The sequence below is a fragment of the Agromyces sp. Marseille-P2726 genome (genome assembly GCF_902809835.1).
GTDB lineage: Bacteria > Actinomycetota > Actinomycetes > Actinomycetales > Microbacteriaceae > Agromyces.
Genome location: NZ_CADDWM010000009.1, coordinates 1 through 56037, shown reverse-complemented (window position 1 = coordinate 56037; position 56037 = coordinate 1). Strand labels below are relative to the sequence as shown.

54 protein-coding genes and 2 pseudogenes (1 of these 56 only partly in view) are annotated in these 56037 nt (G+C 69.1%); 25 read left to right on the top strand and 31 right to left on the bottom strand.

Features of this window, described 5'->3' with window-relative positions:
* Both HUS56_RS02770 and HUS56_RS02765 read left to right on the top strand, forming a co-directional pair.
* On the top strand, positions 1–238 hold the 3' portion of the coding sequence (locus HUS56_RS02770; protein ID WP_173921868.1) for an ABC transporter ATP-binding protein. 596 nt of this gene lie to the left of the window's left edge; 238 of the gene's 834 nt are visible here — the last part of the coding sequence; its start codon lies off the left edge, out of view; it ends in the stop codon at positions 236–238.
* The gene (locus HUS56_RS02765; RefSeq protein WP_173921869.1) at positions 235–999 is read left to right on the top strand and encodes an ABC transporter permease; all 765 of its coding nucleotides are present in this window, start codon (positions 235–237) and stop codon (positions 997–999) included. Before HUS56_RS02770 ends, HUS56_RS02765 begins: the two co-directional genes overlap by 4 nt.
* A 17-nt stretch (positions 1000–1016) precedes the next feature.
* Here the strand turns inward: HUS56_RS02765 and HUS56_RS02760 are convergent, their stop codons facing one another.
* Entirely contained in the window at positions 1017–1313 is a 297-nt protein-coding gene (locus HUS56_RS02760; RefSeq protein WP_173921870.1) for an antibiotic biosynthesis monooxygenase, read from the bottom strand.
* A 210-nt stretch (positions 1314–1523) separates the two neighbouring features.
* On the opposite strand from HUS56_RS02760, the gene HUS56_RS02755 reads away from it, so the two are divergent.
* The 7 genes from HUS56_RS02755 (at position 1524) to HUS56_RS02720 (ending at position 9214) form a co-directional block, all read left to right on the top strand.
* Positions 1524–2213, top strand: coding sequence for a class I SAM-dependent methyltransferase (locus HUS56_RS02755; protein ID WP_173921871.1), 690 nt, complete (start codon positions 1524–1526; stop codon positions 2211–2213).
* Positions 2214–2304: 91 nt separating this feature from the next.
* Positions 2305–3399 (top strand): HAD-IA family hydrolase, encoded by a 1095-nt coding sequence (locus tag HUS56_RS17110; protein ID WP_217423918.1) that lies wholly within the window; start codon positions 2305–2307, stop codon positions 3397–3399.
* A 223-nt stretch (positions 3400–3622) separates the two neighbouring features.
* A complete protein-coding gene (locus tag HUS56_RS02740) occupies positions 3623–5191 on the top strand; it encodes a Re/Si-specific NAD(P)(+) transhydrogenase subunit alpha (RefSeq protein ID WP_173921872.1) in 1569 nt (522 codons plus the stop codon).
* Between the two features lie 33 nt (positions 5192–5224).
* Entirely contained in the window at positions 5225–6640 is a 1416-nt protein-coding gene (pntB, locus tag HUS56_RS02735) for a Re/Si-specific NAD(P)(+) transhydrogenase subunit beta (protein ID WP_254431252.1), read from the top strand.
* A 99-nt stretch (positions 6641–6739) separates the two neighbouring features.
* Positions 6740–8266, top strand: a complete 1527-nt coding sequence (locus tag HUS56_RS02730; RefSeq protein ID WP_173921873.1) for a glycosyltransferase family 39 protein — start codon at positions 6740–6742, stop codon at positions 8264–8266.
* 127 nt (positions 8267–8393) lie between these two features.
* The gene (locus tag HUS56_RS02725) at positions 8394–8921 is read left to right on the top strand and encodes a hypothetical protein (protein WP_173921874.1); all 528 of its coding nucleotides are present in this window, start codon (positions 8394–8396) and stop codon (positions 8919–8921) included.
* Entirely contained in the window at positions 8918–9214 is a 297-nt protein-coding gene (locus HUS56_RS02720) for a hypothetical protein (RefSeq protein ID WP_173921875.1), read from the top strand. The genes HUS56_RS02725 and HUS56_RS02720 overlap by 4 nt, the downstream gene beginning before the upstream one ends.
* Positions 9215–9223: 9 nt before the next feature.
* On the opposite strand, the gene purB (HUS56_RS02715) is transcribed toward HUS56_RS02720, so the two are convergent.
* Complete coding sequence (gene purB / locus HUS56_RS02715) at positions 9224–10621, bottom strand: adenylosuccinate lyase (RefSeq protein WP_173921876.1); 1398 nt, start codon at positions 10619–10621, stop codon at positions 9224–9226.
* Positions 10618–11145, bottom strand: a complete 528-nt coding sequence (locus HUS56_RS02710) for a low molecular weight protein-tyrosine-phosphatase (RefSeq protein ID WP_173921877.1) — start codon at positions 11143–11145, stop codon at positions 10618–10620. Before HUS56_RS02710 ends, purB (HUS56_RS02715) begins: the two co-directional genes overlap by 4 nt.
* A gap of 125 nt (positions 11146–11270) precedes the next feature.
* On the opposite strand from HUS56_RS02710, the gene HUS56_RS02705 reads away from it, so the two are divergent.
* Together HUS56_RS02705 and HUS56_RS02700 are read left to right on the top strand one after the other, a co-directional pair.
* Complete coding sequence (locus HUS56_RS02705; protein WP_173921878.1) at positions 11271–11594, top strand: hypothetical protein; 324 nt, start codon at positions 11271–11273, stop codon at positions 11592–11594.
* The gene (locus HUS56_RS02700) at positions 11591–13090 is read left to right on the top strand and encodes a hypothetical protein (RefSeq protein WP_173921879.1); all 1500 of its coding nucleotides are present in this window, start codon (positions 11591–11593) and stop codon (positions 13088–13090) included. Before HUS56_RS02705 ends, HUS56_RS02700 begins: the two co-directional genes overlap by 4 nt.
* On the opposite strand, the gene HUS56_RS02695 is transcribed toward HUS56_RS02700, so the two are convergent.
* The gene (locus tag HUS56_RS02695; RefSeq protein ID WP_173921880.1) at positions 13056–13439 is read right to left on the bottom strand and encodes a phage holin family protein; all 384 of its coding nucleotides are present in this window, start codon (positions 13437–13439) and stop codon (positions 13056–13058) included. The two genes, HUS56_RS02700 and HUS56_RS02695, sit on opposite strands and share 35 nt — an antisense overlap.
* A gap of 52 nt (positions 13440–13491) precedes the next feature.
* On the opposite strand from HUS56_RS02695, the gene HUS56_RS02690 reads away from it, so the two are divergent.
* The 4 genes and pseudogenes from HUS56_RS02690 to HUS56_RS17215 all read left to right on the top strand — a co-directional run.
* Complete coding sequence (locus HUS56_RS02690; protein WP_254431253.1) at positions 13492–14601, top strand: histidinol-phosphate transaminase; 1110 nt, start codon at positions 13492–13494, stop codon at positions 14599–14601.
* A gap of 16 nt (positions 14602–14617) precedes the next feature.
* The gene (locus tag HUS56_RS02685) at positions 14618–15751 is read left to right on the top strand and encodes a thiamine pyrophosphate-dependent dehydrogenase E1 component subunit alpha (RefSeq protein ID WP_371808289.1); all 1134 of its coding nucleotides are present in this window, start codon (positions 14618–14620) and stop codon (positions 15749–15751) included.
* Positions 15752–15873: 122 nt separating this feature from the next.
* Complete coding sequence (locus HUS56_RS02680) at positions 15874–16833, top strand: alpha-ketoacid dehydrogenase subunit beta (RefSeq protein ID WP_217423922.1); 960 nt, start codon at positions 15874–15876, stop codon at positions 16831–16833.
* A 135-nt stretch (positions 16834–16968) separates the two neighbouring features.
* Positions 16969–17200 (top strand): annotated as a pseudogene (locus HUS56_RS17215) (biotin/lipoyl-containing protein); the annotation flags it as partial.
* Positions 17201–17268: 68 nt separating this feature from the next.
* On the opposite strand, the pseudogene HUS56_RS17210 reads toward HUS56_RS17215, so the two are convergent.
* From HUS56_RS17210 to HUS56_RS02660, 4 genes and pseudogenes are all read right to left on the bottom strand, one after another.
* Positions 17269–17500: pseudogene (locus HUS56_RS17210) on the bottom strand (biotin/lipoyl-containing protein); the annotation flags it as partial.
* Between the two features lie 135 nt (positions 17501–17635).
* The gene (locus tag HUS56_RS02670; protein WP_217423922.1) at positions 17636–18595 is read right to left on the bottom strand and encodes an alpha-ketoacid dehydrogenase subunit beta; all 960 of its coding nucleotides are present in this window, start codon (positions 18593–18595) and stop codon (positions 17636–17638) included.
* A gap of 122 nt (positions 18596–18717) precedes the next feature.
* Positions 18718–19851 (bottom strand): thiamine pyrophosphate-dependent dehydrogenase E1 component subunit alpha, encoded by a 1134-nt coding sequence (locus HUS56_RS02665; protein WP_371808289.1) that lies wholly within the window; start codon positions 19849–19851, stop codon positions 18718–18720.
* Positions 19852–19867: 16 nt separating this feature from the next.
* On the bottom strand, positions 19868–20977 hold the full coding sequence (locus tag HUS56_RS02660; RefSeq protein ID WP_254431253.1) for a histidinol-phosphate transaminase: 1110 nt from the start codon (positions 20975–20977) through the stop codon (positions 19868–19870).
* A gap of 52 nt (positions 20978–21029) precedes the next feature.
* Here HUS56_RS02660 and HUS56_RS02655 point away from each other — a divergent pair, with 52 nt between their 5' ends.
* Positions 21030–21413 carry a phage holin family protein gene (locus HUS56_RS02655; RefSeq protein WP_173921880.1) on the top strand — a complete coding sequence of 128 codons (384 nt, stop codon included), beginning with the start codon at positions 21030–21032 and terminating at the stop codon, positions 21411–21413.
* Here HUS56_RS02655 and HUS56_RS02650 read toward each other — a convergent pair.
* Positions 21379–22878, bottom strand: a complete 1500-nt coding sequence (locus tag HUS56_RS02650) for a hypothetical protein (protein WP_173921879.1) — start codon at positions 22876–22878, stop codon at positions 21379–21381. The genes HUS56_RS02655 and HUS56_RS02650 overlap by 35 nt on opposite strands.
* On the bottom strand, positions 22875–23198 hold the full coding sequence (locus HUS56_RS02645; RefSeq protein ID WP_173921878.1) for a hypothetical protein: 324 nt from the start codon (positions 23196–23198) through the stop codon (positions 22875–22877). Before HUS56_RS02645 ends, HUS56_RS02650 begins: the two co-directional genes overlap by 4 nt.
* A gap of 125 nt (positions 23199–23323) precedes the next feature.
* Here HUS56_RS02645 and HUS56_RS02640 point away from each other — a divergent pair, with 125 nt between their 5' ends.
* Positions 23324–23851 (top strand): low molecular weight protein-tyrosine-phosphatase, encoded by a 528-nt coding sequence (locus HUS56_RS02640; protein ID WP_173921877.1) that lies wholly within the window; start codon positions 23324–23326, stop codon positions 23849–23851.
* The gene (gene purB, locus HUS56_RS02635; protein WP_173921876.1) at positions 23848–25245 is read left to right on the top strand and encodes an adenylosuccinate lyase; all 1398 of its coding nucleotides are present in this window, start codon (positions 23848–23850) and stop codon (positions 25243–25245) included. The genes HUS56_RS02640 and purB (HUS56_RS02635) overlap by 4 nt, the downstream gene beginning before the upstream one ends.
* A gap of 9 nt (positions 25246–25254) precedes the next feature.
* Here the strand turns inward: purB (HUS56_RS02635) and HUS56_RS02630 are convergent, their stop codons facing one another.
* The 7 genes from HUS56_RS02630 to HUS56_RS02595 all read right to left on the bottom strand — a co-directional run bounded on the left by HUS56_RS02630 (position 25255) and on the right by HUS56_RS02595 (position 32945).
* Entirely contained in the window at positions 25255–25551 is a 297-nt protein-coding gene (locus HUS56_RS02630) for a hypothetical protein (RefSeq protein WP_173921875.1), read from the bottom strand.
* Positions 25548–26075 carry a hypothetical protein gene (locus HUS56_RS02625; protein WP_173921874.1) on the bottom strand — a complete coding sequence of 176 codons (528 nt, stop codon included), beginning with the start codon at positions 26073–26075 and terminating at the stop codon, positions 25548–25550. Before HUS56_RS02625 ends, HUS56_RS02630 begins: the two co-directional genes overlap by 4 nt.
* 127 nt (positions 26076–26202) lie before the next feature.
* The gene (locus HUS56_RS02620; RefSeq protein ID WP_173921873.1) at positions 26203–27729 is read right to left on the bottom strand and encodes a glycosyltransferase family 39 protein; all 1527 of its coding nucleotides are present in this window, start codon (positions 27727–27729) and stop codon (positions 26203–26205) included.
* A gap of 99 nt (positions 27730–27828) precedes the next feature.
* Entirely contained in the window at positions 27829–29244 is a 1416-nt protein-coding gene (gene pntB, locus HUS56_RS02615; RefSeq protein ID WP_254431252.1) for a Re/Si-specific NAD(P)(+) transhydrogenase subunit beta, read from the bottom strand.
* A gap of 33 nt (positions 29245–29277) precedes the next feature.
* Positions 29278–30846 carry a Re/Si-specific NAD(P)(+) transhydrogenase subunit alpha gene (locus tag HUS56_RS02610; protein WP_173921872.1) on the bottom strand — a complete coding sequence of 523 codons (1569 nt, stop codon included), beginning with the start codon at positions 30844–30846 and terminating at the stop codon, positions 29278–29280.
* 223 nt (positions 30847–31069) lie between these two features.
* Entirely contained in the window at positions 31070–32164 is a 1095-nt protein-coding gene (locus HUS56_RS17105; RefSeq protein ID WP_217423918.1) for an HAD-IA family hydrolase, read from the bottom strand.
* Positions 32165–32255: 91 nt separating this feature from the next.
* Complete coding sequence (locus HUS56_RS02595) at positions 32256–32945, bottom strand: class I SAM-dependent methyltransferase (protein ID WP_173921871.1); 690 nt, start codon at positions 32943–32945, stop codon at positions 32256–32258.
* 210 nt (positions 32946–33155) lie between these two features.
* Between HUS56_RS02595 and HUS56_RS02590 the strand changes: the two genes are divergently transcribed.
* The gene (locus HUS56_RS02590; RefSeq protein WP_173921870.1) at positions 33156–33452 is read left to right on the top strand and encodes an antibiotic biosynthesis monooxygenase; all 297 of its coding nucleotides are present in this window, start codon (positions 33156–33158) and stop codon (positions 33450–33452) included.
* A 17-nt stretch (positions 33453–33469) separates the two neighbouring features.
* Here HUS56_RS02590 and HUS56_RS02585 read toward each other — a convergent pair whose 3' ends face one another.
* From HUS56_RS02585 to HUS56_RS02530, 12 genes are all read right to left on the bottom strand, one after another.
* The gene (locus HUS56_RS02585; RefSeq protein WP_173921869.1) at positions 33470–34234 is read right to left on the bottom strand and encodes an ABC transporter permease; all 765 of its coding nucleotides are present in this window, start codon (positions 34232–34234) and stop codon (positions 33470–33472) included.
* Positions 34231–35064: an ABC transporter ATP-binding protein gene (locus HUS56_RS02580; protein ID WP_173921868.1), complete on the bottom strand. Its 834-nt coding sequence runs from the start codon at positions 35062–35064 to the stop codon at positions 34231–34233. Before HUS56_RS02580 ends, HUS56_RS02585 begins: the two co-directional genes overlap by 4 nt.
* Positions 35061–35435: a DUF1048 domain-containing protein gene (locus tag HUS56_RS02575; RefSeq protein WP_173921867.1), complete on the bottom strand. Its 375-nt coding sequence runs from the start codon at positions 35433–35435 to the stop codon at positions 35061–35063. The genes HUS56_RS02580 and HUS56_RS02575 overlap by 4 nt, the downstream gene beginning before the upstream one ends.
* Before the next feature lies 1 nt (position 35436).
* On the bottom strand, positions 35437–35778 hold the full coding sequence (locus HUS56_RS02570) for a PadR family transcriptional regulator (RefSeq protein WP_173921866.1): 342 nt from the start codon (positions 35776–35778) through the stop codon (positions 35437–35439).
* Positions 35779–36182: 404 nt separating this feature from the next.
* On the bottom strand, positions 36183–36554 hold the full coding sequence (locus HUS56_RS02565) for a hypothetical protein (protein WP_173921865.1): 372 nt from the start codon (positions 36552–36554) through the stop codon (positions 36183–36185).
* Positions 36555–36699: 145 nt separating this feature from the next.
* Complete coding sequence (dnaB, locus tag HUS56_RS02560; protein ID WP_173921864.1) at positions 36700–38070, bottom strand: replicative DNA helicase; 1371 nt, start codon at positions 38068–38070, stop codon at positions 36700–36702.
* Positions 38071–38643: 573 nt separating this feature from the next.
* The gene (rplI, locus tag HUS56_RS02555; protein ID WP_173921863.1) at positions 38644–39096 is read right to left on the bottom strand and encodes a 50S ribosomal protein L9; all 453 of its coding nucleotides are present in this window, start codon (positions 39094–39096) and stop codon (positions 38644–38646) included.
* An 11-nt stretch (positions 39097–39107) separates the two neighbouring features.
* A complete protein-coding gene (gene rpsR / locus HUS56_RS02550) occupies positions 39108–39368 on the bottom strand; it encodes a 30S ribosomal protein S18 (protein WP_056727560.1) in 261 nt (86 codons plus the stop codon).
* Positions 39369–39434: 66 nt separating this feature from the next.
* On the bottom strand, positions 39435–39944 hold the full coding sequence (locus HUS56_RS02545; protein WP_173921862.1) for a single-stranded DNA-binding protein: 510 nt from the start codon (positions 39942–39944) through the stop codon (positions 39435–39437).
* 5 nt (positions 39945–39949) lie between these two features.
* Complete coding sequence (gene rpsF, locus HUS56_RS02540) at positions 39950–40366, bottom strand: 30S ribosomal protein S6 (RefSeq protein WP_173921861.1); 417 nt, start codon at positions 40364–40366, stop codon at positions 39950–39952.
* A gap of 255 nt (positions 40367–40621) precedes the next feature.
* Complete coding sequence (locus HUS56_RS02535; RefSeq protein WP_173921860.1) at positions 40622–41533, bottom strand: hypothetical protein; 912 nt, start codon at positions 41531–41533, stop codon at positions 40622–40624.
* A gap of 257 nt (positions 41534–41790) precedes the next feature.
* A complete protein-coding gene (locus tag HUS56_RS02530; RefSeq protein ID WP_173921859.1) occupies positions 41791–43224 on the bottom strand; it encodes a CCA tRNA nucleotidyltransferase in 1434 nt (477 codons plus the stop codon).
* A 127-nt stretch (positions 43225–43351) separates the two neighbouring features.
* On the opposite strand from HUS56_RS02530, the gene HUS56_RS02525 reads away from it, so the two are divergent.
* From HUS56_RS02525 to HUS56_RS02500, 6 genes are all read left to right on the top strand, one after another.
* Complete coding sequence (locus HUS56_RS02525; protein WP_173921858.1) at positions 43352–45703, top strand: DUF6049 family protein; 2352 nt, start codon at positions 43352–43354, stop codon at positions 45701–45703.
* On the top strand, positions 45696–47315 hold the full coding sequence (murJ, locus tag HUS56_RS02520) for a murein biosynthesis integral membrane protein MurJ (protein WP_254431251.1): 1620 nt from the start codon (positions 45696–45698) through the stop codon (positions 47313–47315). The genes HUS56_RS02525 and murJ overlap by 8 nt, the downstream gene beginning before the upstream one ends.
* 106 nt (positions 47316–47421) lie before the next feature.
* A complete protein-coding gene (trxB, locus tag HUS56_RS02515; protein WP_173921856.1) occupies positions 47422–48429 on the top strand; it encodes a thioredoxin-disulfide reductase in 1008 nt (335 codons plus the stop codon).
* Positions 48430–48480: 51 nt separating this feature from the next.
* On the top strand, positions 48481–48804 hold the full coding sequence (trxA, locus tag HUS56_RS02510) for a thioredoxin (protein WP_173921855.1): 324 nt from the start codon (positions 48481–48483) through the stop codon (positions 48802–48804).
* A gap of 102 nt (positions 48805–48906) precedes the next feature.
* Positions 48907–50229, top strand: a complete 1323-nt coding sequence (locus HUS56_RS02505) for a PLP-dependent aminotransferase family protein (RefSeq protein ID WP_173921854.1) — start codon at positions 48907–48909, stop codon at positions 50227–50229.
* A gap of 16 nt (positions 50230–50245) precedes the next feature.
* The gene (locus HUS56_RS02500; RefSeq protein WP_173921853.1) at positions 50246–51205 is read left to right on the top strand and encodes an ATP-grasp domain-containing protein; all 960 of its coding nucleotides are present in this window, start codon (positions 50246–50248) and stop codon (positions 51203–51205) included.
* Between the two features lie 78 nt (positions 51206–51283).
* On the opposite strand, the gene HUS56_RS02495 is transcribed toward HUS56_RS02500, so the two are convergent.
* Positions 51284–52267 (bottom strand): ParB/RepB/Spo0J family partition protein, encoded by a 984-nt coding sequence (locus HUS56_RS02495; protein ID WP_173921852.1) that lies wholly within the window; start codon positions 52265–52267, stop codon positions 51284–51286.
* Positions 52268–52286: 19 nt separating this feature from the next.
* Positions 52287–53309, bottom strand: a complete 1023-nt coding sequence (locus HUS56_RS02490; protein WP_173921923.1) for a ParA family protein — start codon at positions 53307–53309, stop codon at positions 52287–52289.
* Positions 53310–56037 lie beyond the last annotated feature (2728 nt).

Below are 56037 nucleotides of genomic sequence, written 5' to 3'. Positions count from 1 at the left end.
CGACGAGGCCGAGCATCTGGCCGACCGGATCGCGATCCTGCACGAGGGCACGATCATCCAGAACGGCACGCTCGCCGAGCTCAAGCAACTCCTCCCGCCCGCCAAGGTCGAGTACGTCGAGAAGCAGCCCTCCCTCGAGGAGGTCTTCCTGGCCCTCGTCGGCGACGGCGGCGCGGGCAACATGGCCGAGACCGACCGCACCAGCGACACGGTCCAGGCAGAAGGGAATTCCCGATGACCACCCACGTCCTCGGCGACACCGGCGTTCTCACCGGCCGCTCGCTGCGCCACATCCTCCGAAGCCCCGACACGATCATCACGACCGCGGTCACGCCGATCGCGCTGATGCTGCTGTTCGTGTACGTGTTCGGCGGTGCGATCAACACCGGGTCCGGCGAGTCGTACGTCAACTACCTCCTGCCCGGCATCCTGCTCATCACGATCGCATCGGGAGTCGCGTACACCGCGTACCGGCTCTTCCTCGATCTGCAGGGCGGCATCTTCGAACGATTCCAGTCGATGCCGATCGCACGGTCGAGCGTGCTGTGGGCCCATGTGCTCACCTCGCTGGCCGCGAACGTGATCTCGGTCGCGATCGTCATCGGCGTCGCGCTGATCATGGGCTTCCGCACCGGGGCATCACCGGCGGCGTGGCTCGCGGTCGCCGGCATCCTGGTGCTGTTCACCCTCGCCCTCACCTGGATCGCGGTGGTCGCCGGGCTCTCGGCCAAGACGGTCGACGGTGCGAGCGCCTTCAGCTACCCGCTGATCTTCCTGCCGTTCATCAGCTCGGCCTTCGTGCCCACGGATTCGATGCCGGCGCCGGTCGCGTGGTTCGCCGAGAACCAACCGGTGACGTCGATCGTGAACACGATGCGGGCGCTGTTCGCCGGGCAGCCCGTCGGCAGTGACATCTGGATCGCCCTGGCCTGGCTCATCGGCATCCTCGTGGTCGCCTACGGCTTCGCCATCGCGATCTACCGGCGCAAGCTCGGCTAGACGACGTCGAGGCGGGTTCAGTCGAGTTCGACGACTTCGAACTCGAGCAGTTCGGCACCACTGGCCACGGGTGTGCGACTCTCTCGGGCGTGCGCCACTTCGGCGCGGCCGCCGCGCCATGCCTGGGAGTCCGCCTCGGTCGCCCACGTCGTCACGACGAAGTAGCGGTCGTCGCCGGCCACCGGGCGCAGGAGCTGGAACCCTTCGAAACCGGGTGCGGAGTCGACGGCGTGCTTGCGGGCAGCGAACCGAGCCTCCAACTCGGGGCCTGCCCCGGGTGGGACGGTGAGGGCGTTGATCTTCACGACGGACATTGCGGCTCCGTGATTGTGCGAATGGGATGCCGGAATTCAACGCGCCGTTCGTGGGCAGCGGCAGCACCAGCTCGGACTCGAAGTACTCATGGTAGCCCCCGCGGGTGTGCAATGGGTGCGGCGTCGCGGGCGCGGTGGCCCGAATCGGCCACGCGAGGATGGCCTCTCCGAGCGATGCTGCGCGAAGCGACCGCCCGATGGAATGACGGCATGACGACAACCACGCGCGTCGATCCACATGCGAGCAGCATCGCGAGCGGCATCCGACCGTTCGACCACCCCGTGCGCGGACGCTTCAACGCCTGGTTCTTCTCGGCGCTGGACCGGCACATCAATCGCCTCACCGCGCCGCTCAAGCAGACGGCGTTCGCCGGGCTCGCCACCGGAACCATCGTCGAACTCGGACCGGGCGTCGGCGCCAACCTGGGCTACCTGCCGTCGGGCTCGGAACTCATCGCCGTGGAACCCAATGCGCGCATGCACGAGGCGCTCGCGCGACGAAGCGCTCGGGAGGGCGTCACGGTGCGGATCATCGCCGAGTACGCCGAGCGGATGCCGCTGCCCGATGCATCCGTCGATGACGTGATCTGCTCCCTCGTGCTGTGCACGGTGACCGACCCCGACGCGGTGCTCCGCGAGGTGAGGCGCGTCCTGCGCCCCGGAGGGCGCTTCCGATTCGTCGAACACGTCGCCGCGCCGGCGGGAAGCACGCGTGCGCGCGTGCAGCGGGCGCTTCACGTGCCGTGGGGATGGGTGTTCGAGGGGTGCGATCCGCATCGCGACACTGGAGCCGCGATCGAAGCCGCTGGATTCCGGCATACCGAGATCTTCGAACGGATGCTGCAGCGAAGCGTGTTCTACCCGGTCAACACCGTGATCTGCGGCGTCGCCACACGGTGAACTGCTGCGTCGACCGGCGTTCCGGCATCCGAGCCGCACTTGTATGGTCGGACCTGTCACTGATGCTCCGTGCCATCGAACGGTAGGACCCATGACGCGCAACGCCGAACCGGCGGCCCGCACTGCCGCGCCGACCGCCATCGAGGTGCGCGGTGCGCGGGTGCACAACCTGAAGAACATCCACGTGGACGTGCCGTTGCAGCAATTGGTGGCGATCGCGGGGGTGTCGGGGTCGGGCAAGTCGTCGCTGGCGATGGGCGTGCTGTATGCAGAGGGCTCGCGCCGGTACATCGAGGCCCTGTCCACCTACACACGCCGGCGGATGTCGCATGCCGCCCGCGCCGCGGTGGACTCGGTGCGACACGTCCCGGCGGCGCTGGCGCTGCGTCAGCGGCCGGCGATTCCGGGGGTGAGGTCGACGTTCGGAACTGACAGCGCGCTTGCGCGACCCCGCGTGACCGCGCGCCTCCGGCTTCCGCGCAGGCCTGCCCGGCCGCCGGCCTCCATGACGACAAGCGTCGGTAAGCTCTCCGGCATGGTCGCGGCAGTCGTATTCGACATGGACGGCGTGATCGTCGAGAGCGAGCAGCGGTGGGAGGCCGTTCGCCGACAACTCGTGCTCGACTCCGGCCGGCCCTATCCCGACGAGGCCACGCGGAAGATGCAGGGCATGAGCGCCCCCGAGTGGCAGGCCTACCTGCACGAAGAACTCGGGGTTCCCGACGCGCCGGCTGAGATCGGACGCCGCGTGGTGGGCGAGATGGCGAGGTCGTATCGCGCTGAACTGCCCCTGATCGACGGCGCGCCCGACGCGGTTCGCGCCCTGGCCGAACGCTATCCGCTCGCGGTCGCCTCCTCGTCGAATCGGGAGCTGATCGAGCTGGCGCTCTCCCTTGCGGGAGTGGCCGACGCGTTCCGAGCCGTGGTCTCGAGCGAGGAGGTCGAGCGCGGCAAGCCCGAGCCCGACGTCTACCTCGAAGCTGCCTCGCGCCTCGGAGTCAGTGCGGCCGACTGCGCGGCCGTGGAGGACTCGTCGAACGGAATCCGCTCGGCGCACGCGGCGGGCATGCGCGTCATCGCCGTGCCGAACCGCGCGTACCCGCCGTCGGCGGAGTCGCTGGCGCTCGCCGACGTCGTGCTCGATTCGATCACCGCGCTGACGCCCGACGTCGTGGCGGGAGGATGAGGTGTTCCGAGGACCGCTGAGTTTCGCGGCGGGAAAGAATCGCGGAACTTTCGCCGCCGGGCACCCTTAATGTAAGAAGGAGCCACCGACCCGCACGTAGGGTGATCCCTGCAGCAGTGCTGCCGCGCCCGGCTCCGCCGGACGGCATCCCGCACGGAGCCATGGGCGAGATGCCACGTCGCACCGACGAGCACATGGTCGCCGCGACGAGAAGGAGTAAGCAATGACGCGCATCGGCGTCGTCACCGAGCATGGCTCGGAGACCCGAGTCGCCGCAACGCCGGCGACCGTGAAGCAGTTGATCGGCATGGGATACGACGTCGCCGTCGAGACCGGCGCCGGCGAGAAGTCGTCCTTCCCCGACGACGCGTACACCGCCGCGGGCGCGGCGATCGTGTCGGCGCCCGCGGCGATCGCCAGCGACATCGTCCTCAAGGTGAATGCGCCGACCGACACCGAGATCGCGTTGCTCGAGCCGGGCACCACCGTGATCAGCCTGCTCAGCCCGGCACTGCGCCCCGACCTGCTCCAGGCCCTGGCCGCGCGTGGCGTGACGGCGCTCGCGCTCGATGCCGTGCCACGCATCTCGCGGGCCCAGTCGATGGACGTGCTGAGCTCGATGGCGAACATCGCCGGGTACCGCGCCGTCGTCGAAGCGGCGCACGAGTTCGGCCGGTTCTTCACCGGACAGGTCACGGCAGCGGGCAAGGTGCCACCCGCGAAGGTGCTCGTCGCGGGGGCCGGCGTCGCCGGCCTGGCCGCCATCGGTGCGGCATCCAGCCTCGGCGCCATCGTGCGGGCGACCGACCCTCGTCCTGAGGTGGCCGACCAGGTCAAGTCGATCGGCGGCGAGTACCTGAAGGTCGAGGTCGAGGTCGAGCAGTCGACCGACGGCTACGCCAAGGCGACCAGCGAGGCCTATGATCGCCGCGCGGCCGAGATCTACTCCGAGCAGGCGCGCGACGGCGACATCATCATCACGACGGCGCTGATCCCGGGCCGTCCGGCGCCGCGGCTCATCACGGCAGCGGATGTCGCGAGCATGAAGCCCGGCAGCGTCATCGTCGACATGGCGGCCGCGCAGGGCGGCAACGTCGAGGGCTCCGTCGCGGGCGAGCGCATCGTCACGCCGAACGGCGTGATCATCCTCGGCTACACCGACCTCGCGTCGCGCCTTCCCACGCAGGCGTCGCAGCTGTACGGCACCAACCTCGTGAACCTCGTGAAGCTGTTCACGCCGGGCAACGACGGTCGATTCGTCATCGACTTCGACGACGTGGTGCAGCGCGCCGTCACGGTCGTGCGCGACGGTGAGGTGACGTGGCCGCCGCCTCCCGTGCAGGTCTCGGCGGCGACGGCCCCGGCGCAGGCGAAGGCGGCAGCGGATGTCGCGGACGCGGCATCCGTCACCACCAAGCCCAAGCGCAAGCTCTCGAAGGGCGGACGCCTCGCGCTCATCGTCGCCGGCATCGCCGCGCTCTTCGTCGTGAACGCGATCGCACCCGAGCCGCTGCCGCAGCACATCACGGTGCTCGTGCTGTCGGTCGTGATCGGCTTCTACGTGATCGGCAAGGTGGCGCACGCGTTGCACACGCCGCTCATGAGCGTGACGAACGCGATCTCGGGCATCATCATCGTCGGCGCGATCGTGCAGGTGACGAGCACCGACCCGGTCGTGCAGGTGCTCTCGGCGGTCGCCATCCTGATCGCCTCCATCAACATCTTCGGCGGGTTCGCGGTGACGCGACGCATGCTCGGAATGTTCGCCAAGGGCGAGCGGGCCGGCAGCTGACCGACGCCATCGACAACGCCCTAGGAGCCCCCATTGCCTGAGAACCTGCTGACCCCCGAGTCCATCGCCGGCGCCGCGTACATCGTCGCCGCCCTGCTGTTCATCCTCAGCCTCGCCGGCCTGAGCAAGCACGAGTCCGCCCGATCCGGTGTCACGTACGGCATCATCGGCATGGCCATCGCCCTGGCCGCCACGATCTGGCTCACCTTCGCCGGCGGGTGGGGCGAGCCCTCCGTCATGGTCGGCCTCGTCCTGCTCATCGTCGCCGTGATCATCGGCGCCGCGATCGGCCTCTGGCGTGCCCGCATCGTGAAGATGACCGGGATGCCCGAGCTCATCGCGCTGCTGCACAGCTTCGTCGGTCTCGCCGCGGTGATCGTCGGCTGGAACGGCGCGCTCGACCCGCCCGCGCTCGAGGGGCCTCTCGCCGACATCCACCACGCCGAGGTGTTCATCGGCGTGTTCATCGGCGCCGTGACCTTCACGGGTTCGGTCGTCGCATTCCTGAAGCTCTCGGCGCGCATGAAGTCGGCCCCGCTCGTGCTTCCCGGCAAGAACGTGCTGAACCTCGGCGCGCTGGTCGTGTTCGTCGGCCTCACGGTCTGGTACGTCATGGACTCCCAGCTCTGGCTGCTGATCGTGGTGACCGCCCTGGCGCTCGCGCTCGGATGGCACCTCGTCGCGTCGATCGGCGGCGGCGACATGCCCGTGGTCGTCTCGATGCTCAACAGCTACTCCGGCTGGGCCGCGGCCGCCGCCGGGTTCCTGCTCAACAACGACCTGCTCATCGTGACCGGCGCGCTCGTCGGCTCCTCGGGTGCCTACCTGTCGTACATCATGTGCAAGGCGATGAACCGGTCGTTCATCTCGGTCATCGCCGGCGGCTTCGGCATCGAGGCGCCCCGGAAGGGCGACGAGGACCTGGGCGAGCACCACGAGATCCAGGCTCAGGATGCCGCGGAGTTGCTGAAGAACGCTTCGAGCGTGGTCATCACGCCCGGGTACGGCATGGCCGTCGCGCAGGCGCAGTATCCCGTCGCCGAGCTCACGCAGAAGCTCCGCGAGCGCGGCATCGACGTGCGCTTCGGAATCCACCCGGTCGCGGGGCGCCTGCCCGGCCACATGAACGTGCTGCTCGCCGAGGCGAAGGTGCCGTACGACATCGTCGAGGAGATGGACGAGATCAACGACGACCTCGCCGAGACGTCGGTCGTGCTCGTGATCGGCGCCAACGACACGGTGAACCCGGCCGCGGCCGAAGACCCGGGCAGTCCCATCGCGGGCATGCCGGTGCTGCGCGTCTGGGAGGCCGACAACGTGATCGTGTTCAAGCGGTCGATGGCGAGCGGCTATGCCGGCGTTCCGAACCCGCTGTTCTACCGCGACAACGCGCAGATGCTCTTCGGCGACGCCAAGCAGCGGGTGGAGGACATCCTCAAGGCCTTCTGAGGCCCGGCGCCCGGGAGGGGAACCGAACCCGGCGCACATCAGGCCGGGCCGGGCGCCCTGGCGGAGAATGGTGGTGATGTCCAGGACCGGCGGGCCCGGATGATCGGCTCGCACACCGTCGAGGCGGCTCGCGCGACGCAACGCGCCGCCGGGTGGAGCGATGCTCGTGTCGCGCTCGTGATCGCGTGCGCGGCGGCGACCGTCGGGATCGCCGGCTCGTGGATCCCCTCGCTGTGGGGTGAAGAGGCGGCGAGCCTCATGTCGGCACGCCGGGACTGGGAATCGCTCGCCGCGCTGCTCGGCAACGTCGACGCGGTGCACGGCCTGTACTACGCGGTGCTGCACGTGTGGACGGACCTCGCCGGCACGTCTCCGTTCGCGGTACGCCTGCCATCGGGGCTCGCGTACGGCGCGGCGGCCGCCGGCCTCTACCTGCTCGTGCGAACCCGGGCCGACCGCGTGACCGCCCTCACCGCCGCGGTCGTGCTCTGCGTGGTGCCGAGGATCTCGCAGGCGGCGACCGAGGCGCGACCGCTCGCCTTCGCGACCGCGTGCGCGGTGTGGCTCACCGTGCTGCTGGCGTACCTGATGGACGGGCGGATGCCCCGCGGCTGGTGGTGGGGATACTCGGTCGGGCTCGCGCTGAGCGTCTACCTGAACCTCTACCTGGTTCTGATGCTTCCCATCCACGCGATCGCGCTCGCGCTGCATCCGCAACGTCGCGCGCGTCTCGTCGACTTCGCGTTCCCCGCCGCCGTCGCGCTCGTGCTCGCGACCCCGATCATCGTCGTCGCCGCTGCCCAGCGGCAGCAGGTCGCATTCCGTGCCGATCAGGACGTCGTGACGCTCGACGGCGTGCTCGTCGGGCAATGGTTCATGCTCGGATCGTTCGCCGTCGTGAGCTGGATGCTCGTCGCGGCATCCGTCGCAGTGGGGATCGCATCCGCACGGGATCCAGCCTGGGCGGGCGAGCGCTGGTTGCTCGGCCTGGGGCTCGCGTGGTTCGTGCTGCCGACCGCGGTACTGCTCATCGCGACCGAGGTGCTGACGCCGCTGTACACGCCGCGGTACCTGGTGTTCTGCGCCCCCGGCGTCGCCATCGCCGTCGCCATCGCCGTCGGGCGGATGCGACCGAACGTGGTCGGGGCCCTCGTGCTCGCGGTCATCATCGGCCTCGCCGTCCCGGCGTACGTCGACCAGCGCACCCCGTACGCGAAGAACCTGGGTACCGATTGGCAGGCGGTGTCGGCGACCGTCGGGAGCATGGCCGAGCCCGGCGATGGTGTGCTCTTCGACGAGAGCGTTCGACCATCGCTGCGGCCGCGACTGGCGATGTACACGTATCCCGACGGCTTCGTCGACCTCGTCGACCTCGGGCTGGTACGCGCTCATCACGAGACCGATCGACTATGGGATGTCACCGCGCCGCTGGCTGAGCTCCGGGAACGCCTGGACGGGATCGACCGGGTGATCGTCGTCGCTCGCAGCCCGGACGGTGTCGAGCCCGATGTCGACACGTTGCGTGCATCGGGGTTCGTCGAGCTCGAGCGGAGACCGCTGGAGACGGACGTCGTGCGGCTCTTCGCGCGGGATCCGACGCACGGCGCGGCGAGTGCGTCGCGCTAGTGCCACCGGGGCACCGTCCGGATGCGCCGCGTAGGATGGATCGGAATCCCGTTCCACCCTGAAAGAGGTCACCCTGGCCACCGCACGCCATGCCCCCGAGCGCGCACAGTACTGGATCGTCCCGGTCGTGCGCGGACTCCTCGCGCTCGCGCCGGCCGTGATCATCACGTTCTCGCAGAGTCACGCGCCCGAGGTCGGCCTCATGGTGTTCGGGGCGTGGGCGATCCTGTCGGGTCTCGTGGTCGGAGCGCTCACCATGCGATTCATGGCTGATCGCGGCATCCGATCGCCGTTCGTCATCACCGCCGTCGCAACGGTCGCGGCCGGCCTGCTCGCCGTCACGGTGCCCGGCGGCCTGCCGTTCTTCCTCTACCTCGTCAGCGTGTGGGCGGCAGTGACGGGCTTCGTCGAGCTCTATGCCGGGCTGCGCGGGCGCGCACGCACGCCCGCATCACGGGACTGGATCGCCGCGGGCGCGTTCACCGCGCTGCTCGCGATCGTGTTCCTCCTGCTTCCGCCCGACTCCGTCACTGCCGTCGGCCTGCTCGGCGGCTACCTGGTGATCTTGGGTGTCTATCTCGTCATCGGCGGGTTCTCGCTGAAGTGGGCCGCGGCCCCCGACGCCGCGGCATCCGGAACGGAGCAACACTCGTGACCCATTCCCCCGGCGAATTCAAGCCGAGCCGGCGCGACATGCTGCGCCCGATCGAGTACGTCGGCGGCTCGGCGATCGCCGCGATCTTCACTGGAGCCATCGTGCTCATGGTCACGCGCGACTGGACGATGTCGCTCATCGTCACCGGTGGCGTATTCATCGTCGTGCTCGTCGTGTTGGCGCTGCTGGCGATGGCGGTCAAGCCCGATGCCTCGGAGTCGGCCGAGCTCGGCGGGGACGACGCCGATCATGACGCCGGCGGCGAGCCCGGGTCGGAGCCGCCCGCGCACTGAGGTCGCAGGCTACGGCCGAACGGCCGGTTCGAACCGGTCGACGAGCTCCGAAGCGAGGCCCGTGTAGGTCGCGGGGGTCAGCGCGAGCAGCCGCTGCTTCGCGGCATCCCCGATCTCGAGGCGGTCGACGAACTCGGCCAGCTCGGCAGCCCCCACCCGCTTGCCGCGGGTGAGCTCCTTGAGCAGCGCATAGGGGTCGGCGATCGTCGAGCGCCCCGCGACCACCTCGGCTCGGATGACGGTCTGGATCGCCTCCCCGAGCACCTCCCAGTTCATGTCGAGGTCGGCGAGCAGGAGGTCGCGGTCGAGATCGATCTCGCCCAGCCCGCGCTGGATGTTGTCGAGCGCGAGCACCGAATGCCCGAAGCCCACGCCGATGTTGCGCTGCGCACTGGAGTCGGTGAGGTCGCGCTGCAGCCGCGAGGTGACGAGGGTCGCGGCGAGCGAATCGAGCACCGCACTCGACAGTTCGAGATTCGCCTCGGCGTTCTCGAACCGGATGGGGTTCACCTTGTGCGGCATCGTCGATGATCCCGTCGCGCCCGCCGCTGGGATCTGCCGGAAGTAGCCGAGCGAGATGTAGGTCCAGACGTCGGTCGCGAGGTTGTGCAGCACGCGATTGGCGTGGCTCACGCGAGCGTAGAGCTCAGCCTGCCAGTCGTGCGACTCGATCTGCGTCGTGAGGGGGTTCCACGTCAGTCCGAGCGACTCGACGAATTCGCGCGAGACGTCGGGCCACGCGACATCGGGGGCGGCGACGATGTGCGCCGAGAACGTGCCGGTGGCGCCCGAGAACTTGCCCAGGTATTCGGTTGCCTCGACCTGCTTCGCGATGCGCTCGAGGCGGTGTGCGAAGACGGCGAGCTCCTTGCCCATCGTCGTGGGGGTGGCGGGCTGCCCGTGCGTGCGCGAGAGCATCGCGGCATCCCGGTGCTCCGTCGCGAGCTGGGCGAGCGTGTCGATGACCGCGCGGTACTTGGGCAGCCACACCTGCTGTACCGCGTCGCGCACCGTGATGGCGTAGGAGAGGTTGTTGATGTCCTCGCTCGTGCACGCGAAGTGCGTGAGCTCGGCGATCGAGTCGAGTCCGAGGGACTCGAGCCGCCGCCGCACGAAGTACTCGACCGCCTTGACGTCGTGGCGGGTCGTCGCCTCGAGGGAGGCGAGCTCGTCGATGTCGGCCGGCCCGAATCCGCTCACGATCTCGCGCAGCTGCGCCTGCTGCTCGGCGGAGAGCGGCGTCGCGCCGAAGAAGCCCCGATCGGTCTGCGCGATCAGCCACTCGATCTCGACGTGCACGCGCGCGCGGTTCAGGCCCGCCTCGGAGAGGTGCTCTCCGAGTTCGCCGACCGCCGAGCGATACCGTCCGTCGAGCGGGCTGAGCGGCTGGGGAGGCAGCGAAGTCATCGGGTTCCTTGTCTGAGAGCGGGGGCGAGTTGTCGGAAGAGCGCCTGCGTCGCCCGCTCTATCATCGCAAGAACTCGATCGAAGGTCGCGGCATCCGAGTAGTAGGGGTCTGGTACGTCGTGCAGCCCGGCGAGTTCGGCGTCGAACTCGAGGAGCAGCCGCACCTTGTCCTGGTCGAGCGAGGTGGGCGCCTGGTTCCGAAGGATCCGTGCCTGCCCGCGGTCGAACGCGACGACGAGATCGAGGTCGGGGAAGTCGTGCGCGTCGAACTGGCGGGCCCGATGGTGCGATCCGTCGTACCCCGCGCGCTCGAGGGCGTCGATCGTGCGCTGATCAGCCTGCTCGCCGACGTGCCAGTCGCCCGTCGCCGCCGATTCGATGGCGATGCGCTCGCCGAGCCCGGTGCGTTCGGCGAGCGAGCGCAGCACGGTCTCGGCCATCGGGGAGCGGCAGATGTTTCCGGTGCACACGAACGACACTCGGAATGGCTGAGCGGCGCCGCCCGAGGATTGCGCTCCCGTCATGCGTTCCATTGTGGTGGAGTCCGGCGTGGCGTGTCTCGTCCTCCACGGGCCGGCCCGGCGACGCGTTCGCAACGGATGTGGCGAGAGCCGGTTGCTCGCGACACCGCGTGCACAAGGCTCGGCCCATGGCCGCTTCCGATCCGCTCACCGACCTGCTGGCGAACGACCGCGCCGACGCAGCCCGCGCCCTCGACGCGGCGCAGCGCCATCTCGTGATGCTCCGAAGCCTTCGGGCCGAGATCTGGGACACGTATCGAACGCTGGTGCCTGCGGCGACCGGCAGGTGGCGCTCCGAGGCGGCCGATCGGTACGCCGAGCGCCTCGATGAGCTGCGACGCCACCTCTTCCGGGGGCGAGATGCCGTCGATGGGGCCGAGGCGGCCCTCGTGGAGTGCGTCGACCGGCTGCGCAGCGAGCACGATGCGCTCTCGGCCACGCCCCTCCGATGAGCGACGAGCTGACCGTCTCGGGCAGCGGTTCATCCATGGTCGCGATCGACGAGCTCTTCGTCGATGCCGCCCGGCTCGCGGCCACCGAGTCCGTTGTCGCGAGTTGGCGTGAACGCGCCGGGGTCATCCGTCGCGGGCTGGAGCTCGAGCGGCTGCCGAGGAGTGCGCAGGCCTGGCACACCGGGTCCCCGATGGCGGCGCTCGAGGAGTTCGATCGCGTGGTCGCCGTGGTGAAGGAGCTCGCGGTATCCCTTCGAGCCGGCCTGCTCCAGGCCGCCGAGCAGTACGGCGCGACCGAACGTCTCGTCGGCGCCCTCTGGACGCTCGGCGCGGCCTTCGCTGCGCCGTTCCTCGGCTTCGCCGCCCCGTCCCTGCTGCTCGGTGGTGCCCTGGCCGCGGCCGGGCAGGGCGCGGGATCGCACCTGTGGCGTGCGCTCGGGTGGGGGGCGACGCCGCTCGAGCGATGGCTCGTCGAGCATCGCGACCTGCTCTCGGATCCGTTGTTCGTGCGGTTCGTACGGCTGGCGGCCGACCATGCCGATGAGTTCGGCATGGGAGCCGCGCACGTTCCGTTGCCCGCCCCGTTCATCAGCGCGATCGGCTCGGGCGTCGGCGCTCCCGAGAGCGCGTCGATGCTGCTCGGCACGATGGGCGCGCTCGGCGTGCTCGGCAGTCGAGCATTCGTCGACGGTCCGGTTCGCGTCGATCGGGCCGCAGGCGCAGGTGTCGAGGGGGATCGAGGCGTGCCGGTGCGGCCGCCGACGGGTGTGGGCGACCTCGCGCGGCGTGTGCCGTCGGGCGGCGACGGAAGTGCGCAGATCCGGGTCGAGCGGTACGGCACCGCCGACGATCCGCGATGGATCGTCTACGTCGGGGGCACCGTGGAGGTCGGGCTGGTCGCCGGCGAACAACCGATGGACATGACCTCGAACACCCACGGCGTGGCCGACGACACCGCGCTCGACCTGCTCCGCCTGGCCGGCGCCGATTCCGGTGCCGGCGAGCGGGCGACACGCGAGGCCCTGCGTCAAGCGGGGATGCAGCCGGGCGATCCGCTGCTCGCCGTGGGGTACTCGGGGGGCGGCGTGATCGCCGCGAAGCTCGCGGCCGACCCCGAGCTCGGTGCGGTCGGGGCGGTCAACCTGGGCGGCCCGGTGGCATCCGCCCCGACGCGCGACGACGCGGTACTGCTCTCGATCGAGCACGAGGAGGATCTCGTTCCGGCAGTTGGCGGCGCGGGGCATCCGTCGGATCAACGGCTCACCGTCACGAGGAGCGTGCTCGAGGCCGACCGCACGTACGACGGCGTCCTCCCCGCTCACGAACTCGAGCGCTACCGCGAGACCGCCGCCCTCGTCGACCGGTCCGACGAGCAACGCGTCGCCGCCTTCCGCGAACTCGTCGGCGAGATCACCCGCGGCGTCGACGGCGAAGGCAGCGAATGGGTGGCGACTCGCGAGGTCAGTCCCGTGACGGGCGCACCACGAGCCCGATGAGCCAGCTGATCAGGCCGAGCACCAGTGCCCCGAGCACGCCCCACCAGAAGCCGTCGATCTCGAGGCCGAAGCCCATGAGGTCGCTGATCCACGCGACGAGCAGCAGGAGCAGGCCGTTCACGATGAAGGAGATGAGACCAAGTGTCAAGACGTAGAGGGGAAAGGCGATGATGCGCACGAACGTGCCGACGACCGCGTTGACGAGCCCGAAGATCAGGGCGATGAGCAGGTACGTCAGCACCGTCGCGAGGGTCGTGTCCTCGTAGGGAACGACTCGTACGCCCGAGACGATGAGGGTGGTGAGCCACAGGGCGAATGCGACGACGATGACCTTGACGATGAACCGCATCCACCCACTCTGGCAGACGGCCCCTGTTCGGCGAAGGGGTACGGTGGAATCCGTGACCGCACCCGAGCCGACGGGGCCGAGCGTTCGCCTGCGCCCCGAGATCGCCGCCCTTCCGCCATACCGACAGGGGCGGCCCGCGCCTGCCGACGGCTTCAAGCTGTCGAGCAACGAGAACCCGTTCCCACCGCTCGCCGGCGTCGCCGACGCCGTGGCCGCGGCCGCGCAGCAGATCAATCGCTATCCCGACGCCACGGCCCTGGTGCTGCGCGAGAAGCTCGCCGAACGGTACGGGGTGACCGCCGACGAGGTGATCGTGGGCGCCGGGTCGGTCGCCCTGCTCGCCGCCTTCATCGCGGCCGCCGCGGGCGCGGGCGACGAGGTCGTCTACTCCTGGCGATCGTTCGAGGCCTACCCGGGCCTGGTCACCGTCTCGGGTGCCACGAGCGTGACCGTGCCGAACCGAGCCGACCACGGCCACGACCTCGACCGCATGGCCGAAGCGATCGCCGATCGCACGCGAGTCGTCATCGTGTGCTCTCCGAACAACCCCACCGGCACCATCGTCATGGCATCCGAGTTCGAGGCGTTCATGGCCCGCGTGCCGGCCGACCGGCTCGTGCTGCTCGACGAGGCCTACATCGAGTTCGTGCGCGATGCGGCATCCGTCGACGGCCGTACCCTCATCGGCCGGTACCCGAACCTCGTGATCCTGCGCACCTTCTCGAAGGCCTACGGACTCGCCGGGCTTCGCGTCGGCTACGCCATCGGCCAGGTGCCCGTCCTCGATGCGGCGCGATCGACCACCATCCCGCTGAGCGTCACCGCCGCCTCAACCGCCGCCGGGCTGGCTTCGCTCGAGCCCGCGGCCGAGGCCGAACTGCTCGAACGGGTCGCCACGATCGCCGCCCGCCGCGACGGGCTCCGTGCGGCGCTGATCGAACAGGGCTGGCCGATCCCGGTGGCCCAGGGAAACTTCGTCTGGCTGCCGACCGGCGAGCAGACCTCGGTCGTCGCCGAGCGGCTCTTCGACGCCGGACTGGTCACGCGGGCGTTCCCGCCCGACGGGATCCGGGTCTCGGTGGGCGAGGAGGAGTCTGTCGAAACCCTCCTCCGGATTCTCGGTGAGCTTGTGCCGGCCTCACAAGAAGGGCGCCCAGCGTAGCGGGTAGCGTGGAACGGTGACAGCCCGCCAACGAGACTTCACCGCGCCGAGGGTCCGACTCCTGACGCCAGCTGGCGAGCTGCGCCCCACCCCCGAGGCCGAGCCGTACCTGCCACTCGTCGAGGCGCTGCCCGACGAGATGCTCGAGCGGTTCTATCGCGACATGGTGGTCTCGCGCCGCATCGACATCGCCAGCGCGAACATGCAACGCCAGGGCCAGCTGGCGCTGTGGGTGCCGAGCCACGGCCAGGAGGCCGCGCAGGTCGGGTCGGCGCATGCCGCCCGCGCGCAGGACCACCTCTTCCCCTCCTACCGTGAGCACATCGTGGGCATGATCCGCGGGCTCGACCCCGTGCACATCCTCGAGCTCCTCCGCGGCGCGACGCTCGGCGGCTGGAACCCCGACGAGAACGGCAACTTCCACCTCTACACCCTCGTGCTCGCGGCGCAGACCCTGCACGCCACGGGCTACGCCATGGGCCTCCAGTTCGACGGCCTCTCCGGAACGGGCGAGCCCGAGACGGATGCCGCGGTGCTCGTGTACTACGGCGACGGAGCCACGTCGCAGGGCGACGCCAACGAGGCCCTCGTCTTCGCGTCGAGCTACCAGACGCCGCAGGTCTTCTTCATCCAGAACAACCACTGGGCGATCTCGGTGCCCGTCTCGCGCCAGTCGCGCTCCCCGCTCTCGCTCCGGGGTGGCGGATTCGGCATGCCCGGAGTCCGCATCGACGGCAACGACGTGCTCGTCAGCTACGCCGTGACGCGGCAGTCGCTCGACGAGGCGCGCGCCGGTGCGGGTCCCAGCCTCATCGAGGCCCTCACCTATCGCATGGGCGCGCACACGACCGCCGACGATCCCACGAAGTACCGCGCCGATGCCGAGGTGCAGCACTGGGCCGAGCGCGACCCCATCACGCGGTACCGCACGTGGCTCGCGGGCCGCGGGGCATCCGCTGCCTTCTTCGACGACGTCGACACCGAGGCGTCGGATGTCGCATCCGACCTGCGCCGCCGGGCGCTCGAGCTGCCCGCACCGACCCGCGAGAAGATCTTCGCCCACGTCTACAGCGAGCCGCATCCGGTGATGGCCGAGGAGCTCGCGTGGCTCGAGGCGTACGAGGCGGGATTCGAGGGAGGGCCGGCATGAGCGCGCGAGTCGGCCAGGAGCCGCAGGTGACGGATGCCGCGGCATCCGACGGTCTCGACCCGTCGCGTGCGGCGACGGCACGACCGGTGGAGCACGGTCTGCGTGGCGTGCAGACGCTCTCGATGGCCAAGGCCATCAACGCGGGGCTTCGCGAGGCGCTGCGCGCCGACGACAAGGTGCTGCTCATGGGCGAGGACATCGGCCCGCTCGGCGGGGTCTTCCGGGTGACCGAGGGCCTGCAGGCCGAGTTCGGCGAGAAGCGCGTGCTCGACACGCCCCTCGCCGAGTCGGGCATCGTGGGCACCGCCATCGGGCTCGCGATGCGCGGCTACCGCCCGGTGGTCGAGATCCAGTTCGACGGATTCATCTTCCCCGCGTTCGACCAGATCACCACGCAGCTCGCACGGGTCACGGTGCGGCACGACGGCACGCTCTCGATGCCGGTCGTGATCCGCGTGCCGTACGGCGGTCACATCGGCTCGATCGAGCACCACCAGGAGAGCCCCGAGGCCTACTTCGCGCATACCCCCGGACTGCGCGTGGTGAGCCCGTCGAGCCCGCACGACGCGTACTGGATGATCCAGGAGGCCATCGCCTCGAACGATCCCGTGCTGTTCTTCGAGCCGAAGAGCCGCTACTGGCCGAAGGGCCCGGTCGACCAGGATCACTCGGGCATGCCATTGCACGCGAGCCGCGTCATCCGTCATGGCACCGATGTCACGGTGGTGGGGCACGGTGCAATGATCTCCACGCTGCTGCAGGCCGCCGAGATCGCGGCGGGTGAGAGCATCAGCCTCGAGGTCGTCGACCTCCGCACCCTCTCCCCCATCGACTACGGGCCGATCCTTGATTCGGTGCAGCGCACCGGACGACTCGTGGTCGCGCAGGAGGCGTACGGCTTCGTGAGCATCGGATCCGAGATCGCCGCGACGGTGGCCGAGCGGGCGTTCTACTCGCTCGAGGCTCCCGTGCTGCGCGTGTCGGGCTTCGACGCGCCGTTCCCGCCCGCGGCGCTCGAGTCCGAGTACCTGCCGAGCGCCGACCGGGTGCTCGAGGCGGTCGACCGCGCGCTGGCGTTCTGACCGATGGCCCCATCGCCGAGTGTGCTCGAACTGCGCGGACGAGACTCGTTCTGGCACCGGATCCAGGTCGGAACGAGCACACTCGGCGCTACGCACATGACGACGACGGAATAGATCGACTGCGAGGGTAGACAAATGAGCGAGATCCGATTCCCGTTGCCCGACGTCGGCGAGGGCCTGACCGAGGCCGAGATCGTGCAGTGGCGCGTCGCCCCCGGCGATCGCATCGCGCTCGACCAGGTGTTCGTCGAGATCGAGACGGCGAAGTCGCTCGTCGAGCTGCCGAGCGCGTTCGAGGGAGTCGTGTCCGAGCTCCTGGTCGACGAGGGCACGACGGTAGATGTGGGCACGCCGATCCTGGTGATCCAGACGGATGCCGCGAGCACGGATGCCGCGGCGCCGGCGCCGCGGCATCCGTGCTCGCGGCATCCGTCTGGATCACCAGGATCGGCGTGCCCACATCTACCGTCGTGCCCTCGTCGACCAGGAGCTCGGACACGACTCCCTCGAACGCGCTCGGCAGCTCGACGAGCGACTTCGCCGTCTCGATCTCGACGAACACCTGGTCGAGCGCGATGCGATCGCCGGGGGCGACGCGCCACTGCACGATCTCGGCCTCGGTCAGGCCCTCGCCGACGTCGGGCAACGGGAATCGGATCTCGCTCATTTGTCTACCCTCGCAGTCGATCTATTCCGTCGTCGTCATGTGCGTAGCGCCGAGTGTGCTCGTTCCGACCTGGATCCGGTGCCAGAACGAGTCTCGTCCGCGCAGTTCGAGCACACTCGGCGATGGGGCCATCGGTCAGAACGCCAGCGCGCGGTCGACCGCCTCGAGCACCCGGTCGGCGCTCGGCAGGTACTCGGACTCGAGCGCCGCGGGCGGGAACGGCGCGTCGAAGCCCGACACGCGCAGCACGGGAGCCTCGAGCGAGTAGAACGCCCGCTCGGCCACCGTCGCGGCGATCTCGGATCCGATGCTCACGAAGCCGTACGCCTCCTGCGCGACCACGAGTCGTCCGGTGCGCTGCACCGAATCAAGGATCGGCCCGTAGTCGATGGGGGAGAGGGTGCGGAGGTCGACGACCTCGAGGCTGATGCTCTCACCCGCCGCGATCTCGGCGGCCTGCAGCAGCGTGGAGATCATTGCACCGTGCCCCACCACCGTGACATCGGTGCCATGACGGATGACGCGGCTCGCGTGCAATGGCATGCCCGAGTGATCCTGGTCGACCGGGCCCTTCGGCCAGTAGCGGCTCTTCGGCTCGAAGAACAGCACGGGATCGTTCGAGGCGATGGCCTCCTGGATCATCCAGTACGCGTCGTGCGGGCTCGACGGGCTCACCACGCGCAGTCCGGGGGTATGCGCGAAGTAGGCCTCGGGGCTCTCCTGGTGGTGCTCGATCGAGCCGATGTGACCGCCGTACGGCACGCGGATCACGACCGGCATCGAGAGCGTGCCGTCGTGCCGCACCGTGACCCGTGCGAGCTGCGTGGTGATCTGGTCGAACGCGGGGAAGATGAATCCGTCGAACTGGATCTCGACCACCGGGCGGTAGCCGCGCATCGCGAGCCCGATGGCGGTGCCCACGATGCCCGACTCGGCGAGGGGCGTGTCGAGCACGCGCTTCTCGCCGAACTCGGCCTGCAGGCCCTCGGTCACCCGGAAGACCCCGCCGAGCGGGCCGATGTCCTCGCCCATGAGCAGCACCTTGTCGTCGGCGCGCAGCGCCTCGCGAAGCCCCGCGTTGATGGCCTTGGCCATCGAGAGCGTCTGCACGCCACGCAGACCGTGCTCCACCGGTCGTGCCGTCGCCGCACGCGACGGGTCGAGACCGTCGGATGCCGCGGCATCCGTCACCTGCGGCTCCTGGCCGACTCGCGCGCTCATGCCGGCCCTCCCTCGAATCCCGCCTCGTACGCCTCGAGCCACGCGAGCTCCTCGGCCATCACCGGATGCGGCTCGCTGTAGACGTGGGCGAAGATCTTCTCGCGGGTCGGTGCGGGCAGCTCGAGCGCCCGGCGGCGCAGGTCGGATGCGACATCCGACGCCTCGGTGTCGACGTCGTCGAAGAAGGCAGCGGATGCCCCGCGGCCCGCGAGCCACGTGCGGTACCGCGTGATGGGGTCGCGCTCGGCCCAGTGCTGCACCTCGGCATCGGCGCGGTACTTCGTGGGATCGTCGGCGGTCGTGTGCGCGCCCATGCGATAGGTGAGGGCCTCGATGAGGCTGGGACCCGCACCGGCGCGCGCCTCGTCGAGCGACTGCCGCGTCACGGCGTAGCTGACGAGCACGTCGTTGCCGTCGATGCGGACTCCGGGCATGCCGAATCCGCCACCCCGGAGCGAGAGCGGGGAGCGCGACTGGCGCGAGACGGGCACCGAGATCGCCCAGTGGTTGTTCTGGATGAAGAAGACCTGCGGCGTCTGGTAGCTCGACGCGAAGACGAGGGCCTCGTTGGCGTCGCCCTGCGACGTGGCTCCGTCGCCGTAGTACACGAGCACCGCGGCATCCGTCTCGGGCTCGCCCGTTCCGGAGAGGCCGTCGAACTGGAGGCCCATGGCGTAGCCCGTGGCGTGCAGGGTCTGCGCCGCGAGCACGAGGGTGTAGAGGTGGAAGTTGCCGTTCTCGTCGGGGTTCCAGCCGCCGAGCGTCGCGCCGCGGAGGAGCTCGAGGATGTGCACGGGGTCGAGCCCGCGGATCATGCCCACGATGTGCTCACGGTAGGAGGGGAAGAGGTGGTCCTGCGCGCGGGCGGCATGCGCCGACCCGACCTGCGCGGCCTCCTGGCCGTGGCTCGGCACCCACAGCGCCAGCTGGCCCTGGCGTTGCATGTTCGCGCTGGCGATGTCGATGCGGCGCGAGACCACCATGTCGCGATAGAACCGCTCGAGCATCTCGTCGGGCAGCGCCTCGACGAGTGGCAGGTACGGCTCGGCCTCGGGGGTGGGGCGCAGCTCGCCAGCTGGCGTCAGGAGTCGGACCCTCGGCGCGGTGAAGTCTCGTTGGCGGGCTGTCACCGTTCCACGCTACCCGCTACGCTGGGCGCCCTTCTTGTGAGGCCGGCACAAGCTCACCGAGAATCCGGAGGAGGGTTTCGACAGACTCCTCCTCGCCCACCGAGACCCGGATCCCGTCGGGCGGGAACGCCCGCGTGACCAGTCCGGCGTCGAAGAGCCGCTCGGCGACGACCGAGGTCTGCTCGCCGGTCGGCAGCCAGACGAAGTTTCCCTGGGCCACCGGGATCGGCCAGCCCTGTTCGATCAGCGCCGCACGGAGCCCGTCGCGGCGGGCGGCGATCGTGGCGACCCGTTCGAGCAGTTCGGCCTCGGCCGCGGGCTCGAGCGAAGCCAGCCCGGCGGCGGTTGAGGCGGCGGTGACGCTCAGCGGGATGGTGGTCGATCGCGCCGCATCGAGGACGGGCACCTGGCCGATGGCGTAGCCGACGCGAAGCCCGGCGAGTCCGTAGGCCTTCGAGAAGGTGCGCAGGATCACGAGGTTCGGGTACCGGCCGATGAGGGTACGGCCGTCGACGGATGCCGCATCGCGCACGAACTCGATGTAGGCCTCGTCGAGCAGCACGAGCCGGTCGGCCGGCACGCGGGCCATGAACGCCTCGAACTCGGATGCCATGACGATGGTGCCGGTGGGGTTGTTCGGAGAGCACACGATGACGACTCGCGTGCGATCGGCGATCGCTTCGGCCATGCGGTCGAGGTCGTGGCCGTGGTCGGCTCGGTTCGGCACGGTCACGCTCGTGGCACCCGAGACGGTGACCAGGCCCGGGTAGGCCTCGAACGATCGCCAGGAGTAGACGACCTCGTCGCCCGCGCCCGCGGCGGCCGCGATGAAGGCGGCGAGCAGGGCGACCGACCCGGCGCCCACGATCACCTCGTCGGCGGTCACCCCGTACCGTTCGGCGAGCTTCTCGCGCAGCACCAGGGCCGTGGCGTCGGGATAGCGATTGATCTGCTGCGCGGCCGCGGCCACGGCGTCGGCGACGCCGGCGAGCGGTGGGAACGGGTTCTCGTTGCTCGACAGCTTGAAGCCGTCGGCAGGCGCGGGCCGCCCCTGTCGGTATGGCGGAAGGGCGGCGATCTCGGGGCGCAGGCGAACGCTCGGCCCCGTCGGCTCGGGTGCGGTCACGGATTCCACCGTACCCCTTCGCCGAACAGGGGCCGTCTGCCAGAGTGGGTGGATGCGGTTCATCGTCAAGGTCATCGTCGTCGCATTCGCCCTGTGGCTCACCACCCTCATCGTCTCGGGCGTACGAGTCGTTCCCTACGAGGACACGACCCTCGCGACGGTGCTGACGTACCTGCTCATCGCCCTGATCTTCGGGCTCGTCAACGCGGTCGTCGGCACGTTCGTGCGCATCATCGCCTTTCCCCTCTACGTCTTGACACTTGGTCTCATCTCCTTCATCGTGAACGGCCTGCTCCTGCTGCTCGTCGCGTGGATCAGCGACCTCATGGGCTTCGGCCTCGAGATCGACGGCTTCTGGTGGGGCGTGCTCGGGGCACTGGTGCTCGGCCTGATCAGCTGGCTCATCGGGCTCGTGGTGCGCCCGTCACGGGACTGACCTCGCGAGTCGCCACCCATTCGCTGCCTTCGCCGTCGACGCCGCGGGTGATCTCGCCGACGAGTTCGCGGAAGGCGGCGACGCGTTGCTCGTCGGACCGGTCGACGAGGGCGGCGGTCTCGCGGTAGCGCTCGAGTTCGTGAGCGGGGAGGACGCCGTCGTACGTGCGGTCGGCCTCGAGCACGCTCCTCGTGACGGTGAGCCGTTGATCCGACGGATGCCCCGCGCCGCCAACTGCCGGAACGAGATCCTCCTCGTGCTCGATCGAGAGCAGTACCGCGTCGTCGCGCGTCGGGGCGGATGCCACCGGGCCGCCCAGGTTGACCGCCCCGACCGCACCGAGCTCGGGGTCGGCCGCGAGCTTCGCGGCGATCACGCCGCCCCCCGAGTACCCCACGGCGAGCAGCGGATCGCCCGGCTGCATCCCCGCTTGACGCAGGGCCTCGCGTGTCGCCCGCTCGCCGGCACCGGAATCGGCGCCGGCCAGGCGGAGCAGGTCGAGCGCGGTGTCGTCGGCCACGCCGTGGGTGTTCGAGGTCATGTCCATCGGTTGTTCGCCGGCGACCAGCCCGACCTCCACGGTGCCCCCGACGTAGACGATCCATCGCGGATCGTCGGCGGTGCCGTACCGCTCGACCCGGATCTGCGCACTTCCGTCGCCGCCCGACGGCACACGCCGCGCGAGGTCGCCCACACCCGTCGGCGGCCGCACCGGCACGCCTCGATCCCCCTCGACACCTGCGCCTGCGGCCCGATCGACGCGAACCGGACCGTCGACGAATGCTCGACTGCCGAGCACGCCGAGCGCGCCCATCGTGCCGAGCAGCATCGACGCGCTCTCGGGAGCGCCGACGCCCGAGCCGATCGCGCTGATGAACGGGGCGGGCAACGGAACGTGCGCGGCTCCCATGCCGAACTCATCGGCATGGTCGGCCGCCAGCCGTACGAACCGCACGAACAACGGATCCGAGAGCAGGTCGCGATGCTCGACGAGCCATCGCTCGAGCGGCGTCGCCCCCCACCCGAGCGCACGCCACAGGTGCGATCCCGCGCCCTGCCCGGCCGCGGCCAGGGCACCACCGAGCAGCAGGGACGGGGCGGCGAAGCCGAGGAACGGCGCAGCGAAGGCCGCGCCGAGCGTCCAGAGGGCGCCGACGAGACGTTCGGTCGCGCCGTACTGCTCGGCGGCCTGGAGCAGGCCGGCTCGAAGGGATACCGCGAGCTCCTTCACCACGGCGACCACGCGATCGAACTCCTCGAGCGCCGCCATCGGGGACCCGGTGTGCCAGGCCTGCGCACTCCTCGGCAGCCGCTCGAGCTCCAGCCCGCGACGGATGACCCCGGCGCGTTCACGCCAACTCGCGACAACGGACTCGGTGGCCGCGAGCCGGGCGGCATCGACGAAGAGCTCGTCGATCGCGACCATGGATGAACCGCTGCCCGAGACGGTCAGCTCGTCGCTCATCGGAGGGGCGTGGCCGAGAGCGCATCGTGCTCGCTGCGCAGCCGGTCGACGCACTCCACGAGGGCCGCCTCGGCCCCATCGACGGCATCTCGCCCCCGGAAGAGGTGGCGTCGCAGCTCATCGAGGCGCTCGGCGTACCGATCGGCCGCCTCGGAGCGCCACCTGCCGGTCGCCGCAGGCACCAGCGTTCGATACGTGTCCCAGATCTCGGCCCGAAGGCTTCGGAGCATCACGAGATGGCGCTGCGCCGCGTCGAGGGCGCGGGCTGCGTCGGCGCGGTCGTTCGCCAGCAGGTCGGTGAGCGGATCGGAAGCGGCCATGGGCCGAGCCTTGTGCACGCGGTGTCGCGAGCAACCGGCTCTCGCCACATCCGTTGCGAACGCGTCGCCGGGCCGGCCCGTGGAGGACGAGACACGCCACGCCGGACTCCACCACAATGGAACGCATGACGGGAGCGCAATCCTCGGGCGGCGCCGCTCAGCCATTCCGAGTGTCGTTCGTGTGCACCGGAAACATCTGCCGCTCCCCGATGGCCGAGACCGTGCTGCGCTCGCTCGCCGAACGCACCGGGCTCGGCGAGCGCATCGCCATCGAATCGGCGGCGACGGGCGACTGGCACGTCGGCGAGCAGGCTGATCAGCGCACGATCGACGCCCTCGAGCGCGCGGGGTACGACGGATCGCACCATCGGGCCCGCCAGTTCGACGCGCACGACTTCCCCGACCTCGATCTCGTCGTCGCGTTCGACCGCGGGCAGGCACGGATCCTTCGGAACCAGGCGCCCACCTCGCTCGACCAGGACAAGGTGCGGCTGCTCCTCGAGTTCGACGCCGAACTCGCCGGGCTGCACGACGTACCAGACCCCTACTACTCGGATGCCGCGACCTTCGATCGAGTTCTTGCGATGATAGAGCGGGCGACGCAGGCGCTCTTCCGACAACTCGCCCCCGCTCTCAGACAAGGAACCCGATGACTTCGCTGCCTCCCCAGCCGCTCAGCCCGCTCGACGGACGGTATCGCTCGGCGGTCGGCGAACTCGGAGAGCACCTCTCCGAGGCGGGCCTGAACCGCGCGCGCGTGCACGTCGAGATCGAGTGGCTGATCGCGCAGACCGATCGGGGCTTCTTCGGCGCGACGCCGCTCTCCGCCGAGCAGCAGGCGCAGCTGCGCGAGATCGTGAGCGGATTCGGGCCGGCCGACATCGACGAGCTCGCCTCCCTCGAGGCGACGACCCGCCACGACGTCAAGGCGGTCGAGTACTTCGTGCGGCGGCGGCTCGAGTCCCTCGGACTCGACTCGATCGCCGAGCTCACGCACTTCGCGTGCACGAGCGAGGACATCAACAACCTCTCCTACGCCATCACGGTGCGCGACGCGGTACAGCAGGTGTGGCTGCCCAAGTACCGCGCGGTCATCGACACGCTCGCCCAGCTCGCGACGGAGCACCGGGATGCCGCGATGCTCTCGCGCACGCACGGGCAGCCCGCCACCCCCACGACGATGGGCAAGGAGCTCGCCGTCTTCGCACACCGCCTCGAGCGCATCGCGAAGCAGGTCGAGGCAACCGAATACCTGGGCAAGTTCTCGGGCGCCACCGGCACGTTCTCGGCGCACATCGTCGCCGCCCCCGATGTCGCGTGGCCCGACGTCTCGCGCGAATTCGTCGAGTCGCTCGGACTGACGTGGAACCCCCTCACGACGCAGATCGAGTCGCACGACTGGCAGGCTGAGCTCTACGCTCGCGTGAGCCACGCCAATCGCGTGCTGCACAACCTCGCGACCGACGTCTGGACCTACATCTCGCTCGGCTACTTCCGGCAGATCCCAGCGGCGGGCGCGACGGGATCATCGACGATGCCGCACAAGGTGAACCCCATCCGGTTCGAGAACGCCGAGGCGAATCTCGAACTGTCGAGTGCGGTGCTCGATTCGCTCGCCGCGACCCTCGTCACCTCGCGGCTGCAGCGCGACCTCACCGACTCCAGTGCGCAGCGCAACATCGGCGTGGGCTTCGGGCATTCGGTGCTCGCGCTCGACAACATCCAGCGCGGGCTGGGCGAGATCGATCTCGACCGCGACCTCCTGCTCGCCGACCTCGACATGAACTGGGAGGTGCTCGGGGAGGCGATCCAGACCGTCATCCGAGCCGAGGTGGTCGCGGGGCGCTCGACGATCGCCGACCCCTATGCGCTGCTCAAGGAGCTCACCCGCGGCAAGCGGGTGGGGGCTGCCGAGCTGGCCGAGTTCGTCGACCGCCTCGAGATCGGGGATGCCGCGAAGCAGCGGCTGCTCGCGCTGACCCCCGCGACCTACACGGGCCTCGCTTCGGAGCTCGTCGACCGGTTCGAACCGGCCGTTCGGCCGTAGCCTGCGACCTCAGTGCGCGGGCGGCTCCGACCCGGGCTCGCCGCCGGCGTCATGATCGGCGTCGTCCCCGCCGAGCTCGGCCGACTCCGAGGCATCGGGCTTGACCGCCATCGCCAGCAGCGCCAACACGACGAGCACGACGATGAATACGCCACCGGTGACGATGAGCGACATCGTCCAGTCGCGCGTGACCATGAGCACGATGGCTCCAGTGAAGATCGCGGCGATCGCCGAGCCGCCGACGTACTCGATCGGGCGCAGCATGTCGCGCCGGCTCGGCTTGAATTCGCCGGGGGAATGGGTCACGAGTGTTGCTCCGTTCCGGATGCCGCGGCGTCGGGGGCCGCGGCCCACTTCAGCGAGAACCCGCCGATGACGAGATAGACACCCAAGATCACCAGGTAGCCGCCGAGCAGGCCGACGGCAGTGACGGAGTCGGGCGGAAGCAGGAGGAACACGATCGCGAGCAGCGCGGTGAACGCGCCCGCGGCGATCCAGTCCCGTGATGCGGGCGTGCGTGCGCGCCCGCGCAGCCCGGCATAGAGCTCGACGAAGCCCGTCACTGCCGCCCACACGCTGACGAGGTAGAGGAAGAACGGCAGGCCGCCGGGCACCGTGACGGCGAGCAGGCCGGCCGCGACCGTTGCGACGGCGGTGATGACGAACGGCGATCGGATGCCGCGATCAGCCATGAATCGCATGGTGAGCGCTCCGACCACGAGACCCGACAGGATCGCCCACGCCCCGAACACCATGAGGCCGACCTCGGGCGCGTGACTCTGCGAGAACGTGATGATCACGGCCGGCGCGAGCGCGAGGAGTCCGCGCACGACCGGGACGATCCAGTACTGTGCGCGCTCGGGGGCATGGCGTGCGGTGGCCAGGGTGACCTCTTTCAGGGTGGAACGGGATTCCGATCCATCCTACGCGGCGCATCCGGACGGTGCCCCGGTGGCACTAGCGCGACGCACTCGCCGCGCCGTGCGTCGGATCCCGCGCGAAGAGCCGCACGACGTCCGTCTCCAGCGGTCTCCGCTCGAGCTCGACGAACCCCGATGCACGCAACGTGTCGACATCGGGCTCGACACCGTCCGGGCTGCGAGCGACGACGATCACCCGGTCGATCCCGTCCAGGCGTTCCCGGAGCTCAGCCAGCGGCGCGGTGACATCCCATAGTCGATCGGTCTCGTGATGAGCGCGTACCAGCCCGAGGTCGACGAGGTCGACGAAGCCGTCGGGATACGTGTACATCGCCAGTCGCGGCCGCAGCGATGGTCGAACGCTCTCGTCGAAGAGCACACCATCGCCGGGCTCGGCCATGCTCCCGACGGTCGCCGACACCGCCTGCCAATCGGTACCCAGGTTCTTCGCGTACGGGGTGCGCTGGTCGACGTACGCCGGGACGGCGAGGCCGATGATGACCGCGAGCACGAGGGCCCCGACCACGTTCGGTCGCATCCGCCCGACGGCGATGGCGACGGCGATGGCGACGCCGGGGGCGCAGAACACCAGGTACCGCGGCGTGTACAGCGGCGTCAGCACCTCGGTCGCGATGAGCAGTACCGCGGTCGGCAGCACGAACCACGCGAGCCCCAGGCCGAGCAACCAGCGCTCGCCCGCCCAGGCTGGATCCCGTGCGGATGCGATCCCCACTGCGACGGATGCCGCGACGAGCATCCAGCTCACGACGGCGAACGATCCGAGCATGAACCATTGCCCGACGAGCACGCCGTCGAGCGTCACGACGTCCTGATCGGCACGGAATGCGACCTGCTGCCGCTGGGCAGCGGCGACGACGATGATCGGGGTCGCGAGCACGAGCGCGACGGCGGCGGGGAACGCGAAGTCGACGAGACGCGCGCGACGTTGCGGATGCAGCGCGAGCGCGATCGCGTGGATGGGAAGCATCAGAACCAGGTAGAGGTTCAGGTAGACGCTCAGCGCGAGCCCGACCGAGTATCCCCACCACCAGCCGCGGGGCATCCGCCCGTCCATCAGGTACGCCAGCAGCACGGTGAGCCACACCGCGCACGCGGTCGCGAAGGCGAGCGGTCGCGCCTCGGTCGCCGCCTGCGAGATCCTCGGCACCACGCAGAGCACGACCGCGGCGGTGAGGGCGGTCACGCGGTCGGCCCGGGTTCGCACGAGCAGGTAGAGGCCGGCGGCCGCCGCGCCGTACGCGAGCCCCGATGGCAGGCGTACCGCGAACGGAGACGTGCCGGCGAGGTCCGTCCACACGTGCAGCACCGCGTAGTACAGGCCGTGCACCGCGTCGACGTTGCCGAGCAGCGCGGCGAGCGATTCCCAGTCCCGGCGTGCCGACATGAGGCTCGCCGCCTCTTCACCCCACAGCGAGGGGATCCACGAGCCGGCGATCCCGACGGTCGCCGCCGCGCACGCGATCACGAGCGCGACACGAGCATCGCTCCACCCGGCGGCGCGTTGCGTCGCGCGAGCCGCCTCGACGGTGTGCGAGCCGATCATCCGGGCCCGCCGGTCCTGGACATCACCACCATTCTCCGCCAGGGCGCCCGGCCCGGCCTGATGTGCGCCGGGTTCGGTTCCCCTCCCGGGCGCCGGGCCTCAGAAGGCCTTGAGGATGTCCTCCACCCGCTGCTTGGCGTCGCCGAAGAGCATCTGCGCGTTGTCGCGGTAGAACAGCGGGTTCGGAACGCCGGCATAGCCGCTCGCCATCGACCGCTTGAACACGATCACGTTGTCGGCCTCCCAGACGCGCAGCACCGGCATGCCCGCGATGGGACTGCCCGGGTCTTCGGCCGCGGCCGGGTTCACCGTGTCGTTGGCGCCGATCACGAGCACGACCGACGTCTCGGCGAGGTCGTCGTTGATCTCGTCCATCTCCTCGACGATGTCGTACGGCACCTTCGCCTCGGCGAGCAGCACGTTCATGTGGCCGGGCAGGCGCCCCGCGACCGGGTGGATTCCGAAGCGCACGTCGATGCCGCGCTCGCGGAGCTTCTGCGTGAGCTCGGCGACGGGATACTGCGCCTGCGCGACGGCCATGCCGTACCCGGGCGTGATGACCACGCTCGAAGCGTTCTTCAGCAACTCCGCGGCATCCTGAGCCTGGATCTCGTGGTGCTCGCCCAGGTCCTCGTCGCCCTTCCGGGGCGCCTCGATGCCGAAGCCGCCGGCGATGACCGAGATGAACGACCGGTTCATCGCCTTGCACATGATGTACGACAGGTAGGCACCCGAGGAGCCGACGAGCGCGCCGGTCACGATGAGCAGGTCGTTGTTGAGCAGGAACCCGGCGGCGGCCGCGGCCCAGCCGGAGTAGCTGTTGAGCATCGAGACGACCACGGGCATGTCGCCGCCGCCGATCGACGCGACGAGGTGCCATCCGAGCGCGAGCGCCAGGGCGGTCACCACGATCAGCAGCCAGAGCTGGGAGTCCATGACGTACCAGACCGTGAGGCCGACGAACACGACCAGCGCGCCGAGGTTCAGCACGTTCTTGCCGGGAAGCACGAGCGGGGCCGACTTCATGCGCGCCGAGAGCTTCAGGAATGCGACGACCGAACCCGTGAAGGTCACGGCGCCGATGAACACGCCGATGAACACCTCGGCGTGGTGGATGTCGGCGAGAGGCCCCTCGAGCGCGGGCGGGTCGAGCGCGCCGTTCCAGCCGACGATCACCGCGGCGAGACCGACGAAGCTGTGCAGCAGCGCGATGAGCTCGGGCATCCCGGTCATCTTCACGATGCGGGCACGCCAGAGGCCGATCGCGGCGCCGATGATCACGGCGACGATGAGCAGGACGAGGCCGACCATGACGGAGGGCTCGCCCCACCCGCCGGCGAAGGTGAGCCAGATCGTGGCGGCCAGGGCGATGGCCATGCCGATGATGCCGTACGTGACACCGGATCGGGCGGACTCGTGCTTGCTCAGGCCGGCGAGGCTGAGGATGAACAGCAGGGCGGCGACGATGTACGCGGCGCCGGCGATGGACTCGGGGGTCAGCAGGTTCTCAGGCAATGGGGGCTCCTAGGGCGTTGTCGATGGCGTCGGTCAGCTGCCGGCCCGCTCGCCCTTGGCGAACATTCCGAGCATGCGTCGCGTCACCGCGAACCCGCCGAAGATGTTGATGGAGGCGATCAGGATGGCGACCGCCGAGAGCACCTGCACGACCGGGTCGGTGCTCGTCACCTGCACGATCGCGCCGACGATGATGATGCCCGAGATCGCGTTCGTCACGCTCATGAGCGGCGTGTGCAACGCGTGCGCCACCTTGCCGATCACGTAGAAGCCGATCACGACCGACAGCACGAGCACCGTGATGTGCTGCGGCAGCGGCTCGGGTGCGATCGCGTTCACGACGAAGAGCGCGGCGATGCCGGCGACGATGAGCGCGAGGCGTCCGCCCTTCGAGAGCTTGCGCTTGGGCTTGGTGGTGACGGATGCCGCGTCCGCGACATCCGCTGCCGCCTTCGCCTGCGCCGGGGCCGTCGCCGCCGAGACCTGCACGGGAGGCGGCGGCCACGTCACCTCACCGTCGCGCACGACCGTGACGGCGCGCTGCACCACGTCGTCGAAGTCGATGACGAATCGACCGTCGTTGCCCGGCGTGAACAGCTTCACGAGGTTCACGAGGTTGGTGCCGTACAGCTGCGACGCCTGCGTGGGAAGGCGCGACGCGAGGTCGGTGTAGCCGAGGATGATCACGCCGTTCGGCGTGACGATGCGCTCGCCCGCGACGGAGCCCTCGACGTTGCCGCCCTGCGCGGCCGCCATGTCGACGATGACGCTGCCGGGCTTCATGCTCGCGACATCCGCTGCCGTGATGAGCCGCGGCGCCGGACGGCCCGGGATCAGCGCCGTCGTGATGATGATGTCGCCGTCGCGCGCCTGCTCGGAGTAGATCTCGGCCGCGCGGCGATCATAGGCCTCGCTGGTCGCCTTGGCGTAGCCGTCGGTCGACTGCTCGACCTCGACCTCGACCTTCAGGTACTCGCCGCCGATCGACTTGACCTGGTCGGCCACCTCAGGACGAGGGTCGGTCGCCCGCACGATGGCGCCGAGGCTGGATGCCGCACCGATGGCGGCCAGGCCGGCGACGCCGGCCCCCGCGACGAGCACCTTCGCGGGTGGCACCTTGCCCGCTGCCGTGACCTGTCCGGTGAAGAACCGGCCGAACTCGTGCGCCGCTTCGACGACGGCGCGGTACCCGGCGATGTTCGCCATCGAGCTCAGCACGTCCATCGACTGGGCCCGCGAGATGCGTGGCACGGCATCGAGCGCGAGCGCCGTCACGCCACGCGCGGCCAGGGCCTGGAGCAGGTCGGGGCGCAGTGCCGGGCTGAGCAGGCTGATCACGGTGGTGCCCGGCTCGAGCAACGCGATCTCGGTGTCGGTCGGCGCATTCACCTTGAGGACGATGTCGCTGGCGATCGCCGCGGGCGCCGACACGATCGCCGCGCCCGCGGCGGTGTACGCGTCGTCGGGGAAGGACGACTTCTCGCCGGCGCCGGTCTCGACGGCGACGTCGTATCCCATGCCGATCAACTGCTTCACGGTCGCCGGCGTTGCGGCGACTCGGGTCTCCGAGCCATGCTCGGTGACGACGCCGATGCGCGTCATTGCTTACTCCTTCTCGTCGCGGCGACCATGTGCTCGTCGGTGCGACGTGGCATCTCGCCCATGGCTCCGTGCGGGATGCCGTCCGGCGGAGCCGGGCGCGGCAGCACTGCTGCAGGGATCACCCTACGTGCGGGTCGGTGGCTCCTTCTTACATTAAGGGTGCCCGGCGGCGAAAGTTCCGCGATTCTTTCCCGCCGCGAAACTCAGCGGTCCTCGGAACACCTCATCCTCCCGCCACGACGTCGGGCGTCAGCGCGGTGATCGAATCGAGCACGACGTCGGCGAGCGCCAGCGACTCCGCCGACGGCGGGTACGCGCGGTTCGGCACGGCGATGACGCGCATGCCCGCCGCGTGCGCCGAGCGGATTCCGTTCGACGAGTCCTCCACGGCCGCGCAGTCGGCCGCACTGACTCCGAGGCGCGAGGCAGCTTCGAGGTAGACGTCGGGCTCGGGCTTGCCGCGCTCGACCTCCTCGCTCGAGACCACGGCTCGGAACGCGTCGGCCACTCCCGCAAGGGAGAGCGCCAGCTCGATCAGCTCCCGATTCGACGAGGAGGCGACCGCGAGCGGATAGCGTTCGGCCAGGGCGCGAACCGCGTCGGGCGCGCCGTCGATCAGGGGCAGTTCAGCGCGATACGACCTCGCCATCTCGCCCACCACGCGGCGTCCGATCTCAGCCGGCGCGTCGGGAACCCCGAGTTCTTCGTGCAGGTAGGCCTGCCACTCGGGGGCGCTCATGCCCTGCATCTTCCGCGTGGCCTCGTCGGGATAGGGCCGGCCGGAGTCGAGCACGAGTTGTCGGCGAACGGCCTCCCACCGCTGCTCGCTCTCGACGATCACGCCGTCCATGTCGAATACGACTGCCGCGACCATGCCGGAGAGCTTACCGACGCTTGTCGTCATGGAGGCCGGCGGCCGGGCAGGCCTGCGCGGAAGCCGGAGGCGCGCGGTCACGCGGGGTCGCGCAAGCGCGCTGTCAGTTCCGAACGTCGACCTCACCCCCGGAATCGCCGGCCGCTGACGCAGCGCCAGCGCCGCCGGGACGTGTCGCACCGAGTCCACCGCGGCGCGGGCGGCATGCGACATCCGCCGGCGTGTGTAGGTGGACAGGGCCTCGATGTACCGGCGCGAGCCCTCTGCATACAGCACGCCCATCGCCAGCGACGACTTGCCCGACCCCGACACCCCCGCGATCGCCACCAATTGCTGCAACGGCACGTCCACGTGGATGTTCTTCAGGTTGTGCACCCGCGCACCGCGCACCTCGATGGCGGTCGGCGCGGCAGTGCGGGCCGCCGGTTCGGCGTTGCGCGTCATGGGTCCTACCGTTCGATGGCACGGAGCATCAGTGACAGGTCCGACCATACAAGTGCGGCTCGGATGCCGGAACGCCGGTCGACGCAGCAGTTCACCGTGTGGCGACGCCGCAGATCACGGTGTTGACCGGGTAGAACACGCTTCGCTGCAGCATCCGTTCGAAGATCTCGGTATGCCGGAATCCAGCGGCTTCGATCGCGGCTCCAGTGTCGCGATGCGGATCGCACCCCTCGAACACCCATCCCCACGGCACGTGAAGCGCCCGCTGCACGCGCGCACGCGTGCTTCCCGCCGGCGCGGCGACGTGTTCGACGAATCGGAAGCGCCCTCCGGGGCGCAGGACGCGCCTCACCTCGCGGAGCACCGCGTCGGGGTCGGTCACCGTGCACAGCACGAGGGAGCAGATCACGTCATCGACGGATGCATCGGGCAGCGGCATCCGCTCGGCGTACTCGGCGATGATCCGCACCGTGACGCCCTCCCGAGCGCTTCGTCGCGCGAGCGCCTCGTGCATGCGCGCATTGGGTTCCACGGCGATGAGTTCCGAGCCCGACGGCAGGTAGCCCAGGTTGGCGCCGACGCCCGGTCCGAGTTCGACGATGGTTCCGGTGGCGAGCCCGGCGAACGCCGTCTGCTTGAGCGGCGCGGTGAGGCGATTGATGTGCCGGTCCAGCGCCGAGAAGAACCAGGCGTTGAAGCGTCCGCGCACGGGGTGGTCGAACGGTCGGATGCCGCTCGCGATGCTGCTCGCATGTGGATCGACGCGCGTGGTTGTCGTCATGCCGTCATTCCATCGGGCGGTCGCTTCGCGCAGCATCGCTCGGAGAGGCCATCCTCGCGTGGCCGATTCGGGCCACCGCGCCCGCGACGCCGCACCCATTGCACACCCGCGGGGGCTACCATGAGTACTTCGAGTCCGAGCTGGTGCTGCCGCTGCCCACGAACGGCGCGTTGAATTCCGGCATCCCATTCGCACAATCACGGAGCCGCAATGTCCGTCGTGAAGATCAACGCCCTCACCGTCCCACCCGGGGCAGGCCCCGAGTTGGAGGCTCGGTTCGCTGCCCGCAAGCACGCCGTCGACTCCGCACCCGGTTTCGAAGGGTTCCAGCTCCTGCGCCCGGTGGCCGGCGACGACCGCTACTTCGTCGTGACGACGTGGGCGACCGAGGCGGACTCCCAGGCATGGCGCGGCGGCCGCGCCGAAGTGGCGCACGCCCGAGAGAGTCGCACACCCGTGGCCAGTGGTGCCGAACTGCTCGAGTTCGAAGTCGTCGAACTCGACTGAACCCGCCTCGACGTCGTCTAGCCGAGCTTGCGCCGGTAGATCGCGATGGCGAAGCCGTAGGCGACCACGAGGATGCCGATGAGCCAGGCCAGGGCGATCCAGATGTCACTGCCGACGGGCTGCCCGGCGAACAGCGCCCGCATCGTGTTCACGATCGACGTCACCGGTTGGTTCTCGGCGAACCACGCGACCGGCGCCGGCATCGAATCCGTGGGCACGAAGGCCGAGCTGATGAACGGCAGGAAGATCAGCGGGTAGCTGAAGGCGCTCGCACCGTCGACCGTCTTGGCCGAGAGCCCGGCGACCACCGCGATCCAGGTGAGGGCGAGGGTGAACAGCACCAGGATGCCGGCGACCGCGAGCCACGCCGCCGGTGATGCCCCGGTGCGGAAGCCCATGATCAGCGCGACGCCGATGACGATCGCGACCGAGATCACGTTCGCGGCCAGCGAGGTGAGCACATGGGCCCACAGCACGCTCGACCGTGCGATCGGCATCGACTGGAATCGTTCGAAGATGCCGCCCTGCAGATCGAGGAAGAGCCGGTACGCGGTGTACGCGACTCCCGATGCGATCGTGATGAGCAGGATGCCGGGCAGGAGGTAGTTGACGTACGACTCGCCGGACCCGGTGTTGATCGCACCGCCGAACACGTACACGAACAGCAGCATCAGCGCGATCGGCGTGACCGCGGTCGTGATGATCGTGTCGGGGCTTCGGAGGATGTGGCGCAGCGAGCGGCCGGTGAGAACGCCGGTGTCGCCGAGGACGTGGGTGGTCATCGGGAATTCCCTTCTGCCTGGACCGTGTCGCTGGTGCGGTCGGTCTCGGCCATGTTGCCCGCGCCGCCGTCGCCGACGAGGGCCAGGAAGACCTCCTCGAGGGAGGGCTGCTTCTCGACGTACTCGACCTTGGCGGGCGGGAGGAGTTGCTTGAGCTCGGCGAGCGTGCCGTTCTGGATGATCGTGCCCTCGTGCAGGATCGCGATCCGGTCGGCCAGATGCTCGGCCTCGTCGAGGTACTGCGTGGTGAGCAGCACGGTCGTACCGTTCGCGGCGAGTTGCTCGATGGTGCGCCAGACCTCGACGCGTGCCTGTGGGTCGAGCCCGGTCGTCGGCTCGTCGAGGAAGATGATCGGCGGATCGCCGATCAGGCTCATCGCGATGTCGAGCCGGCGGCGCATGCCGCCCGAGTACGTCGACGCCTTGCGGTTTCCCGCCTCGCTGAGCGAGAAGCGAGCGAGCAGGTCGTCGGCGATCGCACCCGGGTTCTTCAGGTGACGCAGCTTGGCCACCAGCACGAGGTTCTCACGACCGGTGAGCACCTCATCGACCGCGGCGAACTGCCCGGTCAGGCTGATCGACTCTCGCACGTCGCCCGGATGTTCGGCGACATCGAAGCCGTGGACCGTCGCGGTGCCCCCGTCTGCGTTCAGCAGCGTCGACAGGATCCGCACCAGCGTGGTCTTGCCCGCGCCGTTCGAGCCGAGCAGCGCGAAGATGGTTCCCCGCTGCACATCGAAGTCGACGCCCCGCAGCACCTGCAGGTCCTTGAACGATTTCTCGATGCCCTGCACCTGGATGGCTGGTGCGAGAGCCTGGTCGATGGTCACTTCTGCTCCTCTCGCTTTGCGTCGTCGATCGCCTTGGTCAGGCGGGCGCGCTCCTTGTCGATCCAGCGCTTCCCGGCGTACGCCTGGGCGAACGCATCGGCGAACTCGACCGGATCCTCGCCGACGATCGCACTGATCGGCGTCCCGTCCGCGGCCGCGCGCTCCCAGAGGTCGGCGAAGTCGCTGAGCATCGTGATCATCATCTCCGCGTCGCCGTCGGTGATCCCGCCGTTGTACATGAGGTACCGCTCGAATGCCTTCGCGGCGGCGCGATACGGCTCGGGAAGGGCCTCGATGCGGGCCTTGTACTGCCGGTACTGCTTCTTCTGCTCGAGCGACCCCGTAAGGGCCTCGATCCATTTCGCTGCCATTTCAGTTCTCTCCTTCGGGGATTTCGCTGTGGAGGTGTTGGATCCGCTCGGCGAGCGAGCTCCACGTCCGCCAGAATTCCGCGAGGTACTCGCTGCCCTTCTGGTTGAGCGAATAGACCTTGCGCGGTGGCCCCTTCTCCGAGGGGACCTTCTCGACGTCGACGAGGCCGCGCTGTTCGATCCTGACCAGCAGCGCGTACACGGTGCCCTCGACGATGTCGGAGAAGCCCTCGTCGCGAAGCCGGGCCGTGATCTCGTACCCGTATGCGGGCCGAACGGCCAGGATCGCGAGGACGATGCCATCGAGCGTGCCCTTCAGCATCTCGGTCATCTGTCTGCCCATGGGTTCCTGCCTTCGACTACTCAGCGTTGCTGACTACTGGTACATAGTAACCACGAGTACCGGTAGATAGCAACACTGAATACCGACCTCTTCCCGGGCGCGGCGCAAGCCCCGTCGGCTGTCCGGCCGCACTGCAGATGCTCGGCGTCCTCGAGGGCGTCGAACTCGACGATGACGGCCGCGTCGCTCCAGCCGTCTCGAAGACGCGAAATACATGGCGACCCCCGCAGCGCACGAGGAGCGTCTCCGCATGAGCGAGGAATTCACGAATCGCGCGGTCGACGCGCACACTAATGACGGGGGGCACCATCCCGCGCCTTCCAGTCAGGAGCCTCGACCGCAGCTCCGGGCGCGCTGACGTCGGCGAGGTGATCGTTCACGCACCTCGGATGTCGCGGCGCAGGTCAGCGACGGCTGGAGTACCGGGCCGCACCGACGATCATGGCGAGCGCCGCACCGAGCGCGGATACCAACGGCACCGCGACCACGGCGAGCGCGACCGTATTGGGGCGGAACTTCAGACCATCGGGGCCGCCGATGTACGCCCCGATCGGCACGGAATAGCCGCCGCCACCACCACCGCTTCCCTCGCCCCGCCCGGCCGGGATCTTCTCGGATGCCGGCATGTCGCCCGAACCCTCGCCTCCGCCGAAGCCGAACGCCACGAGCGCCACTGGCACGAGTTCACGTCCGTCCACCGTGGTCTTCTCGCCGTATGCCACCTTCGCGCCCCACGCGGGCACCGATTCCGCCAAGTTCTCGATGAGCTTCGCCATGGGTCGACGGTACGCGCGATGTCCACGCGCGGCTAGACCCGACGACGTTTCGCGCCCGCGGCGGTCCCGTCGACCACCTTCCCTACTCTGGGATCACACGGCGAACCACAGCGTCAGCTTGGCGACCTCTGTGATCACATGTCGACTACACCTGCACCATGTCGGCGAACCGCGAGAAGTGCCCGTGGAAGGCGACGGTGATGGTGCGCGTCGGCCCGTTGCGGTGCTTGGCCACGATGAGGTCGGCCTCGCCGGCCCTGGGGCTGTCGCGCTCGTAGGCGCTCTCGCGGTGCAGCAGGATCACCATGTCGGCGTCCTGCTCGATCGACCCCGACTCACGCAGGTCGCTCAGGGCGGGCATCTTGTCGGCACGCTGCTCGGGGCCGCGGTTCAGCTGCGACAGTGCGACCACCGGAACCTGCAACTCCTTCGCGAGGAGCTTCAGCGCGCGGGAGAACTCGGAGACCTCCTGCTGGCGGCTCTCGACGCGCTTGCCGCTCGTCATGAGCTGGAGGTAGTCGATGACGACCATCTTGAGTCCCACCCGCTGCTTGAGCCGTCGGCACTTCGCACGGATCTCGACGAGCGTCATGTTGGGCGAGTCGTCGATGAAGAGCGGTGCGTCGTTGATGCGGCCGCGAGTGGCGGCGATCGTGGTCCAGTCGCGGGAATCGACGGTGCCCTTGCGCATCATCTGCAGCGGCACGGATGCCTCGGCTGAGAGCAGGCGCATGGCGATCTCGCTCTTGCCCATCTCGAGCGAGAAGAGGATCGACGGCAGGTCGTTGCCGATGGAGGCCGCCCGGGCGAAGTCGAGTGCGAGCGTGGACTTGCCCATCGCGGGTCGCGCCGCGACGATGATCATCTGCCCAGGATGGAACCCGTTGGTGAGCTCGTCGAGGTCGGCGAACCCGGTGGGGACGCCCGTCAACTTGCCGTCGGTATGCTTCGCGGCCTCGATCTCATCGATGGCCGCCGTGACGGCATCGGTGAGCGGGACGTAGTCTTCGCTCTCGGTGGAGCCCGTGACCGAATAGATCTCGGCCTGGGCCGTGTTCACGAGCTCGGTGACCTCGCCCTCGCCTGCATAGCCCATCTGCACGATGCGGGTGCCCGCCTCGACGAGACGGCGCAGGAGGGCCCGCTCGGCCACGATCGAGGCGTAGTAGCCAGCGTTGGCGGCGGTCGGCACGAGACTCGTGAGCGTGTGCAGGTACTCGACCCCGCCGGCCCGTTGCAGCTCACCGGTCTTGGTCAGCTCGTCGGTGACCGCGATGACGTCGGTCGGCTCGCCGTGCGAGTAGAGGGAGAGGATCGCGTCGAAGACCACCTCGTGCTTCGGCACGTAGAAGTCGACGCCCCGCACCGTCTCGATCACGTCGGCAACGGCGTCTTTCGAGAGCATCATGCCGCCGAGTGCGCTCTGTTCGGCGAGCAGGTCGTGCGGGGGAGTGCGCTCACCGCGGCGGTTGCCGTCGTCGTTCGGCTCGGCGAGCCCGATGTGCGCGATCGACAACGTGATGACCTCCGATTTCGGCTCCCGGCGGTGCGGATTCAGCGCCCGCACTTCAGTGTGGCCGGAGCCTCTGACACGGGCTCGGCCAGCCGATTGAACTGCTGATCCCAGGACGCTGCTTCACGATATGGAAGCCTCGTGCACAGCACAACTCACCCTGTGGATAACTCTGGGGAGAAACTGGGCGAAACGCCGCGGAACGTGTGCACTCGCCCTGTGGAAAACTGTGGAATTGCCCCGAACTACACCGCTGTAATTTCCTTATGATCAGGGAATTCATCATTCCACACCTGTGGACGAAAACTTCTTCAGAACTCCGAGGCGGCCACGCGTGGACCTGTGCACAACGATCACAGGAATCGTCAAGAAATATTGTGCGCGGCATCGTCGCGGTGGTACAACCGGTGCTGTCGATTGCGTGGGGGCGCCGGCCGTCGAGGAGGATGGCGGCGGAGTCCTGTACGTCCTCGACGCGGTCGATGGGGGTCGAGCGACGCGTGTTCCGTCGCGACCCGAAGATGCGAGACGGCGGCCGGGCCGAAGCCCGAGCCGCCGTCTGCCTGAGTGCGCGAATTACTTCGCAGCGACCACCTGGAGGGTGATCGTCGCCGAGACCTCATCGCGGAGGCGAACGGTCGCCTCGTGCTCGCCGACCGCCTTGATGGGGGTCGGGATCTCGATCTTGCGCTTGTCGAGCTCGCCGAGACCGGCGTCGGCGACGGCAGCCGCGACATCCGCCGTCTTCACCGAACCGAAGAGGCGACCGCCGAGGCCGGCCTTGACGGTCAGTCGAACCTTCTCCGCCTCGAGCTTGGCCTTCACGGCCTGGGCGTCTTCGAGGGAGTGGAGCTCGCGAGCCGAACGGGCGGCCTTGATCTGGTCGACCTGCTTCTGGCCGCCGCGGGTCCACGGCGTGGCGAGGCCCTGCGGAACCAGGTAGTTGCGGGCGTAGCCGTTCTTGACCTCGACCACGTCACCTGCAGCCCCGAGGCCCGTGACCTCGTTGGTGAGAATAACCTTTGCCATCGTCGTGCTCCTTAGCGGCCGGAGCCCGAGTAGGGCAGGAGGGCCATCTCGCGCGCGTTCTTCACGGCGCGGGCGATGAGGCGCTGCTCCTGCACGGAGACACCGGTGATGCGGCGGGCGCGGATCTTGCCGCGCTCGGAGATGAACTTGCGGAGGGTGGCGACATCCTTGTAGTCGATGACGCCGACCTTGATCGACTTCGCCGGGGCGGCGTTCTTCGCGCCCTTCCCGCGGCTCGGCTTGCGGCGGTCGCCGCTTGACTTTCCAGCCATTGGATTTCCTGTCTTGGTGTTCTGCGGGTTGAGGAGGCGCGAAGCGCCGTCTCGAAACCCTGGTGATTAGAAGGGGGTCTCGTCGCCGTAGCTCGTGCCCGGCGTGTTCCAGACATCGCCGCCGCCCTGCCGGGCCGCGGGAGCACTCGGCGCCCACGCGTCGTCGGACTGGCCGCCGCCGTAGGAGCCGCCGCCGACCGCGCCACGGTTCGACTGGGCTCGGGTCACGGAAGCGGTGGCGTAGCGCAGGCTCGGGCCGATCTCGTCGATCTCGAGCTCGATGGTGGTGCGCTTCTCGCCTTCCTTCGTCTCGTACGAACGCTGCTTGAGACGCCCGGAAGCGATGACCCGGGTACCTTTGGTGAGCGATCCGGCGACGTGCTCGGCGAACTCGCGCCAGACACTCGCGCGCAGGAACAGCGCTTCACCGTCCTTCCACTCGTTCGCCTGACGGTCGTACGTGCGGGGGGTGGACGCGATGGTGAAGTTGGCAACCGCCAGCCCGTTCTGCGTGTAGCGCAGCTCGGGGTCTGCCGTGAGGTTGCCCACCACGGTGATGATCGTCTCGCCGGCCATGGGACCTAGGCGTCCTTGGTCGAGGCGGGGGCGGATGCCGCGGCAGCAGCCCGGGCACCGGCCTTCGCAGAGGCAGCGGCCTTCTTCGCGGCCTTCTCCTCCTGCGCCTTGGTGTGGGCGGCGACCTGGGCGATCGCGTCTTCTGCGCGGAGCACCTTGGTGCGCATGACGGCCTCGCTGAGGTTCAGCTGGCGGTCGAGCTCATCGGTGGTCGTGGACTCCGCGGTGAAGTCGACGACGGCGTAGATGCCCTCGGACTTCTTGTTGATCTCGTAGGCCAGACGACGACGTCCCCAGATGTCGACCTTGTCGACGGTGCCGCCATCGTTACGGATGACGTTGAGGAACTTGTCAAGGCTGGGAGCAACGGTGCGCTCGTCGATCTCGGGATCGAGGATGACCATCAGCTCGTACTGGTGCATGACTTACCCACCTCCTTCGGACTCAGCGGCTGCCGGGTCGGTCCCGGCAGCAGGAGGGTGTTCACGCGTCGCACCGAGGAGGCCGCGACTGCGGCACACGGGCAACCTGTCAATGGTAACGGATGCCCCGCCCGCGCGCACATCGCCGCCGGTGCTGCCCTTCCCGGTCTGATCGCCGAGTGTGCTCGAAACCACGTGCCGCGACAGCGCGCGCCGGCCTTTCGATAGCATTTCGGGCACAGTCGACGACTCCTGTCACCGGGTGGGATGGAGACCGTGCGCGATCAGGTGAGCCCGGAGGCGCAGCAGGTTCGTCCCGATGTCCCAGCCCCATCGAATGCCGAACGGCCGATGGCGTCGGATCCGATCCTCTCGGTCCTTCTCCGCGAGCAGGATCTCCTCGAGCGCACGTCCATCGGTGAATTCCTCCCGCAGGTACTTGCCCCGCCCATCGAACTCCCCGAAATGACCGGAGTCGGGCCAGTCGAAGTCCACGATGTCGCGACCGCCGTCGTATCGCTCCAAGGCCACTTGCAGGCCCGGCGCCGGGAATCCCGCCAAGTGCATGTTCGCCCGGCTGGCCGATTCGCCGGCGGAGTCGGAGCGAGGGTCGGCGAAGGCGACCACGGCCCGGGCGGCCCGGATGCCGCGCCGCCCCGGATACCGCTCGATCGCCTCGATCACCTGCTCGCGAGGCACTCCGTCGACCTGTCCCAGCAGATCGGACCGGAACTCGCTCCGCAGTCCGCGGTCGACGGCCGCGACCGCGGCCGCGAAGTCGCGTGTGCGTGCCAGGTCGACCATCGTGCGAACCAGCGAGGTCACGAGCATCCCGTCGACCTCGACCACCTCGTCGTCGCGGATGGCGTCGTTGTGCCAGACGATCCCTCGCCGAGTGCGTCCGCCCTGACGGGCGAAGCCGACGAGGTCGACCCTGTTCGAGATGCCGATGACCGGCAATCCCCACACGAGGGCGGCGGATCGATGCGAGAACACCGGACGGGTTCGCATCGCGGCATCCACCGCCTGCATCCGTATGAAGTGGGCGGCCTCCCGCTCGCGTTCCGGCCAGTCTTCGGGCGCCACGTACGCGCCGTGCCGTACCTTGACCAGGAGCCCGCCCTTCGCTCGCGTACTCGACCTGCGGTCGCCGGTGACCAATGACACGTGGCGGAGCGTCCAATCCTCCGAACCTTCCATCGGCGCAGTCCACGCCATATCGAGCCCTCGTTGCGCGACGACCGGCGAACCGCCTCACGGCAACGTCGTTCGCAGCGATGTGGAGGACGAGTCCGGCGCGCCGAGTGTGCCCGATACTGCCGCCGGAACCGCCCGAAATCCCCGCGGCGGGCGCACAATGAGCACACTCGGCGAGCTCGCCCCGCGGCGGGCGCACGATGAGCACACTCGGCGAGAAGACGAGGTCAGGATGGCGCGCGCTGCGCCCACCAGGCGAGCAGCCGCTCGCGCGCGGCGTCGGCACCGATCGGGCCCTCGTCGAGCCGCACGTCGAGCAGGAAGCGGTACGCCTCGCCCACGATCGGGCCGGGCTTCACGCCCAGCAGCGCCATGATCTGCTCGCCGTCGAGCTCGGGGCGCACCGCCGCGAGCTCCTCCTGCTCGGCGAGCACCGCGATGCGCTCCTCGAGGTCGTCGTAGGCGAAGCCGAGGCGATCGGCCTTGCGACGATTGCGGGTCGTGACATCCGCTCGAGTGAGGATGTGCAGCCGCTCGAGCTGGTCGCCGGCGTCGCGCACGTAGCGACGGACGGCCGAGTCGGTCCAGGCCCCGTCGGTGTACCCGAAGAACCGCAGGTGCAGTTCGATCAGGCGGGAGACCGCGGCGATCGTGTCGTTGTCGTACCGGAGCGCCCGGAGCCGCTTGCGGGCGAGCTTGGCGCCGACGACGTCGTGGTGGTGGAACGTCACTGCGCCGCCGCGCTCGAGCCGACGCGTGGCCGGCTTGCCGATGTCGTGCAACAGGGCCGCGAGCCGCAGCACGAGGTCGGGAGAGTCCAGTCGACCGCGCGACACCTCGTAATCGATCGCCTGGTCGAGCACGGTGAGCGAGTGCTCGTACACGTCCTTGTGGTGGTGATGCTCGTCGATCTCGAGGCGCAGCGCCGGGATCTCTGGCAGGACCCGATCGGCGAGTCCCGACTCGACGAGCAGGCGGATGCCGCCCCGAGGTGCCGCGGTCAGCAGGAGCTTCGACAGCTCGTCGCGCACGCGCTCGGCGGAGATGCGGTCGATCTCGGATGCGAGCTCGGTCATCGCCGCGCGGGTCCCCTCCTCGACCTCGAATCCGAGCTGAGCCGAGAATCGGGCGGCGCGCAGCATGCGCAGCGGGTCATCGCCGAACGACCGCTCGGGCGCGGCCGGCGTGCGCAGGGTCGCGGCGAGCAGGTCGTCGATCCCGCCCGACGGGTCGACGAGCGCGAGCTGGGGCAGGCGCAGTGCGAGCGCGTTGACGGTGAAGTCGCGGCGCGCCAGGTCGTCCTCGAGGCTCGACCCGAACACCACCTCGGGCTTGCGCGAGTCGCCGTCGTACGAGTCGGCGCGGTACGTGGTGATCTCCACCGCCTCGCCGGCGATCTTCGCCCCGATCGTGCCGAAGTCGCGGCCGATGTCCCAGTGGGCCTCGGCGATCGGCTCGACGATCGCGAGGATCTCGTCGGGCGTGGCATCCGTCGTGAAATCGAGATCGTTCGTCTGCCTGCCGAGGAACGCGTCGCGCACCGGGCCGCCGACGAGGGCGATCTCGCGACCCGCCGCGTCGAACGCCTGGGCGAGTTGCGCGACCGTCGGCGAATCGGCCAGCCCTCTCAGCCGCTCGAGGGCCGCCGCGACGCTCTGCATGGCCTCCATGCTATTCCGGGGGCTCGGGCGGTCGGCGTCGTGACCGAACAGAAGGCGGTCGGATGCCGCGGGCAACGCCTGTGGACGTCGAGCGGATGCTCAAGACCCACGCCGTAGAATCGCGTGCATGGTGGCGGAGCGGAACGAGGCGTACGCGCGCGCCGACTCCACCCTCCGGCACCGGCGCCGCCGCCGAGGGGCGCTGCTGCTGGGTGCGGGCGCCGCCATCGTGGTGGGCGTGATGACCGCACCGCTCGCCGCCAGCGCGGGATTCGAGGCCGCCGCGGGCATGCTGTCGGTACTCGCCGTGCCGGGGGCCGACGCCTCGAGCGCTCGACCCGCGGCAGCCAGGGGAGCGCGGACGATCCAACCCGCCGACGACGAGAGCGGCGTGCTCGTTCGCGTCTCGCCGACGATCACCACCGCCATCACGCCGAGTGCGTCCGTGGCCCTCTCGGTCGAGATCGAGAACGCCACCGGCGAATCCCTTGCTGCGGGCGTGGTTCGGCTCGTCCGCACCGGCTCATCGATCGACGACGAGGCCGAACTCGACGACTGGCTGTCGTCGGGCGCCGCCGAAGGCCAGCCCGGGCTGGGCCAATCGGTGGTCCCGCTCGCCGAAGCGCCGTCCCGGGGGCTCGCCTCAGGCGGCACGACGGTCGTGCCGTTCACGGTCCCGGGGGAGTCGTTCGCCGAACTCGCCGACTCTCACGTCATCGGGCTCGGAGCCGAACTGGTGGTCGGCGACACCGTGGTGGCCGCCGGCGTCGACGCATTCCCCAACGGGGATGTACCGGCATCCGGATCGGTGGCCGTCGCACTCGCGGCCCCGCTCACCGTGCCGTCGACCGTCACCGACGGCCTCATCGACGCCTCGCAGCTCGAGAACTGGACGGGCCCGACCGGGCTCTTGACCCGGCAGCTCGAGGCACTGGCCGGGCGACGCGTCGCCATCGGCATCGACCCGCGCATCATCGCGTCGATCCGGGTGCTCGGCACGGCGGCGCCGGCGACCGCGACGGCGTGGCTCGACCGGCTGGCGAGCGTACCGAACGAGGTCTTCCCGCTCGCCTACGCCGACGCGGATCTCGCGCTGCAGGCGCAGCTCGGACTGTCTGCGCCGCTCAGTGCGACGACGTTCGCCGATGCGCTCGACCCGGCCAACTTCTCGACCCCGGCCGACGAAGCGGGAACCGAGCAGGACGCCGGCGACGGCGCCGGTCCCACCCCGACGGCCTCGCCCGAGCCCCAGCCGACGCCGGGCGGCCTTCCCACGACCGAGGAACTGCTCGACTGGCCGTATACCCGCGCCGACATCGCCTGGCCCGCCGACGACTCCGTGGCAGCCGGGAATCTCGGCTTCTTCGACGCCGCAGGCCTGACGACGACATTCCTCTCCTCAGCAAATGCCGCGCCCGTCGAGGGCCCCGCCCAGTCGTCGGCGAACGTCGACGGTTCCACCGTGCTCGTCGCCGATGGCGCGCTCACCGACGCGATCCGGGCCGCGTCGAACGCTGCGACCGACACCGAGTGGAGGGCTGCGGCGGGCCTGATGCTGTCCGAGCTCGCGCTCGACGCGAGCGATGCGCGCACGACGGTGCTGGCGATGTTCGACCGTGGTGCGGCGCCGCAGCCCATCCGTGTGTCCGCCCTCATCGACGAGGTGGCCACCTCGCCCTGGTCGTCGCTCGCCGGACTCTCCGACGCGATCGGCGCCCCACCCGAGGCCCGCGCGCTCGTCGATGAGCCCGAGACCCAAGAGCGGCTCGCGACCGCGGCGAGCATGGTGCAGGCCGAGGCCGACGTGACGGCGTTCGCGAGCGTGCTCGCCGATGCCGCCCTGCTCACGGGGCCGACGCGACGCGACCTGCTCGCCCTCCTCAGTGTCGAGTGGATCGACGATCCCCAGGCGTGGAACGCCGCGGTCACCGAGTGGCTGACGACGCAGTCCGCGATCCTCGATGCGGTCTCCGTGGTCCCCAGCAGCACGATCAACGTCGTGTCGACCGAGACGGGCGTGCCGACCACCATCGAGAACGCGCTGTCGTATCCCGTCACGGTCGTCGTCGACGTCAACCCGTCCAACGGACGCCTCATCGTCGAAGACCAGGTCGAGGTCACGGTCGAGCCCCAGTCGCGCAGCACCGTGCGGGTGCCGGTCGCCGCGGGTGTCGGCAACGGCGAGGTCTCGCTGGCGGTGTCGCTGTCGTCCCCCTCGGGCGTGCCGATCGGCAGCACGGTGACCATCCCCGCGAACGTGCAGGCCGACTGGGAGGGGCTCGGCGCTGCGATCCTCGCGGCGATCGTGATTCTCGTGTTCGGCATCGGCGTATGGCGCAGCATCCGCCGCCGCCGCCGGGAGCGCACCGCCAAGGCGAATGCCACGGATGCCGCAGCCGACCCCCGTTCGACGAACGCCGGCCCCGCGTCATCCGCTCGCTCGGATTCCGACGAACCGACGGATGCGCACCGTGACTGACCCCGATCGCATCGGTCGCGCCAGCTTCTTCCTGGCCTCGGGCACCATCGTGTCGCGACTCCTCGGATTCCTGAAGGCGATCGTTCTCGCCGCCGCGATCGGCGTCGTCGGCTCCACGTCGGCCGATGCGTTCGCGGTCGCCAACGGCCTGCCGAACACGGTGTACGTCATCGTCGCAGGCGGCGTGCTCTCGGCCGTGCTCGTGCCGCAGATCGTGCGGGCCAGCACGAATCCCGACGGCGGCAGCGCCTACATCAACAAGCTGCTCACGCTGGCGCTCGTCGTCATCGGCGCGGCCACGGTATTGGCGACGGCGCTCGCCCCGGTGCTCGCGTGGATCTACGCCGGGTCCAACCCCGAGATCCTCCCGCTCGCCATCGCGTTCGCGTGGTGGTGCCTGCCCCAGATCTTCTTCTACGGGCTCTACACACTGCTCGGCGAGGTGCTGAACGCTCGACGCAGCTTCGGCCCGTTCACCTGGGTGCCCGTGCTGAACAACATCGTCGCGCTCATCGGCCTCGTGATCTTCGGCGTGCTCTTCGGCTTCGATCCCGACGGCACGCGAACCGTCGACGACTGGGATCCGCTCATGATCGCCGTGCTCGCGGGTTCTGCAACGCTCGGCATCGTCACGCAGGCCGTGGTGCTGTTCTGGTTCTGGCGGCGCATCGGGCTCCGCTACCGTCCCGACTTCGGCTGGCGCGGCGTCGGACTCGGCGCCGCCGGACGCATGGCGGGTTGGACCTTCGGGATGCTGCTGCTCACCACGTTCGCCGGCATCGTGCAGACCCAGGTCGTGCTCCTGGCGTCGGGCGCGGGCGCCTCGCTGGCCGCGATCGACAACGCGTGGCTCGTGTTCATGCTGCCGCACTCGGTGATCACGGTCTCGATCGCGACCGCCTACTTCACGCGCATGAGCGAGCACGCGCACCTCGGCGCCCTCGACCGGGTCCGCGACGACTTCTCGAGCGCCGTGCGGGGCGTGACCGTGATCCTCGTGCTCGCCGCGGCGGTGCTCATGGTGGTGGCGTATCCGTTCGCCGCGGTGTTCCAACCCGGACTCGAACGCGCATCCGCCCTCGGCAACGTGATCATCGCGTTCGCCATCGGCCTCGTCGGGTTCAGCATGCTCTTCGTCGTGCAGCGCACGTTCTACGCCCTCGGTGACACCCGCACTCCGTTCTTCTTCACGCTCTTCCAGGTCATCGTCTTCTCGGCGGCAGCGCTCGCGTGCATCGCCCTTCCGGTGCAGTGGATCGCGGTCGGCGTCGCCCTCGCGACGACGCTCGCGGGCACCGCCCAACTCGTGCTGGCCCTCGTGCTGCTGCGCCGCAAGCTCGGCCTGCTCGAGGGGCGACGCATCGCCCTGAGCCTGCTGCGCGACCTCGGCGCGGTGCTGATCCCGGCCGCGGTGGGCGTCGCACTGCTCATCGCACTCGGCGGCACCACGGCCGGCGGCTTCGCGGTCACCGACCGCAGCGGTGCGATCATCTCGATGGCGATCATCGGAATCGTGATGGCGACGATCTACTTCGGAGTGCTCTGGTTGCTGCGCTCCCCTGAGCTGCGGGGATTCGCCGCCCCACTCCTCGCACGACTTTCCAAGCGGTGAAAGGCCCACCCGGCCTCGGAATACCCGACACCTAGACTGTGTTCAACACGTCGAGGCATGCGTTGCGACGGATGCTTCAGATCCACCAGCAACGACGGGAGCGGGTTTGCGCGACATCATCATCATCGGTTCGGGCCCTGCCGGGTTCACCGCCGCCATCTACGCCGCCCGCGCCGAGTTGAAGCCGCTCCTCATCGCGAGCTCCGTCGAGATCGGCGGCGAGCTGATGAACACCACCGAGGTCGAGAACTTCCCCGGATTCCCCGAGGGCATCATGGGTCCCGACCTGATGGCCAAGCTGCAGGCCCAGGCCGAGCGATTCGGCACCGAGGTGGTCTATGACGACGTCGTCGAACTCGACGTCGAGGGCCCGGTGAAGCGCGTCAAGCTCGGGAGCGGCGACGTGCACGAGGCCAAGGCGCTCATCTACGCGACCGGTTCCGCCTACCGCAAGCTCGGTCTCCCCGAGGAGGAGATCCTCTCGGGCCATGGCCTCTCGTGGTGCGCCACCTGCGACGGCTTCTTCTTCAAGCAGAAGACCATCGCGGTCGTGGGCGGCGGCGACTCCGCCATGGAGGAGGCGACCTTCCTCACGAAGTTCGCCGACAAGGTGTACGTGATCCACCGCCGTGACTCGCTCAGGGCATCGAAGATCATGCAGAAGCGAGCCTTCGACAACCCGAAGATCGAGTTCATCTGGAACGCCGAGGTCACGCAGATCCACGGCACCGACCAGGTGACCGGGGTGACGCTCCGCGATACCGTCACCGGAGAGTTGCGAGCGCTCGACCTCGACGGTCTGTTCGTCGCGGTGGGCAACGACCCACGCACCCACCTCGTGCACGGCAAGCTCCAGCTCACCCGCGAGGGAACCATTCACGTCGAGGGTCGCTCGTCGCGCACCTCGGTTCCCGGCGTGTTCGCCGCGGGTGACGTGATCGACCCCTTCTACCGGCAGGCCGTGACCGCCGCCGGCTCGGGCACCGTCGCCGCACTCGACGCCGAGCACTACCTGGCCGCCCTCGAAGACTCGCCCTCACCCGAGATCGCCGAGATCAAGGCGGAGGCGATCGAAGAGGTCACCGCTGTCGAGAACTTCGCCCAGACGCGCTGACGACGCCGGGCCGTCGTCCGCGGCATCCGCTTCACCAAAGGAGAAAACGCTATGACTGCACGTGCAGTGACCGAGGCCACCTTCGAGCAGGAGGTCCTCAAGAACGACAAGGCTGTTCTCGTCGACTTCTGGGCAGAGTGGTGCGGTCCGTGCCGCATGGTGAGCCCGATCCTCGACCAGATCGCGACCGAGCACTCAGACAAGCTCGACATCGTCAAGCTGAACGTCGATGAGAACCCGCAGCTCGCGATGAAGTACCAGATCACCGCGATTCCCGCGTTCAAGGTGTTCGAGAAGGGCGAGGTCGTCAAGACCGTCATCGGCGCGAAGCCCAAGCCCGCGCTCGAGGCCGACCTCGCCGCCTACATCTCGTAGCCGGCCGCCTCACCAACTCGAGACCCGTCCGGTGCCACCGGGCGGGTCTTTCGCGTACCGACGCACAACTAGCATTGAACTTCGAGCAGAAACGGAAGCGACGTGACCTCTGACGGCGTCCCCCGGCGGACCGGCAACAATCTCGACCCCTGGTACTCGAACTACGCCGAGCGAGCCGCGGGGCTCGCTGCCTCCGAAGTCCGCGCGCTCTTCGCGGTCGCCTCCAGACCCGAGGTCGTCTCCCTCGCGGGCGGCATGCCGTTCGTGTCGGCGCTTCCCGAGGAGCTCATCGTCTCCTCGATGGAACGGGTCATGCGCACGCAGGGCCCGACCGCGCTGCAGTACGGCTCCGGACAGGGGATCCCCGCGCTCCGCGAGCACATTCTCGACGTCATGTCGCTCGAGGGCATCCGCGGCTCGGTCGACGATGTGGTCACCGCGACTGGATCGCAGCAGGCTCTCGACCTCGTCGCCAAGCTGTTCATCGACCCGGGCGACGTCATCCTCGCGGAATCGCCGAGCTACGTCGGTGCCCTCGGAGTGTTCCGCTCGTACCAGGCGAGCGTCGTGCACGTCGCGATGGACGAGGACGGCCTCATTCCCGATGCCCTTCGGGAAACGATCGCCCACCTCCGTGGCCAAGGGCGGCGGATCAAGTTCCTCTATACGATCCCGAACTTCCACAACCCGGCCGGCGTGACGTTGGCCGCATCCCGGCGCCCCGAGATCCTCGAAATCTGCCGGCAGAACGAGATCCTGGTCCTCGAAGACAACCCGTACGGCCTGCTCCACTTCGATGAGCCCGCGCCGCCCGCGCTGCGATCGCTCGACGAGGAGCACGTGATCTACCTTGGATCCTTCTCGAAGACCCTCGCCCCCGGATTCCGGGTCGGCTGGGCCCTGGCCCCGCACGCCATCCGCGAGAAGCTCATCCTGGCAGCCGAATCCGCGATCCTCTCACCCAGTTCATTCAGCCAGCTCGTCGTCGCGGAGTACCTCTCCAACGCCGACTGGCGTGGCCAGATCGACACCTTCCGCGGCGTCTATCGCGAACGCAAGGACGCGATGATCGAGGCGTTGGGCGAGCACCTTCCCCAACTGAGCTGGACCAACCCGAACGGCGGCTTCTACGTCTGGGTGACCATGCCCGACATGCTCGATTCGAAGCAGATGCTTCCTCGGGCCGTGCGCGAACTCGTCGCCTACACCCCCGGTACCGCGTTCTTCGCCGATGGTCGCGGGCGACATGCCATGCGCCTGTCGTTCTGCTATCCGACGCCCGATGCCATCCGGGTGGGCATCCGGCGTCTCGCCACCGTCGTGAACGGCGAACTCGACCTCCTGGATACCTTCGCAGGTACCGGCACCCTCCAGCTTCCGCCCACCCCCGGATTCGACTCCGCCCCGCCAACCGACCTCAAGTAGAGGAGAACCCCTGATCATGAGCGATTCGAGCGGCCTGTTCGTCGTCGTCCTGGCGGGCGGGATCTCACACGAGCGTGACGTGTCGCTTCGTTCGGGCCGCCGTGTCGCCGACTCGCTGACCCAAGCCGGCCACCGCGTCGTGCTTCGCGACCCCGACGCCGGTCTCTTTCCCTTCCTCGCGAGCGAGCGCCCCGACGTCGTCTTCCCCGCGCTGCACGGCTCCTCCGGCGAGGACGGTTCGCTCCTCGACCTCCTGGAGGCGGTCGGCATGCCGACTGTCGGTTCGAGCGGCAGCTCGGCGCGGCGGGCGTGGTCGAAACCGGTCGCGAGCTCGCTGGTTGCGGGCGCCGGGGTTGCCGTGCCCGAGTCGGTCGTGCTGTCGCACGAGTCGTTCCGCGAACTCGGCGCGGCGAGCGTGCTGGGAGTCGTCCGTGAAGCGCTCGAGGGTGATGTCGTGGTGAAGCCGGGTTCCGGAGGGTCGGCCCAAGGCGTCACCATCGTGCAAGACCCGAACGACCTGCCTCGAGCAATGGTCGAAGCCTTCACCTATGCCGAGGTCGCCGTCGTCGAGCGTCGCATCAAGGGAACCGAGCTCGCCGTCGCGGTGGTGGACGCGGGTGACGGGCCTCGCGCACTGACGCCCGTCGAGATCGAGCCCAACAGGGGCATCTACAGCTTCGAGGCGCGCTACACGGCCGGCGAGACGACGTTCTATGCGCCGTCCCGCCTCGACGATGCCACGATCGATGCAGTGTCGGATGCCGCGACCCTCGCGCATCGCACCCTCGGACTCCGAGACCTCTCCCGGGTCGACTTCATGGTCGACGATGCGGGGACGCCCTGGTTCCTCGAGGCGAACGTGATCCCCGGACTGACGGAGACGTCGTCGGTGCCGCTCGCGATCGAAGCATCGGGCACGGATACCGCCGCCGTGTACGACTCCCTCGTGCGCGCCGCCGTTGCACGTGGTGCCTAGCCGGTTCGCTCTGCTCGAGTCGTCATCACGACGATGCCCCAACGCGTTTTCCTTCTCACGAGGGGAGAGGCTCTGACCTCACACGCCTTCGAGCTCTTCGCCGAGGTCCGTGAGGATCCGACGAAGGTCCTGGACCGTGGCGAAATCGATGCTGATCTGGCCTTTGCGCGCCCCGAGGGAGATGCGGACCCGAGTGTTCAAACGATCGCCAAGCCTTGCCGCCAAGTCGTCGAGGAAATCCTGACGCTTCCCGGCCGCAGGCTTCGCCCGCGCGGGCTTCGGATCCGCCGTGGCCAGGGCCTCCGCCGCCCGGACCGACAGTTCCTCGTTGACGATCCTGTCAGCGAACTGCTGCATGCGCTCGGGATCATCACCGACGGCGAGGATCGCGCGAGCGTGTCCCGCGCTCAGGACTCCCGCGGCGACGCGGAGCTGCACGGGCTCGGGAAGCTTCAGCAGCCGGAGCGTATTGGAGATCTGGGGCCGCGATCGCCCGATTCGGCTGGCGAGTTCCTCCTGCGTGATACCGAAATCTGCGAGGAGTTGCTGGTACGCGGATGCCTCCTCGAGAGGATTCAGTTGTGACCGGTGCAGGTTCTCGAGGAGCGCGTCGCGAAGCATCGCGTCGTTCGCCGTGTCCTTGATCACGGCCGGAATGGTGGCGAGCCCCGCCGCCTTCGTGGCCCGGAGCCGCCGCTCACCCATGACCAGCTCGAACTTCCCCAGCAAATCAGGGTGTGGTCGCACGACGATCGGCTGCAGAACGCCGAACTCCTTGATGCTGTGGATCAGTTCCGCGAGATCGTCGGGGTCGAAAACGGTCCGGGGCTGCTGAGCATTCGGAACGATGGTGTCGGGGTCGAGATGCGCGAGGTGCGCGCCGGGAACCGTAAGCAGGCCCTCCGCTGCTGCCGCATGCTCCACGGCGGCGATCGCCGTCGCCGGAGTCGACTCCGCGTCGGGGAAGAACACGTCGACCGGACGAGCGGATCGGGTCCCGTCGTCACCGCTCGGAATCAGCGCGCCGATCCCTCGGCCGAGTCCGGTTCGTTTTGTTGCCATCTATTCCGACTCCTCGGGCTTATGCAGCACCGCGCCGAGCGATCTCGGCGGCGGCTTCTCGATATGAAAGAGACCCGCTCGACGCGTAGTCATACGTGATCACGCTCTGTCCGTAACTGGGGGCTTCGGACACGCGAACCGACCTCGGGATGATCGTGTCGAGGGTCTGGGTGGGGAAGTGGTTGCGCACCTCTTGGGCCACCTGTTGCGCCAAGTTGGTGCGCGAGTCGTACATCGTGAGAAGGATCGTCGACAGCCTGAGATCGGCATTGAGGTGCTTCTCGATGAGCTCGATGTTGCTGAGGAGTTGGGAGAGGCCCTCGAGCGCGTAGTACTCGCACTGTATGGGAATGAGCACCTCCCGAGCAGCTACGAACGCGTTGATCGTGAGGAGTCCGAGCGACGGAGGGCAGTCGATGAGCACGTAGTGATACGGCTCATCCATGGAGGCGAGGTGCGCATTGAGTGCGCGGCGGAGCCGTTGCTCGCGAGCGACCAGCGACACCAACTCGATCTCCGCGCCTGCGAGGTGGATCGTCGCTGGGACGCAGTCGAGCGCTTCGTGCTCAGTAGACGGCCGGATCACCTCGGCGAGCGGGAGATCGGAGACAAGCACCTCGTAAACGCTCTGTTGATCGGACCGGTGCTCGACACCGAGCGCGGTCGACGCGTTGCCCTGCGGATCGAGATCGATCACGAGCACCCGCGCGCCGGCGCGGGCAAGCGCGGCCGCGAGGTTCACTGCCGTGGTGGTCTTGCCCACACCGCCCTTCTGGTTCGAGATCGTGAGCACACGCGTCTCGGGCGGAAGTGGGAGGCGCGTCTCTTCGAGGGCGATCCGTCGTCGCGTCTCATCAGCGAGTTCGTCAGCCAGGGGAGTTCCTCCGTGGTCGGTGGTCGTTTCACGTGAAACGGCGTCTGAAGATGCTTGCGCCGGGGTTTCCGGTGTACCGGCAAGATGATTGGGGTGTGCTGCTAGGGCGGTCGTTTCAGGTGATAGGAGATCGGAAGGCGGTTGCGGAGCAGTGGCGGTCCCGTCCATGACGGAGGCTGACGTCGCGGTCACATCCGTCGTCGCAGTTTCACGTGAAACGACGAAGGACGGCACTCCCTCCGAATCGGTCAGTCGACCAGGCTGCGTTTCACGTGAAACATCAACCGAGAGGCCCGGCGCCGCGGGGTAGGGGGTCATCTCCGATGCTGCCGGAACATCCCGAGATGGCGAGCCGGTGTCTCTGGACGGTGACGGAGTCGCGTGCACCCCATCGGTCAGGCGGGCACCGGCGAACGTGGACGTCTCCAGTTGGGGTCGACCGGGTGTGTTCTCCAGTCCACCAACTTCAATGGACACGTCCGGGGTTTCGGAAGCCAGCGATGGGGAGCGACCGGACCCGTTGGTTTCGGGCGGCGTGGTGGCCGACGTGATGGCTGGGGGAGGCGCCCCCACCGGGTCGGCACCTGTCTCCTCCGCCTCGGCAACGGGTGCTCGCGGCGTTGCAGCGCGCTGGTCGCTCGCTTGGATGTCGCCGGGGGCGTGCTCAGCGGAACCACCGACGATCTCGCGGATGAGGTCCTCCAGCAACGCGTCGGGAGGCGGAGGTGTCGTGGGCATCGATCGGAGCGGCTCGACCTCTCCGGTCAGCGCGGCCGCCGTCTCGGCGTCCCAATCGATGCGCGTCGATGGCTGACGGCCGGCCGCGTCAGCGTACGGCCGACTCGGGTCAGCGGCAGGAGCGGGTTCCTGCGGTTGTATCGGGCCGCGGACGGGCCGGTCATCGATCGCCGGCCCGAGCGATTCCGATGAGGTGTCTCGGTTCTGGGATGCCCCGATCCCGGTCGGCGAGGGGACTCCTGCCGGCGGATCGAGCTGGCTGGCCGCGATGGCCGTCGGGTGCGACGCCGCCCCTGTCGTGGCCGAAAGCGCTGGGTCGACTCGGCCCTCGGCGAGCGGCGGCGGGGGGACCTGCGGGGAGGAAGGTTGGGCCGACCCATCAGCGGGAATGTCGACATCTGGGGCTGCGGACGGAGATGCCGGCGGCGTTGCGGCCCTCGGGGCCGGTTCAGGTTGGTGCGGGGTACGCCTGCGATGGAACCATCCGCGTCCTCCGCCCTGTGCCATGCCGATTACTCCAATCTCGCAACCACGTTCGGGCGACGAGACGCCCGCCTGCCCGAGGCGCAGATCAAGCCTAACGGCGACCGCCGTCTGCTCGATCACGCTGAGGCGCGTTCCGTCGAATGAGGGACACGGCCCCGCCGTGTTGAGGAGGTCTATGCGTCGCCACGACGGGGAGCGCTCACCGAACCACCCGATGCAGACGTCAAATCCGATCGCACACGTGTGCGAGGTCGCCAAGGTGCGAGCACCCCCCGATCCGGCCCGGGATAACGGTCCAGGTCCAGCCCGCCGGGACCGACGAGAAGCACGAGCCACCCTGCGCTTGATGCTGAACGCTGGTATGCCTGCGGTTGCGCATTCCAACCGCGTGTCCGTTTCGCACCATGCCGCTGCCGTTTCACGTGAAACGGGCCACGGCCACACTCCACGCGCAGCGGTACTCAGTTCCCACGACAGCGCTGCGCCAGTAGTGCAGGGCCGAAAGACACCACCGGCGGTCTTGCCGACGCTGCGATCCTCCACGACCCCCCGAGCCAAGGTGGCCATTGCCGCCGTGAAGGTACTGGCCGCCATGACGGCGCACGTTCGGGCTGCTCACGTGCTGCGCGACCGCGTAGGGGCGTCCAGCTCAACCTCGCATCGTCAAGCGGCGGTGGTGGTCCAACCACATACACTCACCGCGCCAGGCGAGCGGCTCCATGCCGCCCGCCGCTTCGACGTCGTGCGGGACAACGCTGGGGTATCACCTCCTCAGCAAAGTCGGCCGTCCGTCTCCACCGCGCACCGACAGGGCGGCGCCAGGCTGGGTATTGCCTTCTCAACCCAGTTACCGCGAACCCATGCGTGGCCCACGACTCGCTCCGCTACCCAACGTTTGACCTGCACTCACCGTCCTTGGGCCGTGGGCCCTCTCAGCCCCCGCTTCACCGCGTCCTCGCCGAGCACAGAGCCGCGCCCCGCCGCGCGAGCGTTTCACGTGAAACACCCTGGGCGACGCCGTTGTCGATCGTCGGCAACGGCGCTCAACAGCAACTCGCTTAGGGGATGGGTGGCCAACGACTCGCGCCGCAACCCGCCGTCTTACCCTTCCGCTCGCTGCGCCTCCGGGAGCCGATGACCTGGTTCCAGCTACAGGCACACCGGCCGGGCGCTACGACTCCGTCGGGAGGGCGGGTTTCACGTGAAACATGCTGCGGCGCTCCGTGTCAATCGTCGGCGAGCGCGCCCGACCGAACGAATCGCACGCATCGCGGGGTCAGCCCCACTTCAACGACGAACGGTCACGAGTGCGAGCCAACGCACGCATCGCACCCCGCAATTGGCGGCGCGGTCCGGCGTCTTACCTACCGCTCGCGCACCGTGACCCGCAGGGCGTGTCACCCAAGGACGAACGGTGGCGAGTGCGCCCCAACGGACCGAATCGCACGCATCGGGGCCCGCAAGTGGCGGCGCAGCGCGGCGTCCTGACTACGCTCGAGCACCGTCGCACGCATCGCGGGGTCACCCCCACTTCGAGGACGAACGGGGTGGCGTCCCTTGTGGTGGTGTAGTTCTCGGTGTTGAGTGTCACGTCTTTGACGTGGTGAGCCATCGTGCGATGGTCGGTGAGAACTGTCTAGGAATCTCACGGAAGGACACATACGCACGATGG

What these genes read in the sequence shown, in the direction of transcription:
- HUS56_RS02765 (WP_173921869.1), top strand. Translation starts at nt 235, where the DNA reads ATGACCACCCACGTCCTCGGCGACACCGGCGTTCTCACCGGCCGCTCG.
- HUS56_RS02760 (WP_173921870.1), bottom strand. Translation starts at nt 1,313, where the DNA reads ATGTCCGTCGTGAAGATCAACGCCCTCACCGTCCCACCCGGGGCAGGC.
- HUS56_RS02755 (WP_173921871.1), top strand. Translation starts at nt 1,524, where the DNA reads ATGACGACAACCACGCGCGTCGATCCACATGCGAGCAGCATCGCGAGC.
- HUS56_RS17110 (WP_217423918.1), top strand. Translation starts at nt 2,305, where the DNA reads ATGACGCGCAACGCCGAACCGGCGGCCCGCACTGCCGCGCCGACCGCC.
- HUS56_RS02740 (WP_173921872.1), top strand. Translation starts at nt 3,623, where the DNA reads ATGACGCGCATCGGCGTCGTCACCGAGCATGGCTCGGAGACCCGAGTC.
- HUS56_RS02730 (WP_173921873.1), top strand. Translation starts at nt 6,740, where the DNA reads ATGATCGGCTCGCACACCGTCGAGGCGGCTCGCGCGACGCAACGCGCC.
- purB (WP_173921876.1), bottom strand. Translation starts at nt 10,621, where the DNA reads ATGACTTCGCTGCCTCCCCAGCCGCTCAGCCCGCTCGACGGACGGTAT.
- HUS56_RS02710 (WP_173921877.1), bottom strand. Translation starts at nt 11,145, where the DNA reads ATGACGGGAGCGCAATCCTCGGGCGGCGCCGCTCAGCCATTCCGAGTG.
- HUS56_RS02705 (WP_173921878.1), top strand. Translation starts at nt 11,271, where the DNA reads ATGGCCGCTTCCGATCCGCTCACCGACCTGCTGGCGAACGACCGCGCC.
- HUS56_RS02700 (WP_173921879.1), top strand. Translation starts at nt 11,591, where the DNA reads ATGAGCGACGAGCTGACCGTCTCGGGCAGCGGTTCATCCATGGTCGCG.
- HUS56_RS02695 (WP_173921880.1), bottom strand. Translation starts at nt 13,439, where the DNA reads ATGCGGTTCATCGTCAAGGTCATCGTCGTCGCATTCGCCCTGTGGCTC.
- HUS56_RS02680 (WP_217423922.1), top strand. Translation starts at nt 15,874, where the DNA reads ATGGCCAAGGCCATCAACGCGGGGCTTCGCGAGGCGCTGCGCGCCGAC.
- HUS56_RS02670 (WP_217423922.1), bottom strand. Translation starts at nt 18,595, where the DNA reads ATGGCCAAGGCCATCAACGCGGGGCTTCGCGAGGCGCTGCGCGCCGAC.
- HUS56_RS02655 (WP_173921880.1), top strand. Translation starts at nt 21,030, where the DNA reads ATGCGGTTCATCGTCAAGGTCATCGTCGTCGCATTCGCCCTGTGGCTC.
- HUS56_RS02650 (WP_173921879.1), bottom strand. Translation starts at nt 22,878, where the DNA reads ATGAGCGACGAGCTGACCGTCTCGGGCAGCGGTTCATCCATGGTCGCG.
- HUS56_RS02645 (WP_173921878.1), bottom strand. Translation starts at nt 23,198, where the DNA reads ATGGCCGCTTCCGATCCGCTCACCGACCTGCTGGCGAACGACCGCGCC.
- HUS56_RS02640 (WP_173921877.1), top strand. Translation starts at nt 23,324, where the DNA reads ATGACGGGAGCGCAATCCTCGGGCGGCGCCGCTCAGCCATTCCGAGTG.
- purB (WP_173921876.1), top strand. Translation starts at nt 23,848, where the DNA reads ATGACTTCGCTGCCTCCCCAGCCGCTCAGCCCGCTCGACGGACGGTAT.
- HUS56_RS02620 (WP_173921873.1), bottom strand. Translation starts at nt 27,729, where the DNA reads ATGATCGGCTCGCACACCGTCGAGGCGGCTCGCGCGACGCAACGCGCC.
- HUS56_RS02610 (WP_173921872.1), bottom strand. Translation starts at nt 30,846, where the DNA reads ATGACGCGCATCGGCGTCGTCACCGAGCATGGCTCGGAGACCCGAGTC.
- HUS56_RS17105 (WP_217423918.1), bottom strand. Translation starts at nt 32,164, where the DNA reads ATGACGCGCAACGCCGAACCGGCGGCCCGCACTGCCGCGCCGACCGCC.
- HUS56_RS02595 (WP_173921871.1), bottom strand. Translation starts at nt 32,945, where the DNA reads ATGACGACAACCACGCGCGTCGATCCACATGCGAGCAGCATCGCGAGC.
- HUS56_RS02590 (WP_173921870.1), top strand. Translation starts at nt 33,156, where the DNA reads ATGTCCGTCGTGAAGATCAACGCCCTCACCGTCCCACCCGGGGCAGGC.
- HUS56_RS02585 (WP_173921869.1), bottom strand. Translation starts at nt 34,234, where the DNA reads ATGACCACCCACGTCCTCGGCGACACCGGCGTTCTCACCGGCCGCTCG.
- HUS56_RS02575 (WP_173921867.1), bottom strand. Translation starts at nt 35,435, where the DNA reads ATGGCAGCGAAATGGATCGAGGCCCTTACGGGGTCGCTCGAGCAGAAG.
- HUS56_RS02570 (WP_173921866.1), bottom strand. Translation starts at nt 35,778, where the DNA reads ATGGGCAGACAGATGACCGAGATGCTGAAGGGCACGCTCGATGGCATC.
- HUS56_RS02565 (WP_173921865.1), bottom strand. Translation starts at nt 36,554, where the DNA reads ATGGCGAAGCTCATCGAGAACTTGGCGGAATCGGTGCCCGCGTGGGGC.
- rplI (WP_173921863.1), bottom strand. Translation starts at nt 39,096, where the DNA reads ATGGCAAAGGTTATTCTCACCAACGAGGTCACGGGCCTCGGGGCTGCA.
- rpsR (WP_056727560.1), bottom strand. Translation starts at nt 39,368, where the DNA reads ATGGCTGGAAAGTCAAGCGGCGACCGCCGCAAGCCGAGCCGCGGGAAG.
- HUS56_RS02545 (WP_173921862.1), bottom strand. Translation starts at nt 39,944, where the DNA reads ATGGCCGGCGAGACGATCATCACCGTGGTGGGCAACCTCACGGCAGAC.
- rpsF (WP_173921861.1), bottom strand. Translation starts at nt 40,366, where the DNA reads ATGCACCAGTACGAGCTGATGGTCATCCTCGATCCCGAGATCGACGAG.
- HUS56_RS02530 (WP_173921859.1), bottom strand. Translation starts at nt 43,224, where the DNA reads ATGCAGAGCGTCGCGGCGGCCCTCGAGCGGCTGAGAGGGCTGGCCGAT.
- HUS56_RS02525 (WP_173921858.1), top strand. Translation starts at nt 43,352, where the DNA reads ATGGTGGCGGAGCGGAACGAGGCGTACGCGCGCGCCGACTCCACCCTC.
- trxA (WP_173921855.1), top strand. Translation starts at nt 48,481, where the DNA reads ATGACTGCACGTGCAGTGACCGAGGCCACCTTCGAGCAGGAGGTCCTC.
- HUS56_RS02500 (WP_173921853.1), top strand. Translation starts at nt 50,246, where the DNA reads ATGAGCGATTCGAGCGGCCTGTTCGTCGTCGTCCTGGCGGGCGGGATC.
- HUS56_RS02495 (WP_173921852.1), bottom strand. Translation starts at nt 52,267, where the DNA reads ATGGCAACAAAACGAACCGGACTCGGCCGAGGGATCGGCGCGCTGATT.
- HUS56_RS02490 (WP_173921923.1), bottom strand. Translation starts at nt 53,309, where the DNA reads ATGGACGGGACCGCCACTGCTCCGCAACCGCCTTCCGATCTCCTATCA.